The organism is Lysinibacillus sp. OL1, from assembly GCF_004332175.1.
GTDB classification, from domain to species: domain Bacteria; phylum Bacillota; class Bacilli; order Bacillales_A; family Planococcaceae; genus Lysinibacillus; species Lysinibacillus capsici.
Genome location: NZ_SJDS01000004.1, coordinates 57,672 through 115,342 on the forward strand (window position 1 = coordinate 57,672; position 57,671 = coordinate 115,342).

Annotated in this window: 48 protein-coding genes (2 of these 48 cut by a window edge); 34 read left to right on the plus strand and 14 right to left on the minus strand. The window is 38.1% G+C overall.

Annotation, left to right across the window (positions count from 1 at the left end):
* A protein-coding gene (locus tag EW028_RS09460) for a 2-hydroxyacid dehydrogenase (protein ID WP_131520694.1) crosses the window boundary here: on the plus strand, positions 1-341 show its end. The gene continues 622 nt to the left of window position 1, outside the view; 341 of the gene's 963 nt are visible here — the last part of the coding sequence; its start codon lies off the left edge, out of view; it ends in the stop codon at positions 339-341.
* A gap of 38 nt (positions 342-379) precedes the next feature.
* On the opposite strand, the gene EW028_RS09465 is transcribed toward EW028_RS09460, so the two are convergent.
* A complete protein-coding gene (locus tag EW028_RS09465) occupies positions 380-1,180 on the minus strand; it encodes a TIGR00266 family protein (RefSeq protein ID WP_004229711.1) in 801 nt (266 codons plus the stop codon).
* A gap of 579 nt (positions 1,181-1,759) precedes the next feature.
* On the opposite strand from EW028_RS09465, the gene EW028_RS09470 reads away from it, so the two are divergent.
* The 4 genes from EW028_RS09470 to EW028_RS09485 all read left to right on the plus strand — a co-directional run bounded on the left by EW028_RS09470 (position 1,760) and on the right by EW028_RS09485 (position 7,864).
* Positions 1,760-3,238, plus strand: coding sequence for an aldehyde dehydrogenase family protein (locus EW028_RS09470; protein WP_004229708.1), 1,479 nt, complete (start codon positions 1,760-1,762; stop codon positions 3,236-3,238).
* Between the two features lie 26 nt (positions 3,239-3,264).
* Positions 3,265-4,437 carry a saccharopine dehydrogenase family protein gene (locus tag EW028_RS09475; RefSeq protein WP_131520695.1) on the plus strand — a complete coding sequence of 391 codons (1,173 nt, stop codon included), beginning with the start codon at positions 3,265-3,267 and terminating at the stop codon, positions 4,435-4,437.
* Between the two features lie 9 nt (positions 4,438-4,446).
* On the plus strand, positions 4,447-5,640 hold the full coding sequence (locus tag EW028_RS09480) for an acyl-CoA dehydrogenase family protein (protein ID WP_131520696.1): 1,194 nt from the start codon (positions 4,447-4,449) through the stop codon (positions 5,638-5,640).
* Between the two features lie 127 nt (positions 5,641-5,767).
* Complete coding sequence (locus tag EW028_RS09485; protein ID WP_131520842.1) at positions 5,768-7,864, plus strand: beta-propeller domain-containing protein; 2,097 nt, start codon at positions 5,768-5,770, stop codon at positions 7,862-7,864.
* Between the two features lie 52 nt (positions 7,865-7,916).
* Here the strand turns inward: EW028_RS09485 and EW028_RS09490 are convergent, their stop codons facing one another.
* Positions 7,917-9,326, minus strand: coding sequence for a polysaccharide deacetylase family protein (locus EW028_RS09490; protein WP_131520697.1), 1,410 nt, complete (start codon positions 9,324-9,326; stop codon positions 7,917-7,919).
* Between the two features lie 338 nt (positions 9,327-9,664).
* On the opposite strand from EW028_RS09490, the gene EW028_RS09495 reads away from it, so the two are divergent.
* Both EW028_RS09495 and EW028_RS09500 read left to right on the plus strand, forming a co-directional pair.
* Positions 9,665-10,417 carry a threonine/serine exporter family protein gene (locus tag EW028_RS09495; protein WP_131520698.1) on the plus strand — a complete coding sequence of 251 codons (753 nt, stop codon included), beginning with the start codon at positions 9,665-9,667 and terminating at the stop codon, positions 10,415-10,417.
* A gap of 12 nt (positions 10,418-10,429) precedes the next feature.
* Positions 10,430-10,906, plus strand: a complete 477-nt coding sequence (locus EW028_RS09500) for a threonine/serine exporter family protein (RefSeq protein WP_131520699.1) — start codon at positions 10,430-10,432, stop codon at positions 10,904-10,906.
* Positions 10,907-10,950: 44 nt separating this feature from the next.
* Here EW028_RS09500 and EW028_RS09505 read toward each other — a convergent pair whose 3' ends face one another.
* A complete protein-coding gene (locus tag EW028_RS09505; protein WP_131520700.1) occupies positions 10,951-12,975 on the minus strand; it encodes an EAL domain-containing protein in 2,025 nt (674 codons plus the stop codon).
* 186 nt (positions 12,976-13,161) lie between these two features.
* Between EW028_RS09505 and EW028_RS09510 the strand changes: the two genes are divergently transcribed.
* The 4 genes from EW028_RS09510 to EW028_RS09525 all read left to right on the plus strand — a co-directional run bounded on the left by EW028_RS09510 (position 13,162) and on the right by EW028_RS09525 (position 18,908).
* Entirely contained in the window at positions 13,162-14,058 is an 897-nt protein-coding gene (locus tag EW028_RS09510; RefSeq protein ID WP_131520701.1) for a DMT family transporter, read from the plus strand.
* Between the two features lie 66 nt (positions 14,059-14,124).
* Positions 14,125-15,846 (plus strand): ABC transporter ATP-binding protein, encoded by a 1,722-nt coding sequence (locus EW028_RS09515; RefSeq protein WP_131520702.1) that lies wholly within the window; start codon positions 14,125-14,127, stop codon positions 15,844-15,846.
* Positions 15,846-17,678 (plus strand): ABC transporter ATP-binding protein, encoded by a 1,833-nt coding sequence (locus EW028_RS09520; RefSeq protein WP_131520703.1) that lies wholly within the window; start codon positions 15,846-15,848, stop codon positions 17,676-17,678. Before EW028_RS09515 ends, EW028_RS09520 begins: the two co-directional genes overlap by 1 nt.
* Positions 17,679-18,038: 360 nt before the next feature.
* Positions 18,039-18,908, plus strand: coding sequence for a GNAT family N-acetyltransferase (locus EW028_RS09525; protein ID WP_227744919.1), 870 nt, complete (start codon positions 18,039-18,041; stop codon positions 18,906-18,908).
* A 266-nt stretch (positions 18,909-19,174) separates the two neighbouring features.
* On the opposite strand, the gene helD is transcribed toward EW028_RS09525, so the two are convergent.
* Positions 19,175-21,400 (minus strand): RNA polymerase recycling motor HelD, encoded by a 2,226-nt coding sequence (gene helD, locus EW028_RS09530; protein ID WP_131520704.1) that lies wholly within the window; start codon positions 21,398-21,400, stop codon positions 19,175-19,177.
* Positions 21,401-21,557: 157 nt separating this feature from the next.
* On the opposite strand from helD, the gene EW028_RS09535 reads away from it, so the two are divergent.
* Complete coding sequence (locus EW028_RS09535) at positions 21,558-22,274, plus strand: glycerophosphodiester phosphodiesterase (RefSeq protein ID WP_048393311.1); 717 nt, start codon at positions 21,558-21,560, stop codon at positions 22,272-22,274.
* A gap of 91 nt (positions 22,275-22,365) precedes the next feature.
* Here the strand turns inward: EW028_RS09535 and EW028_RS09540 are convergent, their stop codons facing one another.
* On the minus strand, positions 22,366-23,388 hold the full coding sequence (locus EW028_RS09540) for a DUF2804 domain-containing protein (protein ID WP_131520705.1): 1,023 nt from the start codon (positions 23,386-23,388) through the stop codon (positions 22,366-22,368).
* A 182-nt stretch (positions 23,389-23,570) separates the two neighbouring features.
* On the opposite strand from EW028_RS09540, the gene EW028_RS09545 reads away from it, so the two are divergent.
* Together EW028_RS09545 and EW028_RS09550 are read left to right on the plus strand one after the other, a co-directional pair.
* Positions 23,571-24,065 carry an amidase domain-containing protein gene (locus EW028_RS09545; RefSeq protein WP_131520706.1) on the plus strand — a complete coding sequence of 165 codons (495 nt, stop codon included), beginning with the start codon at positions 23,571-23,573 and terminating at the stop codon, positions 24,063-24,065.
* Between the two features lie 97 nt (positions 24,066-24,162).
* Positions 24,163-24,735, plus strand: coding sequence for a nitroreductase family protein (locus EW028_RS09550; protein ID WP_048393315.1), 573 nt, complete (start codon positions 24,163-24,165; stop codon positions 24,733-24,735).
* Between the two features lie 57 nt (positions 24,736-24,792).
* Here the strand turns inward: EW028_RS09550 and EW028_RS09555 are convergent, their stop codons facing one another.
* The 3 genes from EW028_RS09555 to EW028_RS09565 form a co-directional block, all read right to left on the minus strand.
* Entirely contained in the window at positions 24,793-26,175 is a 1,383-nt protein-coding gene (locus EW028_RS09555) for a dipeptidase (protein WP_131520707.1), read from the minus strand.
* Between the two features lie 277 nt (positions 26,176-26,452).
* The gene (locus tag EW028_RS09560; RefSeq protein ID WP_131520708.1) at positions 26,453-27,196 is read right to left on the minus strand and encodes an SDR family NAD(P)-dependent oxidoreductase; all 744 of its coding nucleotides are present in this window, start codon (positions 27,194-27,196) and stop codon (positions 26,453-26,455) included.
* A 20-nt stretch (positions 27,197-27,216) separates the two neighbouring features.
* Entirely contained in the window at positions 27,217-27,972 is a 756-nt protein-coding gene (locus EW028_RS09565) for an SDR family NAD(P)-dependent oxidoreductase (RefSeq protein ID WP_048393320.1), read from the minus strand.
* A 192-nt stretch (positions 27,973-28,164) separates the two neighbouring features.
* On the opposite strand from EW028_RS09565, the gene EW028_RS09570 reads away from it, so the two are divergent.
* Entirely contained in the window at positions 28,165-29,298 is a 1,134-nt protein-coding gene (locus EW028_RS09570) for a LuxR C-terminal-related transcriptional regulator (RefSeq protein ID WP_131520709.1), read from the plus strand.
* A gap of 293 nt (positions 29,299-29,591) precedes the next feature.
* Entirely contained in the window at positions 29,592-30,140 is a 549-nt protein-coding gene (locus EW028_RS09575; RefSeq protein WP_036078118.1) for an RNA polymerase sigma factor, read from the plus strand.
* A 106-nt stretch (positions 30,141-30,246) separates the two neighbouring features.
* Here the strand turns inward: EW028_RS09575 and EW028_RS09580 are convergent, their stop codons facing one another.
* The 5 genes from EW028_RS09580 to EW028_RS09600 form a co-directional block, all read right to left on the minus strand.
* Positions 30,247-30,693: a MarR family winged helix-turn-helix transcriptional regulator gene (locus EW028_RS09580; RefSeq protein WP_131520710.1), complete on the minus strand. Its 447-nt coding sequence runs from the start codon at positions 30,691-30,693 to the stop codon at positions 30,247-30,249.
* A gap of 23 nt (positions 30,694-30,716) precedes the next feature.
* Complete coding sequence (gene spx, locus EW028_RS09585; protein ID WP_004225558.1) at positions 30,717-31,121, minus strand: transcriptional regulator Spx; 405 nt, start codon at positions 31,119-31,121, stop codon at positions 30,717-30,719.
* A gap of 438 nt (positions 31,122-31,559) precedes the next feature.
* Positions 31,560-33,131, minus strand: a complete 1,572-nt coding sequence (locus EW028_RS09590) for an ABC-F family ATP-binding cassette domain-containing protein (RefSeq protein WP_131520711.1) — start codon at positions 33,129-33,131, stop codon at positions 31,560-31,562.
* Positions 33,132-33,165: 34 nt separating this feature from the next.
* Entirely contained in the window at positions 33,166-33,351 is a 186-nt protein-coding gene (locus EW028_RS09595; protein WP_004225556.1) for an SE1832 family protein, read from the minus strand.
* A gap of 192 nt (positions 33,352-33,543) precedes the next feature.
* Positions 33,544-34,590 (minus strand): PseG/SpsG family protein, encoded by a 1,047-nt coding sequence (locus EW028_RS09600; protein WP_054549087.1) that lies wholly within the window; start codon positions 34,588-34,590, stop codon positions 33,544-33,546.
* Between the two features lie 318 nt (positions 34,591-34,908).
* On the opposite strand from EW028_RS09600, the gene EW028_RS09605 reads away from it, so the two are divergent.
* The 5 genes from EW028_RS09605 to EW028_RS09625 all read left to right on the plus strand — a co-directional run bounded on the left by EW028_RS09605 (position 34,909) and on the right by EW028_RS09625 (position 42,296).
* Positions 34,909-35,739, plus strand: coding sequence for an oxidoreductase (locus tag EW028_RS09605; protein ID WP_131520712.1), 831 nt, complete (start codon positions 34,909-34,911; stop codon positions 35,737-35,739).
* 128 nt (positions 35,740-35,867) lie between these two features.
* Positions 35,868-36,422 carry an NADPH-dependent FMN reductase gene (locus EW028_RS09610; protein WP_131520713.1) on the plus strand — a complete coding sequence of 185 codons (555 nt, stop codon included), beginning with the start codon at positions 35,868-35,870 and terminating at the stop codon, positions 36,420-36,422.
* Between the two features lie 112 nt (positions 36,423-36,534).
* A complete protein-coding gene (locus tag EW028_RS09615; protein ID WP_131520714.1) occupies positions 36,535-40,317 on the plus strand; it encodes a DEAD/DEAH box helicase in 3,783 nt (1,260 codons plus the stop codon).
* A gap of 1 nt (position 40,318) precedes the next feature.
* Complete coding sequence (locus tag EW028_RS09620) at positions 40,319-41,071, plus strand: hypothetical protein (protein WP_131520715.1); 753 nt, start codon at positions 40,319-40,321, stop codon at positions 41,069-41,071.
* 154 nt (positions 41,072-41,225) lie between these two features.
* Positions 41,226-42,296, plus strand: coding sequence for a glycosyltransferase family 2 protein (locus tag EW028_RS09625; RefSeq protein WP_131520716.1), 1,071 nt, complete (start codon positions 41,226-41,228; stop codon positions 42,294-42,296).
* A gap of 236 nt (positions 42,297-42,532) precedes the next feature.
* On the opposite strand, the gene EW028_RS09630 is transcribed toward EW028_RS09625, so the two are convergent.
* Positions 42,533-44,722, minus strand: coding sequence for a DNA topoisomerase III (locus tag EW028_RS09630; RefSeq protein ID WP_131520717.1), 2,190 nt, complete (start codon positions 44,720-44,722; stop codon positions 42,533-42,535).
* 375 nt (positions 44,723-45,097) lie between these two features.
* Between EW028_RS09630 and EW028_RS09635 the strand changes: the two genes are divergently transcribed.
* The 13 genes from EW028_RS09635 to EW028_RS09695 form a co-directional block, all read left to right on the plus strand.
* Positions 45,098-45,715 (plus strand): TetR/AcrR family transcriptional regulator, encoded by a 618-nt coding sequence (locus EW028_RS09635; RefSeq protein WP_131520718.1) that lies wholly within the window; start codon positions 45,098-45,100, stop codon positions 45,713-45,715.
* A 118-nt stretch (positions 45,716-45,833) separates the two neighbouring features.
* On the plus strand, positions 45,834-46,976 hold the full coding sequence (locus EW028_RS09640; RefSeq protein WP_036078132.1) for an acyl-CoA dehydrogenase: 1,143 nt from the start codon (positions 45,834-45,836) through the stop codon (positions 46,974-46,976).
* A gap of 43 nt (positions 46,977-47,019) precedes the next feature.
* On the plus strand, positions 47,020-48,654 hold the full coding sequence (locus tag EW028_RS09645) for an AMP-binding protein (RefSeq protein ID WP_131520719.1): 1,635 nt from the start codon (positions 47,020-47,022) through the stop codon (positions 48,652-48,654).
* Positions 48,655-48,669: 15 nt separating this feature from the next.
* A complete protein-coding gene (locus EW028_RS09650) occupies positions 48,670-50,028 on the plus strand; it encodes an acetyl-CoA carboxylase biotin carboxylase subunit (RefSeq protein WP_131520720.1) in 1,359 nt (452 codons plus the stop codon).
* 68 nt (positions 50,029-50,096) lie between these two features.
* Entirely contained in the window at positions 50,097-50,309 is a 213-nt protein-coding gene (locus EW028_RS09655) for an acetyl-CoA carboxylase biotin carboxyl carrier protein subunit (RefSeq protein ID WP_004225532.1), read from the plus strand.
* Between the two features lie 14 nt (positions 50,310-50,323).
* Positions 50,324-51,241, plus strand: coding sequence for a hydroxymethylglutaryl-CoA lyase (locus EW028_RS09660; protein ID WP_131520721.1), 918 nt, complete (start codon positions 50,324-50,326; stop codon positions 51,239-51,241).
* Positions 51,238-52,020, plus strand: a complete 783-nt coding sequence (locus EW028_RS09665) for an enoyl-CoA hydratase (protein WP_131520722.1) — start codon at positions 51,238-51,240, stop codon at positions 52,018-52,020. The genes EW028_RS09660 and EW028_RS09665 overlap by 4 nt, the downstream gene beginning before the upstream one ends.
* A 53-nt stretch (positions 52,021-52,073) precedes the next feature.
* Positions 52,074-53,612, plus strand: a complete 1,539-nt coding sequence (locus EW028_RS09670) for an acyl-CoA carboxylase subunit beta (RefSeq protein ID WP_131520723.1) — start codon at positions 52,074-52,076, stop codon at positions 53,610-53,612.
* 45 nt (positions 53,613-53,657) lie between these two features.
* Entirely contained in the window at positions 53,658-54,311 is a 654-nt protein-coding gene (locus EW028_RS09675; RefSeq protein WP_131520724.1) for a VanZ family protein, read from the plus strand.
* A gap of 343 nt (positions 54,312-54,654) precedes the next feature.
* Complete coding sequence (locus EW028_RS09680; protein ID WP_227744920.1) at positions 54,655-55,362, plus strand: hypothetical protein; 708 nt, start codon at positions 54,655-54,657, stop codon at positions 55,360-55,362.
* Between the two features lie 24 nt (positions 55,363-55,386).
* Positions 55,387-55,881, plus strand: a complete 495-nt coding sequence (gene ybaK / locus EW028_RS09685; RefSeq protein ID WP_131520726.1) for a Cys-tRNA(Pro) deacylase — start codon at positions 55,387-55,389, stop codon at positions 55,879-55,881.
* A 120-nt stretch (positions 55,882-56,001) separates the two neighbouring features.
* Positions 56,002-56,637 carry a YczE/YyaS/YitT family protein gene (locus EW028_RS09690; RefSeq protein ID WP_131520727.1) on the plus strand — a complete coding sequence of 212 codons (636 nt, stop codon included), beginning with the start codon at positions 56,002-56,004 and terminating at the stop codon, positions 56,635-56,637.
* Between the two features lie 101 nt (positions 56,638-56,738).
* Positions 56,739-57,671, plus strand: partial view of a nucleotide kinase gene (locus EW028_RS09695; RefSeq protein WP_131520728.1) — the 5' portion only. Its footprint extends 144 nt past the window's final position; 933 of the gene's 1,077 nt are visible here — the first part of the coding sequence; it begins with the start codon at positions 56,739-56,741; the stop codon falls past the right edge of the window.

Genomic DNA, 57,671 nt, shown 5'->3' on the forward strand with positions numbered 1-57,671 from the left:
TGACACCTTATAATAGTGATACGGAAGGGCTCATTGGTGCAAAGGAACTTGCTTTGATGAAGGAAGATGCGGTATTAATTAATGCCTCACGGGGTGGAATTATTGATGAGGATGCGCTGTACGATGTTCTTAAAAATGGGAAGCTTTGGGCTGCAGGACTAGATGTGTTTGAACAAGAGCCAATTGCGATGGATCATCCTTTATTAACACTTCCAAATGTAGTAGCTCTGCCACATATCGGTAGCGCGTCATTAGAAACGAGAACGGCTATGCTCATGTTAAATGTAAAAGCTTTGACTGCTTATGGACAAGGAAAGGCAATATCCAATCGAATTGATTAAAAAGAGGAGCATATCGGTGAAAGATATGCTCCATTTTTTTATCTATTGAATAAATCGAATAAGCCACCGATACCGCCTTCACCTTTAGATTGACCGCCGCCACCTTGCGAAATAGGTGCAGCTGCAAAGACACGACTGGCTAAACGGCTAAATGGTAATGATTGTACCCACACTGTTCCAGGACCACGTAATGTAGCAAAGAAGATTCCTTCGCCTCCAAACAGGGCTGTTTTTACGCCTCCAACCATTTCAATATCGTAATCTACATTGGATGTCATTGCTACAAGACATCCTGTATCCACACGTAAAACTTCACCTGGTTGTAATGTTTTTTCATGAATGGCTCCTCCTGCATGAACAAACGCCATGCCGTCACCTTCTAGCTTTTGCATAATGAAGCCTTCACCACCGAAGAAGCCTACTCCAATTTTTTTCTGAAATTCAACGCCTACAGAGACCCCTTTAGCAGCAGCTAAGAATGCATCTTTTTGACAGATAATTTTACCATTTAATTGGCTTAAATCCATCGGAATAATCTTCCCAGGGTATGGTGATGCGAAATAAACATGCTTCTTACCTGAGCCAACGTTTGTGAATGTTGTCATGAATAAGCTCTCGCCTGTTATTAGGCGTTTTCCGGCACCTAATAATTTACCCATTAGACCACTTTGTGAGCCACCTCGTGAGCCGTCACCAAAAATAGTTTCCATATGGATCGAATCATCCATCATCATTAACGCTCCTGCTTCTGCAACAACTGTTTCCTGAGGGTCAAGCTCAACTTGCACATATTGCATGTCGTCACCAAATAACTTGTAGTCAATTTCATGATTATTCATAAAGGGATTCCTCCAAAAATAAATTTAATGATATTGTATACGATTATAAGCTACATTGGTTTCAATAGAAAATTAAATATTTTAGAAAAAAAGGGAATTAGTTAGAAAATGTCGAATATAAAAAACTAGAATGTGTATTATTTATTTTCATTTAACTAAGGGTATTGTGAATATACATAACCTTAAGAGGCTTCTAAATTCAGAAGTCATCCTCTATATTGAGGTAAGGAAGTTAAGTGGAAATAAAGCCTCTGGCAGTTGTCACCGATTATTATTGAAATGCTAGTATTACAAGGTGTGGTGTATATTGAAAATTCGGAATTTTGACATATTTTATCTCCGTTCATCCAAGATTCCTAATGAGATATTTATTGTTTTGGTGGGGATCACCTATTGATTGTATGGAGATAAAGCCACTGGTAGCTGTCACGAATAGTGAAACGTGCAAGCACACTCCACTACTCGGACACAATTATCCTAAGGCGAAAAGGATTCTGGTTAAATTCATAGACTTATACCTATGGAATACGACTGGTACAACAGCTGAGGCATCATAGAGTATTTCAGGGGGTGTATGTAGTGGAGATTAAAAACTATATCGGTGGTAAATGGATCACACATTCACATTTACAAAGTATAGCAGTGACGAACCCTGCAAACGGTGAGCAGCTTGCTACCATTCCGCGCTCTACTTCGAACGAGGTAGGTGAGGCTGTAGCTGTTGCTAAACAAGCACAAAAGAGCTGGGCACTTATACCAGCACCAAAACGTGCAGATTATTTATATGCCATCGGTCAAAAAATGAAAGAGAAAAAAGAACATTTGGCGACCGTTTTAACAAAAGAGATGGGCAAGGTCATTGAAGAGGCTAGAGGAGAAGTTCAAGAAGGAATTGATATGGCATACTATATGGCTGGTGAAGGACGTAGATTGTTTGGTGAAACAACACCGTCTGAGCTTGCCAATAAATTTGCTATGAGTGTAAGGGCACCTATAGGCGTTGTAGCACTCATTACACCTTGGAATTTCCCTGTTGCTATCGCCACGTGGAAGTCATTTCCTGCCATTGTTGCAGGGAATACATTCATTTGGAAACCGTCTAATGAGACTCCAATGATGGCCTATGAAATGGGTAAAATCTTTGAGGAAGTAGGCTTACCAGATGGTGTCGCTAATATCGTATTTGGTACAGGACCTACAGTAGGCACAGCATTAATTGAACATCCTGACGTCAAGGTTATTTCGTTTACGGGTTCTACAACAACAGGCAGTAAAGTAGCTGAGCTTGGCGGGAAGCATTTGAAAAAGGTTTCTTTAGAGATGGGTGGAAAAAATGCTGTTATTGTCATGAATGATGCTGATTTACAGCTAGCTACAGAAGGGATTTTATGGAGCGCATTTGGTACTGCTGGGCAAAGGTGTACAGCATGTAGCCGAGTCATTGTGCATAAAGATGTAAAAGAACAATTAGAGAAACGTCTCTTAGATGAAATGCAAAAGCTCACAATTGGGGATGGTCTAGATGAGGGAGTAAAAATCGGGCCAGTGATTAATAAAGCAGCATTGGAAAAAATTAATCACTATGTACAGATAGGTAAACAAGAGGGTGCTACATTATTAGCAGGTGGCAGGATACTAAATGAACCACCTTATGATAAGGGGTTCTATTATGAGCCAACATTGTTTACAAATGTGAAGCCTGACATGATTATTGCTCAAGAAGAAATCTTTGGTCCAGTCGTATCTCTAATTGAAGTGGCAAGTTTGGAAGAAGCAATTGAAGTAAATAATGGTGTGAAATTTGGCTTATCTAGCTCAATATTCTCACAAGATGTCAATACAATTTTTCGCGCACAACGTGATTTAGATACAGGTATTGTTTATGTAAATGCTGGCACAACAGGTGCTGAAATTCATTTGCCATTCGGAGGTACTAAAGGGACAGGAAATGGACACCGTGATTCAGGTGTAGCAGCCCTAGATGTATACACAGAGTGGAAGAGTATTTATGTAGACTACAGCGGTAAATTACAAAGAGCACAAATCGATACAGAGTAACAGATCAACGAAAGGGGATGTTCTTGATGAAAGTTGTTGTATTAGGTGCAGGTTTAATGGGGAAAGAGGTAGCTCGTGATTTAATAAAAAACGATAAAGTGGAGCGCGTGTATTTAGGTGATATCGATGTAAAAGTTGCACAGGACTTTGTAGATACGCTAGATACAGATAAGGTAGAAGTGGTAGAACTACACGCAGAACGTGACGATTCATTAATGAACGTTATTTCGAAGGGGGATGTTGCCGTCAATGCATTGTTTTATTCGTTCAATGAACGAGTAGCAAGAGCAGCTATTGAGGCAGGCGTTCATTCCGTTGATTTAGGTGGTCATATCGGTGGCGTTACAGAGAAGATATTAGATTTACATGAGGAAGCAAAGGCAAAAGGTGTTACAATCATTCCTGACCTAGGTGTTGCTCCCGGCATGATCAATATTCTAGCGGGCTATGGTGCTTCAAAATTAGACGAAGTAGAATCTATTAAACTATTTGTTGGTGGTATTCCAACTGAGCCAAAGCCTCCGCTTCATTATACACGCGTATTTTCTTTAGATGGCGTTTTCGATCATTATACTGAGCCTTCAAAAACGATACAGAAGGGCAAGCTTGAAGAAGTTCCATCCCTATCAGGCGTTGAACCTATTTATTTTGATGATTTCGGTGTGCTTGAGGCATTTTATACATCTGGTGGTATCTCCACATTGTATAAGACATTCCCAAATGTCCGCACATTAGAATATAAAACCATCCGTTATAAAGGCCATGCTGAGAAATTTAAACTTTTAGCAGACTTGGGCTTCCTTGATTCTGCGAATAAGGTAGAAGTGGATAATCAAGAAGTGCCTGTTCGTGCAGTCGTACGAGAGGCTCTCAAAAAGAAGCTTGAATTGGGCTCAAAACCTGATGCTGTATTGTTACGTGTTATTGTAGCAGGTGAAAAGGCCCAACAGCAGGTGACATATGAATATGAAATGGTTGTACGTAAAGATATGACTATTAATGAAACAGCTATGGCACGTGCTACGGCAAATACGATTTCAGTTGTTGCTCAGATGATTGGTGCCGGTGCTATTACAGAGCATGGTGTATTCCCGCCTGAAGCAATCGTGCCAGGTGATACGTATATTGAAGAGATGGCTAAACGAGGTGTGGTCATTAAAGAGACATCACATAAGTCTGCTATGATTGTGAAATGGTAGGTGCTGACCATGAACTTTGAAATGTCCACTGAACAGGAAATGCTAAGAAAAACAGTAAGACAGTTTGTTGATGAGGAAATCATTCCCTATATTGCAAAATGGGATGCTGAAGGTGGCTTTGATGCTAAAATTTGGTCCAGACTTGCTGAGCTTGGCTTAATGGGGGTTTGTGTTCCTGAACAATACGGAGGTAGTGACATGGATTATAATGCACTTGCTATCGTATGTGAGGAGCTTGAACGGGGAGATACGGCATTTCGTACAGCCGTATCTGTCCATACAGGTTTAAATAGCATGACCTTAATGCAGTGGGGGACTGAAGAGCAAAAGCAGCGATACCTTGTTCCGCAAGCTAAAGGTGTACGGATTGGAGCTTTTGGTCTCACAGAACCTGGGGCTGGGTCTGATGTAGCTGCTATGTCAACAACTGCTGTCCGTGATGGAGATCATTATATCCTCAATGGGCAAAAAACGTGGATCTCCTTATGTGATATTGCAGACAACTTTATCGTATTTGCCTATACAGACAAATCGAAGAAACATCATGGAATTAGTGCGTTTATTGTAGAACGTTCCATGGCTGGTTTTACATCTAAAGCGATTAAAGGAAAATATGGTATTCGTGCTGGTAATACAGGTGAGCTCTTTTTTGAAGATTTACGCGTGCCAATTGAAAACCGACTTGGTGAAGAGGGCGAGGGTTTCAAAATTGCCATGTCTGCGCTAGATAATGGTCGATTTACAGTAGCAGCAGGTGCTGTTGGTTTGATCCAAGCTTGCATAGAGGCTAGTGTGAAATACTGCCATGAACGGGAGACATTTGGTAAACCTATTGGTGAGCATCAGCTTGTTGGACAAATGATTGCTAATATGGAAGCAGGCTATCAAATGAGTCGTCTCCTTGTCTATCGAGTTGGAGAATTGAAAAATAAAGGTGTTCGAAATACTCGAGAGACATCATTGGCAAAATGGCAGTCTTGTGATTTTGCGAATAAGGCTGCGGATGATGCGGTACAGATTCATGGAGCCTATGGCTATTCAGACGAGTATCCAGTTGCCCGTTATTTAAGAAACTCCAAAGCACCAGTCATTTATGAAGGGACTCGCGAAATTCATACTATTATGCAAGCAGATTATGTATTGGGAAGACGACAAGATAAGCCATTAAAAAATATGTTGCCTAAATGGCCATTTGAAGAATAAACGAGAGGGAAGTGTTTCCCTCTCGTTTTTTTGGTAGTGCCTTAACTTGAAAATTTCAGAAAAATGTAACTTTCCTCTTTTTTACTAGTCTAATTAATAAACAAGTATATGAAGGAGAGGAAAAATGATGAAAAGTAAATGGTTCGCAATTATGCTGATAATCGTTCTAGCTATCGTGCCTGGAATTTTTACATGGATAGTGAATACAGATGTGACGGCAAAGGCGGCTAGCGCAAGTATGGCAACACAAAACTGGCAAGCATCTTTTTCAGTTGCTTTAAAGAAAAACAAAATAACTGAGGAATATGTCTATATCACTACGGAAAAAGGACGCAAAGTACCTGCAACGATTGAATTGTTGGAAGATCAAAAAACGATAGTGGTCAATAAGTTAGCACCAGGTAATTATCAATTGCATGTAAAAAAGGAGGCCTTTGCACAAGGCGGACTGAATGTAGCTTCGCAGACAATCCCGTTTACAATTATCGAGACATTAACAGCCGTTAAATCGGAGAAAGAGTTACAGCAGTATTTTAAAAAGTTGTTAACAACTCAAAGAGTAGAAGTTAGAGAAGAAGAGAGCTTACAAAGTACAGCAAGTGAAGATAAAGCAACCGCTAATAATGAGTCTACAACTAATAATCAAGTAGAAGGGGTAGAAGAGGGAGACATTGTAGTTGTCAAAGATGGCTTTATTTACACTGCAAAAGATCAGAGCATTACAGTTGTGAATGCTAAAGATCCTAAGAATTTAAAGGTGGCTACAAGTATCAAATTAAAAGATTCCCAATATATTTCTAAGCTTGCCCTATATGACAATCTATTAATTGCTATCGGGGATCAATATATTGAAAAAGCTGGCACAGCTATGGTAACAGCCTCAATTTATGATATTTCAAATCCAAGCAATCCAAAGCATGTACGTGATGTTGGGCAAGAAGGCTTCTTGCAGGATATTCGCATAACGAATGATACATTATATTTAATCGGAAATATGTATCCAAATTACTGGATGCTACAAGAAAACAATAAAACCGATTTAAAGCCTAAAACATTTGATAGTATGGCAGGGCCAGAGTACAAAAGTCTGCCTTTAGAAAAAATCTCAATCTTACCAAATACGATGGATGGTACCTATAGTTTAATTACAGCTGTCGATTTAAAAAATGGAGCTAAGACAACGGCCAATACGAAAGGGTATTTAGGTGGAAGTAGTGGTCTTTATATGTCAGAGAACGCCCTGTATTTAACGACACCAATGTATGAAAGTAATATTGATGTTTCATCTGAAAAGCGCGTCATGGATATGATTTGGTTACCGAGGTCAGCCGACACTCAAATTTTCAAGTGGAATGTAGATGGAACGACTTTGAACTTTGTCGGAAGTACGGAAGTAAAGGGAACTGTGTTAAATCAGTATTCAATGGATGAATATAAGGGGAACTTCCGAATCTTTACAACAGAAGGTAATACGTGGAATGAGAAAAGTACTTCCTATAACCATCTCTTTATTTTGGATGAACATTTAAAACCGCTTGGTTCAGTAAAAGATATGGCGCCTGGAGAAAAGATATATTCAGCTAGATTTATGGGAGAAAAAGCATATGTGGTGACATTTAAACAAGTGGATCCACTATTTGTCATTGATGTAGCGAATCCGAAAAAGCCTGCAGTACTAGGGGAATTGAAGATTCCTGGCTTCAGTAATTACCTACATCCATTAGATGATAAGCATTTAATTGGTATTGGTTATGATACGGAGCAACGCTATGATTCGTATACAAAACGTAATTTTACTGTGACAACCAATATGAAGATGTCCCTATTTGATGTATCAGATTTCCGAAATCCGAAAGAGCAATCAACCGTAAAAATTGGTGGAAAAGGTTCTTCCTCTGAAGTGCAATACAATCCTAAAGCGCTATTCCGCAATAAGGAATTCAACTATTTTGGCTTCCCTGTAGTACTGTATGAGGCAGGTAAGGGAGACGAGGTTGTCTATCAAGGTCATGGTGCTCAAATTTATGAGATTACTGCAGAGAAAGGGATTGTATTGAAAGGAAATATAATCAATCGTAATAATAATGAGGCCTATGAAAATTGGGAGCAGGTTGTACAACGTGTTGTCTATATAGATGATACGCTGTATACAATAGCGCGTAACGAAGTGAAGAGCTATCAGTTAAATGACTTCAAGCCTTTAGATACTTTAACAATAAAATAATTGCAAAAGTCCAATGAATATCGAAATTCATTGGACTTTTTCTTTGTAAATACTATTGGCGATATGGCAGTATCTCGGACACAGTCACAAATTCATAGCCCTGCTCTTGTAAATAGGCAAGAACAGCATCAAGTCCGTCTGCAGTGGATTGATGAATATCATGCATTAAGACAATGGCATTATTGTGTAAATTATTTTTTACGTGTGGCAATAGCTGCTGTGCATTTCGATGTTTCCAATCCAATGTGTCAATTGTCCATAGCACAACAGGGATAGGAATCTCAGCATTAATTGTGTCATTAGTTGCACCGTATGGTGGTCTAAAAACTGTAGCACCTTGATTGATTGCCTTCTCAATTTCAGTGGCAGTAGTGTTATATTCTTTCATCACTTGTTCCTGCGTAAGCTTTGTTAAGACAGGGTGGTTCCACGAATGGTTTCCAATTTCATGACCGCGCGCAAGAACATCTTTTACGATGTCAGGATAGTATTGTACACGACTACCGAGCATGAAGAAAGTAGCCTTTGCGTGATACTTATCGAGAATATTTAAAATTTGCTCCGTCACTTTTGGATGTGGACCATCATCAAATGTTAAAGCAATACGTTTTTTATTCGGATCACCAGTTGGTGGTGGATTAATTGGTTTTACATTTTCCATTGCGATCTGAAATTCAGAGGCTAACAATGGGTTAATAAGCGAAAGGGGTAGTTTCACTATTGGGGTACCTGCTGCTCCACTAGCAATCTCATATTCATCGAAATAGATTTGTAATGAATCGTCAACAATAGCAAAGCGATTGAAGTTAGACCATTTGGGTTCTGTAGCTTTTAATAGTTCATCGTTGAAAAGCTCATCCTTTAATTGGAGGTTTTTTTGCAAATCCTTTCGAACATTTACAGCCAACGTAGATAAGTTATTCTCATCATTTTGTAAGAGCGTTTGAATCGTAATTTGTTCGCCCGTTTCGTTGTTAATGAAGTATGTTTTTGTGGAGACTTCGTGATTGGCTCCACCTACATATAGCATTTTTGTAAGCACAAAGGAATAGTAATGCTCTCGGTATGGAAAAGTTTCAAGACTAATATTTAATTCACCCATAGCTTCTTTATCTTTATTTTTCTTCATCGATGTTAGATAGTTTTCTTTTGAATCCGATATGTATTGTAATACGGCATCATTAAAAACCTCGTTATCTGTTTGCGGGTAATGAATAGCAAATGGTGTTCGTTTGTCATTTGAAACGTCCGTAACAATACGTATGCCTGGAAACGCAGAACTTTCGGTCGATAAATGACTATTCACCGATTCCGTCTCGGATTCTTTTGAAGCACTAATCTTTTGAAACTTAAAGTCATCCTTTGAAAGGATAATAAAAAGTATAATAGTTGTTAAGGTCACAATAAGGCTAAGTAATAAGAAATCAATTATTGGACCGCGTCTTTTTCTGCGTTCCTGCATGGTTTTGGATACGCTCCCCTCTTTTTTTATTTTCTATACAATCAGACGTGCCAGTCATTAAAAAAGTTATACAAATCTAGAATCTTTTTATGTAATTTTATGGAAATTTATTAAGGTCACTTTTTCTTCAAGAATCAGCGAATTAATTGTAGTTGTACTTCTATTTAAGAGGTTGTAAAATACCTACTAAAATAGAAAAAACACATGCGTAATATTAGTGTAACTGTAAAAATAAATTGAAAGATAATCCATTGCTTATGAAAAATTTTCAGTTGAGTTTTTATTGGCAGTTCGTTAATATTGGCAAGGAACCTTTTTGAAGGAGGCAGATAGCTGCAATGGTCTTACAAGATGCGGATAATGAACTTACGATTGACTGTTTGTTGCTTGCAGGACGCATTATGATTGAAAGTGGTGCAGAAACATACCGCGTAGAGGATACGATGCTACGTATGGCACATTCTCAAAATATGCCGAATGCTCAATGTTATGCCACACCAACTGGCATCATTTTTTCGTTAGGCAAGACACAGCCAACAAGAATTACATCAATTCCCAGTAGGGTTACAGATTTGCAAAAAATCGCCTTGGTAAATTCAGTATCTCGTAGACTCACATCTCAAATCATAACATTAGAAGAAGCTTATGACGAGTTAAAGTCGATACAAAAAACAAATTATTTTTTACCAACTTATTTGCAAGTTTTGGCAGCTGCGCTTGCTAGTGGTTGTTTCCTTATTATGTTTAAGGGTGGATGGTCAGATTTTCCGGTAGCTTTTTTAGCAGGTGGGCTAGGTTTCCTAGTACTTATAATCATTAATCATTTAACAAGGGTAAAGTTTTTTTCTGAATTTACAGCATCACTCGTCCTCGGCTTTGTTGCCTTCTTTGCAGTAAAGTATGGTTATGGTACTGAACTTGATAAAATTATTATTAGTTCCGTCATGCCACTCGTACCAGGTATTTTGATTACAAATGCTGTTCGTGATTTAATGGCAGGTCATTTTATGTCAGGGATGGCAAAGGGAGCAGAGGCCTTTTTAACAGCCTTTGCTATTGGTGCAGCAATTGCCGTCACACTAGGATTTTAGGAGGCGGACAATATGCATATGATGGATATTATTATACAATTAATAGTTAGTTTTTTTGCGACAGCGGGGATTGCCATTATTTTTAATGTTCCTAGAAAAACACTACTTCATTGCGGACTCGTTGGGGTAATTGGCTGGATTATATACTACGTTCTAACAGAGCAAGGCATGGATGTTGTCAAAGCTTCTTTCTTTGGCTCATTTGTCATTGCCATTGTGGCTCATTTATATGCCAGACGTTTTAAAATACCCATGATTATTTTCATTGTTGGGGGAATTATACCATTAGTGCCAGGGGGCATGGCCTATAATGCAATGAGAAATGTGGTAGAGGATGATTACTTACAAGGCTTGCAATATGGCTTAAAGGCATTTTTAATTACAGGTGCTATTGTTATTGGACTAGTTTTTGCAGAAGTAATTATTCAACTCATATTCCGCTCAGTTCGTTCAAGTAAAGTAAAATTACAAAAGGTTTATAAAAAATAGAAGGAGGCTGCGTGCAAAATGGACGCAGTCTCCTTCTTCTTTAATTATTGTTTAGTCAATAATAGTTCAATCTCTTCAGGTGTAACAGGCTTGCTAATATAATAGCCCTGAATGGCATCACAGCCATAAGTAATTAATAGATCTGCTTGTTCAGCTGTTTCTACACCTTCAGCGACCACTTTCAATTCCATGGATTTACCTAGTTGAACCATACCATTCATAAGCTTTTGGCTCTTTTCGGATTTCAAGAGTGAATTTGTAAACGTTTGATCGATTTTTAATGTACTTATTGGTAAAATTTGCATATACCTAAATGAGCCGTAGCCAGTACCGAAATCATCTAATACAAAGGAAATGCCTTCGTTTTCAAGCTTACGCATTTGCTGTGCAATAGACGTTGCGGCTTCAGCTTCTAAAGCAAATTTTTCAGTAATCTCAATTTGTAATAGGTTCGCTGGACAACCTGTTTTTGTAATCATTTCAAGTATAGATTTTGCCATATTCTTATCACGGAATTCGCGTACAGAAGAGTTAATAGATACTTTTAAATCATAGCCAGCCTTTTTCCAAAGTAATGCTTGTTCACAAGCCCTTTCCAGCATGAAGGACCCAATATTATTAATTAGACCTGTTTCTTCAGCGATAGGAATTAACTCATCAGGCGTTACGACACCTATTACCTCATCTTCCCAACGTACCAGTGCTTCCACAGCAGTAACTTTTCCAGCATACACATCGATTTGTGGCTGATAGAGTACCTTCAAGTTTTTTTGGTCAAGTGCTTGGAGTAAGCGCTTTTCAATTAATGCTTTACGATTTAAAGCTTTATGTGTTGCTGTTGATAAAGAAACAATTTTATCTCCGCCAGCCTCACGGACTGTTGAAATAGTAGCAATGGATGCCTTCATAAGCTGAGAGAATGTTGTTTGATCCTCAGGATATCTAGTTATGCCGCCACTTATAGAAATTGGTACAGCAATATTGCCGCTGTAAATCGGATGTTGTTGTAAGTAAGATAAAAAGCCTTGAATAAACCATTCACTTAAAGGCGTGATGACAACAAAATCATTTTCATTTATACGAGCCATCGTGCTATCTTGGAAATACATTTTTATACGATTTGTAAATTCAACAATCAGGCTTTGATCGATTTGTTGATCATGTAATTCTTTAAGTGTATAAAATTTATCAATACTTAGATAAACAAATGAAAAGTGTCTCTCATCGTCAATCATATTGGTGATTACTTTTTCAAGTCGATGTGCATTCATCAAACCAGTTTCTGTATCGATGTAAGCAATTTTTTCGAGTTGGTGTTGAATCGTTTTTGATTTTGTTACATCCTTTTCAATTAGGATAAATTGTTGTTCATTTGTTTCAAGATTAAAGAGAGGGATAGCCGTTAGTAGCACCCAATAGGATTGCCCCGTTTTTGTGATTTTTTCAACTTCTCCCTGCCATGTATGACCATTATTTAAATTACGCCAGATCGTATGTGTTATTTTTTCACTCACTTCATTATCAGGGAACAGTTGCCAAAAGGTTTTGCCGATAACACGCTTTGGTGTCCATTGGCTTGTTTTTAGAAATTCATTATTACATTCCAAGATAAATCCATCGTGATCGAGTGTAACAGTCATAAAGGTCGCATCTAAACCTTGCTTAAGATTTACAAAGGTATTGCATTGAGAGATAGCCTGCGTCATTAATTCTGGTAGCATAAAAATCAATAGAATAAAACGCTCTCCCTCATCTGTAAAAGGTTTAGCTAGCAGAGCTGTTGTTATTTCTGCATTTGAAGTTGTGTGTACTTGAATTTTTTCTAGATACGTACTGTCCTCATTTTGTAAAATAGATTGAAATGTTTCAACAGGAAGCTGACGCAGTAGATTTTCGTGTATAGATGGAGTAGTATTTCCTTTAATATCATTAGCTGATAAGCCAATCAGATGTTCAGCACTCTTTCCCCAGACTGTTGCTTGTCCATCTTGATTAATGATAATTGCAGGAAAAGGAAGTGAATTTAAATAATGTTCATCAATCGTAAATGATTTATGCATATGACTCATGATTATTCGATCTCCTTGGGTAATCAATATATACTAATATTATAGATAATAATCGGGAATTAGTCATTATGAATATATTTGTAAATATTTGATAGTAAAAAATAATAGGACTTTTCTAGTGAAGTACAAGAAATGTTTTGAAGAAAAGTAACAATTTTTAGTACGTATATAGGAAGCAGGATTGGTATGAAACGTTTAAAAGGAATAATATTTATCGTCTCAGGTGCTATGTTATGGGGAGCAACTGGCCCTTTAATGGAGTGGTTGCTGAATCATACACCTTTGACTGTATCCTTTATGTTAACAATCCGTTTATCGGTTGCAGGTATATTACTACTTACATATTTATTGTTAACAGGAAAAAATATTTTTGGAATTTGGCAGCACAAGCTATGGGGGAGGCAACTCATAGTTTTTGGTATTGCAGGTATGCTTGGTGTCCAATTTACATTTGTTGCTGCAATTAATGAAAGTAATGCTGTGCTTGCTACCTTACTACAGTTTTTAGCGCCAATATTTGTTGTCGCGTATGTCTCTCTTAGTTTAAAGAAATGGCCACCAAAATATCAAGTGTTAGGTATTATTGGTACCCTTATAGGGTTATTTCTGTTACTAACGAATGCATCATTTGAAAGTTTACTTATTAGTCCAAAAGCCTTGTTGTGGGGAGTAGGAGTAGGCTTAACATTTGCATTTTACACCTTGTATCCTGCACGCTTAATGAAGGAGTGGAGTGTGCTTTTAGTAGTGGGCTGGGGGATGTTGGTGGGTGGCTTCACTTTAGGCTTAGTAAGCCGTGTTTGGCAGCAGTCCAGTCAATGGGTTGTTCTAGTAGATTTTAAAATTTTAATGTTATTAGTTACTTTAATATTTTTTGGAACAGTAGCTTTTATATTGTTTTTAAGTAGTATGAAATACATCACAGCAGTTGAAACGAGCATTCTTTCTAGTATTGAGCCATTAACTGCGATGGTTATTTCTGTTATTGTTTTTGGTACTTCATTAGGTTTTTGGCAATTAATAGGAGTATTCGTTATGCTTGTTTGTGTAACGTGGCTTTCAATAGCGGGAGAGAAAGCATAAATATACTATAGTGTTAGTAGTTTTTGACTGCCTTTAAATTTTATCTACCAACAAGGGGGAAAGAATATGAAAGAGGTTTTTTCCTATGTAAAGCCATATAAATGGACAGCTATTTTTGCTTTATGTTTAATGCTTTTAGAGTTATTTGTTGAGCTTGTGCAGCCACTCATTATGGCAAAAATAATCGACGAGGGAGTAAGGGCACAAGATCAAGGAATGGTTTTGCAATGGGGGGCTGTTTTACTTGGGCTATCTTTCGTTGCCTTTCTGGCGGGCGTTATTAATTCTTATTTTTCTTCACATACAGCTCAAAGCTTTTCGTATGATCTTCGAAATGCCATGTTTGATAGGATTCAATCCTTTACGCTAGCAACCTATCAAAAATTCTCCACTGCATCGCTTATTACTCGATTAACAAATGATGTCACACAAGTACAAACTGTGCTGTTTATGAGCTTGCGTATTATGCTTCGAGCGCCACTTGCTGTGATAGGAAGCATTATTATGGCTTTTGTCGTAAATCCGAAATTAGCTTTATTTTTAGTTATTGGTGCACCGATCATTTTTATTTTTCTTATTTTTATGGTGGCAAAAGGTGTGACTTATTTTGGGCGTGTACAAAAGAGGGTGGATCGTTTAAACAGAGTTTTACAGGAGAATTTACAGGCGATACGGTTAGTAAAGGCTTACTTAAGAGGGGCATATGAGGCTACACGCTTTGATGAAGTTGCAGTACGGTTAAAGGTTGATACTGTGAAGGCATTACGCATAATGGAATATATTATGCCGGTTCTTTTGTTTATTATGAATATGAGTCTGCTCGCAGTTTTATGGTTTGGTACAAAACAAATTGCTACAGGAACAACGCCACTTGGTGATATTGTGGCTATTGTGAATTATGCAATGCGTATGACAGGCTCATTTTCAATGTTCGCTTTTATTATTATCTTCTACGCACGTGCGAAGGCATCTGCAGAACGTATGGCAGAAATCCTTTCCATTGAAAATGAGGTTGAAGATACGTCCCTTTTAGAAGAAGTAGGTCATGCAACACAGTATGGAGAATTAACCTTTGACCATGTTAGTTTTACTTATCCAGGAGGGGATGTTCCTGTTCTGTCAGATGTGAGCTTTCAAGTTAAGTCTGGCGAGAAACTAGCGATTATGGGGGCAACTGGTGCAGGGAAATCAACATTATTACAACTCATTCCCCGGTTCTATGAAGTAACGCAAGGCAGAATACTTGTGGAAGGTCAGGATGTTCAACATTGGGATTTACAAGAGTTGCGGGAAGTGATTGGCTATGTCCCTCAGCAGTCATTGTTATTTACAGGAAGTATTGCAGATAATGTGCGTTGGGGAGATACACAGGCTGAAATGGATGCTGTATTACAGGCTACAATGCAGGCGCAAATTCATGCATCTGTTGAAGATTTTCCAAATGGTTATGATACCAAGGTTGGGCAAAAAGGTGTTAATTTATCGGGGGGGCAAAAGCAGAGGTTATCTATAGCTAGAGCCCTTTTGAGAAAAGGACATATTTTAATGCTTGATGATAGTACAAGTGCTTTAGATGTTAAAACTGAACAGTCTTTGTGGGCGGCACTGAGTGAAGAAAAAGCAACGATGCTTGTTGTTACGCAAAAAATACGTACAGCTAAAGGTGCAGATCGCATTTTACTGATTGATGCTGGAAAAGTAGTTGCTTATGGCACACATGAAGAGCTTTTAGAGACTTCCTCGCTTTATAAAAAAATAGCTATCTCTCAACAGGAGGTGGAGGATTAATGGGATTTTTCCAGAAACCTTTTGGCTATGAACCGCTTTTGACAAAAGATGATCTCAAACAGGTTGTGAAGAAAAAGAAGGGGCCACGTGCAGCTGATTGGCGAAGCACATTGCTGCGGTTATGGAAAATTGTCGACGAACAACGTGCACTGCTCATTGTCGTGCTCTTATTAGTGATGATTAGCTCCATATTAGCTTTGGTTGGTCCTTATGTAATCGGTCAAATGATTGATCACTATGTTATGCATGGCGAGCTTTCAGGCTTAGGTAAGGGGATTGGCTTATTAATTGGTATTTATGTGTTATTAGCCGTTTCACTTTTCCTACAAAACTATTGGATGATTGGCATCGCCCAGCAAACGATCTATAGATTAAGGACAAGTGTATTTACTCATTTTCAACGACTGCCAGTGGCATTCTTTGATCGTCGTCAGCATGGCGAATTGATGAGTAGAATGACGAATGATATTGAAGCTGTCAGCTCAACATTGAACAGTTCCTTTATTCAGGTATTTTCAAGTGTACTTACGCTTGGAGGAACCGTCATTATTATGCTCAGTTTAAGCCCATTGCTGACAGTTCTGACGATGATCATTATTCCACTGATGTTTTGGGCGATGCGATGGATTACACGTCGTACAGCACCACTGTTTAAAGAACAGCAGGTAGCTATTGGCGCCTTAAATGGGATGATAGAAGAAACCATTTCAGGACAGCGGATTGTAAAGGCATTTTCACAAGAGGAGCGAATGAAAGCAGAATTTCGTGAAAAAAGTTTGCGCTTAAAAAGAACTGGTTTTTGGGCACAGACATATTCAGGTTATATTCCTAAGGTTATGAACTTCTTAAATAACATAAGCTTTACCATTGTAGCAGGCGTAGGAGGTGTCCTTGCGTTATATGGACATGTATCGATAGGGGTAATTGTTATATTCACTGAATATGCACGACAATTTACACGTCCTTTAAATGATTTAGCAAACCAGTTTAATACGGTACTGTCAGCCATTGCTGGTGCAGAACGTGTATTTGCCTTACTTGATGAACAACCAGAGGCAGAAAATGTGTCAGCACAAAAGCATCAGCTGTTGGGACATGTATCGTTTAAGCAGGTGTACTTTAAATATGAACTAGAAGAAGAAGGATACACACTAAAAAATGTAGACTTTAAAGTGGAACCTGGTCAAACGGTAGCGCTTGTTGGTGCAACTGGGGCTGGTAAAACGACAATCCTTCAACTTATTGCAAGATTTTATGAGGTCTCAAAGGGAGAGGTATTATTTGATGGTATAAATGTACAGCAAATTGATCGACAATCCCTTCGTTCACAGATGGCTTTTGTTTTACAGGATCCATTTTTGTTTGAGGCTTCTGTTCGCGAGAATATCCGATATGGTAGACTGGATGCGAGTGATGCAGAGATTGAAGAGGCGGCCAAGCAAGCTAATGCACATGATTTCATAATGAAACTAAAGGATGGATATGATACTATTCTTGCTGCGGATGGACGCGAGATTTCCCAAGGCCAAAAGCAATTACTTTCTATAGCAAGGGCTCTTATTGCTGATCCAAAAATTTTACTATTGGATGAAGCAACAAGCAGTATCGATACTGTGACAGAGCTGGCGATACAAGAGGCTCTCGATACGTTAATGCAAGGGCGCACCAGCTTTGTGATCGCACATCGTTTAAATACTGTCCATAATGCCGATATAGTCTTAGTTATGCATAAAGGGGAATTAGTGGAGGCTGGACCTCAGCAAAAGCTAATCGAATCAGGCGGTCTTTATGCACAAATGCTGCATTCATCCTCACACCATCTTGAGGAATAGATGGAAAAAGAGCAATTTCATTTGAAGTTGCTCTTTTTATCGAATTAAAAATGTTCTTAATTTGAATAAATGGTACAATTATTATAAAAAAATACTAAAATAGGAAGCGATATATAGTTTAAAAGTAATAGTTTGTAACAGAATAAATATCTCTATTTTTGGAAAATTAGTATATTATATTATAGCTATTATTTCTAGTAAATTTCAGTCATTTTACTGACTTTTTATAGTATAAATCCTTTTATTTTTCTATTATTTGAAGTAATATTTTGATTAATAGCAGGTAATAATATATTTTGTTGCCAGCTTATTTTCATTCTTGCTACAATAGGGCAATAGTCTGTTACAGGAACGGAGTAAATGATGAATATTTCAGTGATGACTGTGTCTTTTCCATTAGATGGAGAAACATTGAAAGAAGTAAAGTTATTATGTGAAGAAGCAACAGTTCAAGATTATCGAGTATATGAAACCATTATGAACGTACCAATGGCAGGATCTTTCGAGAATAAAGGCTTTATGGTACTAGCGTATGAGGATGATAAGGATTTACTAGTTGGTGCTGCTAGTGCTATCGACTTAATGGGGCTTCATACATATGAGTGGTCATTAGTGGTGACACCTGCATATCGACAAAAGGGTATTGGAACTGCGTTAGTTGATGGTATACAAGTTGGGCTAAAAGAAAGAGGGGCAGAGGGTCAATTAGCTGTAGTAATTGATGGTTCTCCTTATGGGCATACATTTATTGAAAACAAAGGTTTTACCTATAGTTTTTCAGAAACGACTTTAGAAACAAAAGCAGAGCCTGTTACGTTACGAGGTGATATAAATATACAGGCCTATAACGGAGAGCAAGCTGAATTGATTACTATTTATTGTGAGGCTTTTGGAGATCTACCCGAAGAATCAGAAGAGCTTATTGCTTTTAATACATCAACAAATGGAAGAGAGCTTTGGGTTGCTTACAGAGATGGTGCAATTGTTGGCACAGTGACTACAGCGAAGGAAAATGAAATCCAGTGGGTCACAGCACTTGCTGTACATCCAAATTGTGAAGGACAAGGTATTGGGACAGCCCTTCTTTCCTTTTCAAAGGATTATGCGAGTAAGGTTGGTGCAGCATTTGTCATGCTAGATGTAGAAGTAGACAATAAAAAAGCACTTTCTGTCTATGAAAAAGCAGGCTTTATGAAAGCACAGCAAATTGATTATTATGTAAAACAATAGAAAAAAGGGTGATGAGAGGTATTTAATATTAACTCATCGCCCTTTTTTATCATAATCACCTACTATCTTCATATAATATTAATAAGCTTTAAGAAAGGAGTCGTGATCATGCGCATGCCAGCATTGCCAAAGAAGAAGTCTCCTCCGAAGGAAGCCCCTAGTTCATGGTGGAAAGTTGTGAAAGCTTATTTATCCAAAGGGAAGTTTTATAAATTACCCCCAAGAAATTAACGATGCAAAGAAAAAAGTCGCCTTTTAGCGACTTTTTAATTTTCTAATAAAAATGTCTTTTTGGATGGCCCGATTAAGTATAGCTCGTGCATAGCTCGTGTAAGAGCTACATAAAGTAGCTTTCGATCAATTGGTGTATCGTAAAATGGTGTATCGTAGGCAGCTACAATGACGGCATCAAATTCAAGTCCCTTAGCTAAGTGACTTGGGACAACAAGTAACATTTCTTGATTAATAGATTCATTTTCTGTTAGTAGTTGTGAAGCAATGTCATTATCTTTTAATGCCTGTTGCATAGTAATGGCTTCTGCAGTAGTTTTGCAAATTAAAGCGATGGATCGGTGACCATTTTGACGAATGGCTTCAAAGATCTCTTTAATTTTGAAGGCATCGAATTGCTCCTCTTGAATAAAACTTGGTACGTTACCGTGACGCACAACGGGTTCTACTAAAGGTAGCTGTTCATTCATTTGCGCTAGAATTTGATTCGCGACTTCCATAATTTCAATTGTTGTTCGATAGCTTTTTTGCAAAGTGCGGAAGCTTGCACGAGGAAATAAGCTTTGGACAGGCTCCCAGGCTGTTAATGAGCGATAGCTATGGATACCTTGTGCTAAATCACCGACCATAGTAAACATATCTGTATCAAGACCTGCTTTTAAAGCAGCAAGCTGAAATAAACTGTAATCTTGGACCTCATCGATAAAGACAACACGCATCTTCCATTCATCTGCAATGCCTTTTAAACGTGCTTGTAAATAGTATAGTGCAGCTAAATCTTCGAGTGCCCATTGTTCTTTACGATGTGCCTGCAAAAATTGTTGCTGTTCAAGGTAATGCCATTCAGGGGCGAGTTCTGCTAATAGTTCTGCATCGGTGAGAAGGGTACGATAGAGTGTTTTAATATTATGTTTGGGAAAGCGCCGCATATAAGCTGATGCCGTTGTCTTCGTTTCTTTTTCAATGGCAGGAATTCGTTCATCACGCTCATCAATGAATTTTGTGACAACACGTCGCCGTTTTTCATCATCTCGAATTCCATTTAAGGCTTTACCCAATGCTTCATCATACTTTTTATGGAGTGTAGCTAAAACAGCCTGTTTTTTTTGACGTACATGGCTTGCTAAGACCTTTTTAATATGTTCAAGTCGCTTTTCGATAGGCATATATGAGAATTCATATAAAAACAGCTTCTTCAGGTGGGAAGCACGCATGATACAGTATTTTTCAATATAGACATCTTCGAATTGCTCTGCGATCCTTTGTTCCAGCTTTTGTACGTAGCGTTCGATGACATCACGATAGTAAAGTGAGCCTTTCATTTCAGCAATCCAGTCAGTAGGCTGACTTCCTCCAGCAACGAGCAATTCTAATTGCTCATTTGGATTTTGAAGCTTAAGCTTTAATTTAGTGGCAGAAAGAACGTAGTCTGTAAAAGTAGTTTGGCATATTTTATCGACGCCAAGCTCTGGTAAAACATCGCCTATATAATCAATAAATAATTTATTTGGTGCTAAAATCATGAGCTGCTCAGGATTAAAATGTTCACCCATTGTATAAAGGAAATAGGATATTCTGTGTAGAGCAATGGTTGTTTTTCCACTACCAGCAGCACCTTGTACAATAATTGGTTGACGAAGATGTGCTCGAATAATTTCATTTTGTTCCTTTTGAATTGTTGAAACAATTTCAGTTAGACGGACATCAGCTTTTCCAGCTAATGCTTCTTGTAGTAGTTCATCATTTGTTGTTAGATCAATATCTCGTATATCGAGTAATTCGCCATTTTCGATCTTGTATTGCCTTTTAGCAAAGAGATGTCCTTTATGAACTTCACCACGGACATCGTATTCCATGTCACCAAGACGTCCATCATAATAAACATTAGCTACGGGTGAGCGCCAGTCAACAATAATGGGCTCATGGGTTTCACGATGAAATAGTGATGTTTTCCCAATATAAAGGAATTCTTCTGGGTCACCGGTTTTTTGGAAATGGATTCTAGCGAAATAGGGCTTCTTGCGAACGGCCTCTAGACCTTCTTTTTGATTACGTGCCATTTCAAAAAATCTGGCATTTGTTAAGATATTTAAATAACTTAAACTCGAATCTAAGTAATCAAGATCTGCCATAGATTTGCGGATATTTTCTTGAGCAGATTTTAAATCTCGTTGTGATTCGTCTAATATTTGTTGCATATAGCCTTGGGTATACGCTAACCGCTCTACTTCAGCCTGAAAATCTGGATGTTGTACAGTCATTTTTTAGCACCTCCTAGGTACTTACAATTTCAAAGTAGATTATCATACTACTATATATAATATTTACCAGCAAGTGAAAGCTAAAAAGTCAATTATGCTATTATTACAAGGGGCTGGAAGGTTTTTCTTTGAATAATAATAGAGGAGGTTATTGAATTTGGACATATTTGCACATAGAGGCGTTTCGATAAACTACCCAGAAAATACGATGGCTGCCTTTCAAGCAGCATCAAAGCTTCCTATAGCAGGGGTAGAGCTAGACGTTCATTTAACCGCAGATAAAGAGGTAGTGGTGATTCATGATGAGACCATTGATCGTACCTCCAATGGCTCAGGCTATGTAAAAGATTTTACATTACAGCAATTACGTACTTTTGATTTTGGCTCCTGGTTTTCACGGGAGTTCGGAGATGAAGTAATTCCTACGCTAGGGGAAGTGTTGGAGTTATTTGCAGGTACCAATCACCGTATCAACATTGAACTGAAAACAGACATTATTGCATATGAAGGAATCGAAGCGCTCGTGCTCAAAGAAGTAGCAGCACAGCAAATGACAGAGCGGGTGATCATTTCATCTTTCAATCATGAATCATTGCAAACAATATCAAAAATAGCGCCTTATATAGAAAGTGCAGCATTGTTTGCAGAGGTGCTGGTGGATTTCCCAACTTACATTGCTCTTATACCAGCTAAGGCGTTGCATGTAAGTTTACCAACTTCCTTCCGTAAATCAGTTAAACTAGCTCTCGCTGAAGGTGCAACTGTACGTGTGTATACCGTCAATGAACAACGAGATGCTCGAAGTTTACAACAGCTCGGTGTACAGGCGATATTTACAGATGATCCAGAAAAAATATTAAGAGCCCTTAGTTAGAGCAAAAGTGGACAGTTAGGAGACAAAAGCTTCCGTGGAATCATTTGCATTTTCAAAATACCCACGGAAAGCAACGTCTTCTAGAGGATTTTTACCATTTTGCACGATGTTCCTCAATACATCCGAGCATTTGTTGAATAACCAGTGTTTCACCATTGTCGAGTAAAATAGAACCGTCGTAATAGCCAAATAGTTGATGTACCTCTGATTTAACTAGTTTGGCATTCGTTTGGGCTATACGTTCAAAAAAGGGTGAAAAGGTTAAGGAGACCTGATTAGAAAATTTTGTTTTTACTTTCCAACGCTGCATATAATCTTCGGAATCATATTGAAATAATAAATCCTCATGTATTTTTGTCATTTTACCATCAACAAAAACAGCATTTTCGGTCATGCCTGTGCCATCTGTCCATTTACCTCCTAAATTAAGTCCGATGCGTCGTCCACGTACTCGTTGAGAGGCCATTCCCCAATTCCATAATGCTTCACGTGGCCATACACCTCGTCCATAATCCAACACAGCAAAATTCTCCTCAGCTGAGAAATTAAAACGTCGAGTACCAATTGTGACAACACCTGATGTTGGCAATATGTGATGCTTGCCTGTGAACTGAAATGTTTTGCGATTCCAAGGAATGACTACATTTAGGGTTTCGTCCGCTGGTGGGTGCTGAATGATAAGCTTCGCTCGTAAAACATCTCCGTCAAAGTTTGGTATGGAAACAGATAGATGTGTTTCATTTTGTATATATAATAAATCAATCATCATTTCACTATTTTTAAATGAAACAGATTCTAAAACCTGTGAAGGCATTTTTAGTTTACCACCGAAAGGGATTGTGATCGTTTTTTCAAAATAGCGCTGTGTTTCATATTCAAGGAAATAAACGAAGCAGACTGCTGCGTAATCTAGATGACTAATCGTAGCTGAAAACAAGATTTCATCACCGTAGACACACCAATAGTTCCATTTCTTTTTGCGCATGAGATGGCCGCTTAAATTGCTATTAATAAGTGGTTTGCGTGCAAATCCGATGGCTGCTGGATTTAAATTACCTTTTTTATCGCATAAAAGAGTTGGCTGTAAAATCTCTTTTTCAGCATGCTGCCTCACATTCAACATCCCTTCTGGTCATAAAATAAAATTGACATATCTTTAATCCTTATTGTAGCAAAAATGTTCTTGAAATTGGAAAGGAACATGCTGAATATAATGGATTTCAATAAGAATTATGAGGAAGGACCTAACTAATAGAAATGCTTAAATAGACATATGATGGCATGAGGAGGTTATGTATGGCAAAAATGTATAATAGGCAGGCTGCAGTTCAATATGCTAATTTGTGGTGGAACAGACGCAATCCTGCTTTTCCAAATTTTGATGTAGATTGTACGAACTATATATCTCAGTGTTTACTTGCAGGAGGGGCACCGATGCGAGGTGCACCAAGTAGAGAGAAAGGCTGGTGGATTCAGCAAGGGAATTGGAGCTTTAGCTGGTCTGTTGCCCATTCATTACGATGGTATTTAGAAGGATCTACAACAGGATTGAAGGGTAGACGTGTTCAATATGCAGAGGAACTAGAGCTTGGAGATGTCATTTTTTATGATTTTCAAGGGAATGGTAGAATTGACCACTCCGTTATTGTTACAAGTATTCAAAATGGTATTCCTTATGTGAATGCCCACACCTCAGATAGTCTTAATCGACCTTATTTTTACGAGGATTCCACCGCCTATACGCCAAGCATGACCTACTTTTTCTATCATATAGATGACAGCTTTGCTTAGGAACAGGTAGTTTTAAAGCATGCAAATATATGATAATGTGAAAGATAGAAGAGATAAACTCTAATATGTTGTCTTATGGTAGAAGGAGAATTGATATATGAGCGAACAAATTTTATCTGTTAGAGATGCAATTATTCAACGTCGTTCCATTAAAAAGTTTAATGGCCAGCCTGTAGAGCGTGAGGATTTAATGGCTATTATTGACGATGCAGTATGGGCTCCCAATCATGGTAATCGTGAGCCGTGGCGATTAGTTGTTGCCTGTGGAAAGGAATTAACAAATCTTCACCAGCTATTACGTGACTTAACAATTCCTAAATGGCAGGAGCTTTCAAGCGAAGATTTAGCGAAGCAGATGTTGAAATTTACATTACCAGGCGGCTATGCCTTTGTTATCGTTCCAGAGGATGCGCGTCAAAAAGAACGTTTAGAAGATTATGCAGCAGCAAGTACATTTATTCAAAACATGCAGTTACTGGCATGGGATAGAGGCATAGGCTCTTGCTGGAAAACACCAGGCTTCCTAGATAATCCAAAATTCCGTGAAGCTTTAAAGGTACAGCCAGGTGAGCGTGTCATTGCTATGCTACAAGTTGGTTATTTTGATGAAGTGCCAAAAGGTAAAGAGCGCAAACAAGCAGCTGATATCGTTACGATTTTTGGTGAGTAATCAAATAAAAAAATCCCTTCACTTTGACAGTGAGGGGATTTTTTAATTAATCGATATTTATTTTTGTAATCCTGAAACCTCATATAAATAATCACTAAGAACACGTAAGCCTTTATCAAAGTTTTCTAAATGGAAGTGTTCATTTGGTGCATGGAAGTTTTCACTTGATAGACCGAAGCCCATTAGCACTACAGGTAATTCTAAAATTTCATCAAACGCAGCGACGATAGGGATGGATCCACCGCCACGTGTGTATGCTGTTGGTACATTATACACTTTTTCATAGGAGCGTCCAGCAGCCTGAATAAATGGATGATCGAAAGGCGTTAGGAATGGACGGCCTTTATCGAATTCAGAAATGTTGATTTCCACACCAGCAGGTTTGTGCTTTTCAACATGTGCTTTTAAAAGTGCTACAATTTCATCGGGCTCTTGATTTGGTACAAGACGGCATGTGATTTTAGCGCCAGCTTCAGCGGGCAGCACTGTTTTGATGCCCTCACCTGAGAAACCACCAAATACACCGTTAACCTCTAGGGTTGGGCGGGCCCAAGTACGTTCTAAATAAGAATACCCTTGTTCACCGAATAATTCTTTTACGCCAACTTCCTGTTTAACAGACTCTTCATCGAAGCCAAGCGCAAGATAAGCCTCACGTTCCTCTTCTGTTAATGGCAACACTTTGTCGTAGAAACCTTCAACTTGAATCGTACCATGCTCATCACGGAAGGATGCTAAAATTTCAGCTAATGCGTGAATAGCATTTTGTACGCCACCACCATAAAGACCGGAGTGTAAATCTCCCTTAGCTCCACGCACATCAATTTGAATGCCCGTTAAGCCCCGTAAACCATAGCATACCGCAGGCTTCCCAGGACCATAAAGACCTGTATCGGAAATTAAAATTAAATCTGCCGCTAGTTTTTCTTTATATTGTTCAACATAGGCAGGTAGATGTGGACTACCAATTTCTTCTTCACCTTCATAAATGAACTTAACATTGACAGGTAATGTCCCTGTTGTAGCAAACAATGCCTCAATCATTTTTAAGTGCATAAAGACTTGTCCTTTATCATCACTCGCACCACGAGCAAATAATTTATTGTCTCGAATTGTAGGATTAAAAGGCTCACTGTCCCATAAATTTAATGGATCAACAGGTTGAACATCATAATGACCATAAAATAAAATAGTTGGTTTACCCTCTGCATGTAGCCAGTCTGCATAAACAACAGGGTGCCCAGCTGTTTGTGTAATGGAGATATTTTCAAGATTTAGTTTTTCAAACGCACTGGCTAGCCACTCAGCTGCATGTTGAATATCCTCTTTATGCTCGGATAAAGAACTGATACTTGGAATTCGTAAAAATTCATTCAATTCATTTAAATGTGCCTCACGGTGTTCTGCAAAATAAGCATCAATTTGCTGTAAATTAGTCATTAAGCATCCCTCTTTCTACTATTTCGATAATAGAAATAGTATAGCACAATTTGCTTTTAGGAATCTTAAATTGTCTTGAAAGATTACACATAGTACCTACAAAATAAACCACAAGAGCTAAATAGCAATTGTGGTTGAGTCTTACTTGAGTGGATTATAAATTCGTCATTTTTCAGTGAAGGGTTCAGATACAACAGCCAGATCGCTTCACACTTTTAACGGCTAGAATGGCATCATTAAATGCACTAGCTTTCAGGCAAGTCTATTCAAAGCCCCATTAGTGAGCAGTATAACCACCATCAACAAGAAGCGTTGTACCATTAACAAAGCTTGCGTCATCGCTTGCTAAGAAGAGAACAGCTTTAGCGATTTCTTCTGGTTTACCAAGTCGACCTTGTGGGTGAAGGGATGCTAAATATTCTTTCTTCTGAGCATCGACCTCAGCTAATAGAGGAGTGTCGATATAGCCAGGACACACCGCATTTACACGAATACCCTGTTTAGCGTAAGCAGTACATAGGTTTTGTGTTAATAATTTAACGCCACCTTTTGCAGATGAGTAGGCTGTAGGGTTTGGTAAGGCAACGAAGCTATGAATTGAACCAGCGTTAACAATGACACCACCTGTCCCTTGAGCAAGGAATTGTTCAATGGCATATTTATCCGAAAGAAATACACCTGATAAATTAATATCAATTGTTCTTTTCCATTTTTCAAAAGAAAGCTCGTGTGCTGGTGCATCGTCAGCTACACCTGCATTTGCATACATAATATCAAGTTTACCGTATTTAGCAACGGTCTCCTTTATCATGTTTTGAATGTCCGTTTCATTAGTTACGTCTGTTTTTACGAAGAGTGTATCAAAACCATTGTTATTTAATTCTTCAGAAACGCTTTGTCCACGATCAGAAAAATCGGCAATAACGACTTTAGCGCCTTCTTCTACAAAGAGACGAACTGTGGCTTCACCGATACCACTAGCCCCACCTGTAACAATTGCTACTTTATCTTTTAGTTTCATATAAATGACCACCTTTAATGTTATTTTGCGGTTGCTCCGCCATCAATAACGAATTCTGCACCTGTTGAAAAGGAAGATTCATCAGAAGCTAAAAACAATACAGTTTGCGCTACTTCCTTTACAGAGCCTAAACGTCCTAATGGGAATAAGTTTTTGCCTAATTCATCTTTTGAGCTTCCTGTTGTTGCTGATGCATAGTCTGCCATACCTGTATCAATGTAGCCAGGATGAATGGAGTTGACACGTACGCCGTATGGAGCATACTCCATAGCAGCATCTTTTGTCATAATGCGAACAGCCCCTTTACTAGCGCCGTATAATACGTGACCAGCAGCACCTGTTAAGCCTGCAATAGAGGAAGCATTAATAACAGAACCATTATGTTGTTTAGCCATAAGCGGCATAATATGTTTCATGCCTAAGAACACACCTGTCACATTGATGGACATTAAGCGGTTCCAGTCAGAAAGCTCGATTTCTGCAAGGGGTTTTATGATATAGATACCTGCATTATTGAAAAGAATATCCACTTTCTTAAATGTTTTTATTGATTCATCTGCAACCTTTTTCCAGTCTTCTTCATTACTAACATCGTGGCGGATAAATACTGCCTCACCGCCGATAGTTTGAATATCACGGACTGTATCGTTCCCAGATTGTTCATTTATATCAGTAATAACTATTTTTGCTCCCTCTTTAGCAAATAATAGTGCAGTTTCTTTCCCGATTCCTGTACCTCCACCTGTAATAATGGCCACTTTGTTTTCTAATCTCATTTCAAGCACGCACCTTTCATTATTTCTGGTTATATGGTTGCCTTAGGATTCAAAAGTATTCGCATTGTTTAGCGATACCTTCATCTTACTCCTTTCAATTTGAAATACTATCCTATAAGATGCTGTATAATATAGTGAGTGAATATCCTCCATTTATAGGGGTATTTTTAGTGTGAAGGAGAAGAATTTCCTATGACGCATCCATTTCAATCAATTGAAGAAGTAACACTTCAAGAGTTTGTGTTGTTTATTAAAATCCATCATCAGCAAATTGAAGAGAATACAATTATTTACCTTAATCTAGAACCTTCTATAACTGGGGCAGATCGAAATAGAACAGCAATGCTATTAGATTCATTTTTGCGTTTAATGACACATGCAAATATCGAGGAATTAAATAATGATGATAAGTATTTTTTTAACACATGGCTTCAATCACAGTTGTCCATTATTGATAGGAAGAGCTTTAATTTATTCCAATTAATTTTCGAGAAATCATTGATTACTTTTATGATTCAACAGAAAAGTAGTCGAACGAATGCCATCTTCATGTATGTATTATCGACATTTACGTTACTTGTAGAGCTTTATTATTATGACTGTGAGGGAGATAACCAAACTAGTAACATCGCTAGCGAAAATCAGAAAATTAGGCATCTACAGCTATTAGATAGGCTTGATAAATTGCTTATTAGTTCCTCAGGTTATCAGGATTTAGCGCTGATTTTAAAAAAATGTGAAGAGTATTTTAGTTATAAAAGATGTGTATTTTACGCATATGTCCCATGGTCCAATCAATTTTATGGAGTTATTGGCGCAGAGCTTCCTAAGGTGCAAAGCATGAAAGGGGAGTTGACTGGGGAAAACACAATACTTAGTTCAAGAAAACCCATTTATTTAAAAAATCCTAAAAATTACTTGAAAGACGAGCATATCCAATTATTTAATTTATCCTCGATTATTTTTATTCCCATTTTGCGTCAAGATCAATTATTTGGATGGTTAACATTTGATCAGCTAGGGGAGGAGTTTGATTGTACAAAGGAAGAATTAACACTCCTTGAGGAAGTAGGGAAGCGTTTAGGTTTATTTTTATCACGTAAGGGCGAGAAGGTAGAAAAGAATACAGTGCTTCATTTAACTGAAAGGGAATCGATGATACTTGGCCTGCTTGCCGAAGGATATGATAATAAAAAAATTGCTGGTTTATTATTTTTAAGTGAGCATACTGTCAGGGATTATGTAAGCAGTCTTATGACAAAGCTCAAAGCAAAGAATCGAACACAGGTCGTTGCCTCAGCCTTTCGTCTAGGACTGTTAAGCTAAAACACCCAATGCACTTCTATTAGGAGTGCATTTTTTGTTTCTTCAAATGCTAATTAATATTCTGACAATAAATACTATTGAAAATATAGTTTAATTAATAGGTAACTATTGTCATCAAAAGTTTTTTTGGAGGGAAAGCAGTATAGTAGTAAAACAATTTTTACGAATATTACAAGTGAAAGCGATTAAGCTTACACGATTGTAATGAAATTGAAAGCCAATGCGATAGAGTGTAATACATTATTTTGCGAGAATGTGTATAGAAGCAAGAACAAGAAGCGGAGGCATACACAATGAATGAAAAATTAGAAGGCGTATACGAGGAATACAATCGTTATATATATCATTTATGTTTAAAACTAACTCGCAATAATATAGAAGCTGAAGATTTAATGCAAGAAGTTTGGGTTAAGGTTGTACGCTATGAAGATAGCGTGGCCGAAGTAGAGCATATTAAAGCTTGGCTGACAACTATTACAATGAATACATTTAGAGATCGCTATCGTAAAAAAGTACGACGTAGCAAATATATGATGAACCAACCTGAAACATTAGACGTACCGATTTTAGATTTGGTTCCCAATAACGATATTTCTACAGAAGAAAAAATTGAAAAGGACATTGTAACAAAACTAGTCCAGGATAAAATGGAGCAATTAGATGCGATTTATAGAAAGACTTTATGGTATTTCTACATAGACCAATACTCACTTGCAGAAATCTCTACAATTATGAAAGTTTCCATTGGTACTGTGAAATCTCGTTTATTCCGTGCAAAGGCTCGATTAAAAGAGATGCTCATGTCAGATACAGCTATTGTGGAATCTGTGCTACCAGCGTAATAAAGCAGATTGGTCGCACATCACAGTACTTAGACGGAAGTATTTGGTCGACTAATCAAAAAAGATGCATTCGCAAATAGTTGCAAATGCATCTTTTTATTGTGCTTTAATCTGGTCGATTTGTCTCCACATCCAATAAACATTTAGAAAAAATAGATCGTAAGGTTTGCAGTTCCTCCGCTGTTAGCATACCAAACATATTATTAATGATTTCACTCACTTGTTGACGAGATTCTTTTAATATGTTTTCACCGTCAGCCGTAATGACTAGTTGAGAAGCACGGCGGTCTGTGGCATGCTGTGTTTTTTCAATAAAGCCACCATTTATCAGCTTGGTTGTTAAAACGGTGACACCACCAGTAGTTACTTTTAACCGCTCAGCAATAGCAGAAGGGCGTTTTGGGCCCTCCTGCGATAAGTAGTCTAAAATTAAAATATGGGATTTTGAAAAGCCGAGTACATTATGATTATTCCACTCGTTTGCCCACTTACGCTCAATAGATGAAACGACTTCAAACAACGAGGTAATGGCTTTTTGTTTTTCTTGGTCCATAGAAGGTCATCTCCAAAACTGTTTTAACTTTCTTGTGCCAATCTTGTCATCGCATTTAATTCGTAAGCACGTACTTTACGTGGGATAAAACGACGGATGTCCATCTCATTGTAACCAACTTGAATACGTTTTTCATCTATTATAATAGGACTACGCAACATTCTTGGATGTGCCTGAATAATAGCAAATAGCTCTTGAATAGAAAGTTGGTCGATGTCGATATTTAAATTTTTAAAGTCATTTGAGTTTGTTGCAATGATTTCATCCGTGCCATCTTCAGTCATACTTAAAATTTCTTTGAATTCTGCAAGTGTAAGTGGGTGAGATGTAATACGTTTTTCTTTATATTCTATGTTGTGATCTTTTAACCATTTAAGTGCTTTTCTGGATGAAGAACAGCTCGCTTGTGAGTAAATTGTAACTGTCATTCTTCATTCCTCGCTTTCTTTTTTAGATTATATTTTACAAATAGCTTATTAGTAAGTTAATAGTTTATATATATATCTTACTAGTAAGCTATATATAAATCAATAGTTAATTGAAAAAATTTCTCAATCGAATTATTATTTTTTCAGTTATATTAAAATATACGAAGATAAGCGTAAAAAGTTTCGTTTATTCAGCTTACAATGATGTAAGTTTATGTTAGCTCTATAGAAAATGTCTTTTTAAGCTATAAAATCGATGTTGAATGAATAGAGACTACTAGAATTCTATGTTGTCTCGTAGGGGAGAGTTAGTTGGAAGTAGGAGTAAAATTGTTAGTCCACTGATTATAGTATGTTTAAATGAGGCTATTTATACATAGAAGTTAAAAAAATTTAAAAGAGCAGCCCCATAACATGTTGGAGCTGCCCTTGAAATAATTAGTCTTGGCCTTGTTGTCCAGAAGTAAACCAATCTTGAACATTCCAGACTTTTGTTACGAGTCCTTCATAGAAATCAGGTTCGTGACTTACTAGCACAATGGTACCTTTAAATTCTTTCATGGCACGTTTTAATTCATTTTTTGCATCTACATCTAAATGGTTTGTCGGTTCGTCGAAGAGAAGCCAGTTAGCTTCCTCCATCATTAATTTACATAAACGCACTTTAGCTTGCTCGCCACCAGATAATGAATTAAGCGGACGTGTAATATGGTCAGTTTTTAGGCCTGCTCTTGCTAAAGCTGCACGTACTTGGGCTTGTTCCATAGAAGGGAATGCATTCCAAACATCATCAATAGGCGTGATTTTCTCAGCTTTTACTTCCTGTTCAAAATAGGAAGGATATAGGTAGTCACCACGGACTACTTTCCCACCAAGCGCATTAATTTTACCTAACATTGTTTTTAATAATGTAGATTTACCAACACCATTCATACCGACTAAAGCAATTTTTTCACCTCGTTCAATCGCAAAAGAAAGTGGAGGAAGTAATGGCTTTTCTTTATCGTAACCAATCACTAAGTTCTCAGCCTCTACAACATAGCGGCTAGATGAACGGGCTTCTTTAAAACCGAATTCTGGTTTTACAGCTGTTTCTGGGCGATCAATTCGCTCTAAACGATCAAGTTGCTTAGCGCGTGATTTTGCACGACCAGTAGTGGAGTAACGAGCCTTGTTTTTGGCTATAAAATCTTCTTGCTTCTTGATGAACTCCTGTTGCTTTTCATAGGCTTCAATATGCTGACGTTTATTGATTTCAGCAAGTTCAAGGAATTTTTCGTATGTTGCAGTATAACGAGTTAATTTAGAAAATTCCAATTGGAAGATGACATCCACTGTTTCGTTCATAAATTCTGTATCATGTGAGATTAGAAGGAAAGCATATGGATAATTCTTTAAATAAATTTTCAACCAAGTAATATGTTCCTCATCAAGATAGTTCGTCGGCTCATCTAATAAAAGTACTTTTGGTTTTTCTAATAAAAGCTTAGCGAGGAGTACCTTTGTACGTTGTCCACCAGAAAGGGCAGCTACATCACGCTCTAAGCCAATGGCATCAAGTCCAAGTCCACGTGCCACCTCTTCAATTTTCATATCTAATGAATAAAAATCTCCTGCATCTAATGCATCTTGTACTTCTGCCATTTGTTCTAAAAGTACTTCTAATTCTTCAGGCGTTGCGTCTGCCATCTTGCCTGTAATTTCATTCAGATCTTCTTCTTTTTTATATAATGGTAAAAAGGCATCGCGTAACACTTCACGCATTGTTCTACCAGCCGTTAGTACGGTATGTTGGTCTAGATAACCATAGTGTGTACCAGGCAGCCACTCAACTTTTCCTGTATCGTGGATCGTTTGACCTGTAATAATACCCATTAATGTAGACTTACCGACACCATTAGCCCCTACAAGTCCGATATGATCACCTTCCACTAAGCGAAACGATACATCTTTAAAGAGTGTACGATCACCGAAAGAATGACCTAAATTTTCTACTGTTAATATTGCCATATCTGTTCCTCCAACTATCTTTCTTGTTTACATTTTATAGCTCTGCAAGCTGCTTGTTAAGTTCTGCTAATTGAGCTTCCATATTCGCAAGACGTTGCTCTGCTTTAGCTACCTGATCGTTGTGTCCAGTAGACTCCAACTTTTCTATATCACCTTGTAAATTCATATAGTCCATTTTTAACTCTCTAATTTGGTATTCAATATCACTTTTTGTTGGCATGAAGACTACTCCTTTTGAGAATATTTTTATAGTGAATGCGTGTAAAAGCGATGGAGGTTTTAAGAATCCCCCACCGCTTATTCTTTAAAATCAATCGGGTACTTGTTGAATTTACTTATGTCCCAACTACTGTAAGAGCTGTTGGAGTGAAAAATTCTTATATATTGTATCATAATCATCTTCGAAGTAGCACTAAGTAGAAGCGATATTATGACGATCGTAAGCAAAATCTAAGAGTAAAGCTTGAAGTGTTTCATTATTACCAGCAAGATTGAGTTGTCGCTGTTTTCTCACTGCTCGTTCACTGCGAGCTTCGTGTAAAAGAAATTCCATGACAGCATTTTGGATTTGTGATTGCTTCATTTTACGACCAAGTCCTAGATGGATAAAGCCATTATGCTCACGAGGAAAAGCATGTAAAAGCTCAGCTTCAGTTTGCGCAAGTGTAATGCATGGCACGCCATAAGAGGCAATTTTATAAGGTGTATAGTTAGCATTACAAATAATGACATCTGCTTTAGGTAGTAGTTTGAGGAGTGCATCTTTATCTCGAAGAATAGCAGTATTGCGACGACTAAGTACCATCATTTGCAAGTCATCCGTTGCATGGCGATAGCTGTCGTCAATCATAACTGTAATTTGTAGTGGTATTTGTAACTGAGTTAGGTGTCGAAGTGTTCGATACGTTAAATTATGCTCGTCCCCATCCTCGAAAGCAACAACGATATGAGGCGGATTTTCAGGTGTTTTACTATCAGGTATATTATCGAAATGCTGATATGCATCTGGCAGGGCAAAAACAAAGCTTCCACCAATATAATGCGCTGGTAAATAATCTTTCACTTCTTGATAGAGTGCTAGTAGTACACAATCACAGGCTTGGCCACCTTCACCAAAATCATCAAAATGAATAATTGTTTTGCAGAATGGTCGTAATTCCTCTACTTGCCAGCCTTCAGAATTTCGCCCATCTCTAACAATTAAATCAGGTTGAAGTCCTTTGATTTGCTTAGGTAATTCGTTAAAGTGATCAAATAGAATAGGCGTAACTCCTTCATTCATTAAAATTTGAATTCCGTCATTTGAAGGAGTCTTTACAAAGATAAAAACCTTCTCATTCGAAAGTAGTTTAGCTAATGTTGAAACCCGTTCAAAAGGATACAGCCCTTTATCAATACAGCTTTCAATAATGAAAACAATCGTTTTTTTTGGTTCAATTGCGTGTGTTTCGTTTTGCAAATGTATCCCATCCTTTCCTCTGTCTCTTTAAATTATGGCGAAGAAAGGGCAAGTATGTGTAAAATTTAGGATTTGATCATGATTGTCTCTAGCGGAATCTTCTAAAATAGCTATCTTTAATCAGTTTTAATCATCAAAAAAATGGTCGATATATATAGTAAGGCGAATTGTAGGAATATACATAACAATTGGAAGTTCTTTATCTTGGTTCGAAAAATCCCTCTACAAATGGAGATGATGGGATGCTTTGTTTAACTCCGATGTGTCAAGATAAGCGTAATTGATATACTATCAATAAGTAGAAGGACGGGAGAAAAAATGAGTATGCGTGCAGCGATTGTTGTAGGGGCGACTGGTTTAACCGGCTCCGCTCTAGTTGAACAATTATGTGAAAATGATGAGTATATTTCAGTAACAGTTATTGCACGAAGAAAGCTAACTTATACGCATCCAAAGTTAGAAGTGAAAATTCGTGATTTTGATAGAATAGAAGAAAACGATATAGGATTTGCTCATGAATTGTATTGTTGCTTAGGTACAACCATTAAAAAGGCAGGCTCTCGTGAAATGTTTGAAAAGGTAGATTTTGAATACCCGTTAGCAATTGCCTCTTTAGCAAAAAAACGGGGAATCCCTCATTTTCTTGTGATTACGGCAATGGGAGCTAATGAAAATTCTCCATTTTACTATAATCGAGTTAAAGGTAAACTTGAGCGTGATTTAGAGGAACTAGGTTTACAAAGGCTTTCCATTATTCGCCCATCACTCTTAGTAGGGAACCGTGATGAATTTCGATTAGGAGAAAAGGCAGGAGAAAAATTATTAAAGCTTGCACAGCCTTTATTGATTGGACCTTTAAAACGTTCTAGAGCAATTGAAGCTACACAAGTGGCAAAGGCTATGATTATCATTGCCTTATATGGTAAACAACAGCCAGTCACTATTTATCCTTCAGATGAGTTAGCTACATTAGAGTATCCGGAAATACCACAAGAGGACATTTCAAGAGAGACATTATTTAATTGGGATAAGCTGAATGAAGGCGAGAAAGTTAATCGTGAGGTTGTCATTAATCGAGATAAATATAAGCTTGAGGAAACGGTCATTGATAAGGAAGTCCATTTCCGACAACGTGATCAGGATAATTAATTTTAGGATTAAATTCGTCGTTCCGTCTAAAGACTGAATTTATATCAATTGTCATGACAATCCTTTCCGAGCCACTTTTCATTTGTTACAATATTATTGTAGAAGATGAATGTGGAGGCAAAGTAAAGATGAAAATTTTACTCGTAGATGGCACGATGTTTGGTCGTAAAACTGGTGCTATTTTAGAGCAAGTGGAGCAATATATTAAAGAATTAGATGCTAGTTTCGAGTTAGAAATGATGCATTTTAGTCAATATAAGCATCAAATTGTGGATGGTTCTCCATTAAATGATGATATGAAAAAAATGATTCAACAATTTGAAGAGGCAGACGCTTACATTATTGCAACGCCTATTTTCCAAGCGTCCATTCCAGGTGTTTTGAAAAATGCCTTTGATTTCTTACACCCTAAAACAATGCGCTATAAGCCCGTATCTATTGTTGCAAATGGAGGCACATACCAGCATCACCTTGTAGTCGAAAATCAGCTAAAACCTATTTTAGACTACTTCCGAGCGCTTGTTACGCCAAACTATGTGTATACACATACATCACATTTCGATGCAAATAATACTATTGTAGATGAAGACGTTCATAGTCGTTTACGTGAATTAGCTCGAGTATTTGTTCAATACTGTGAAATGAGCAAGAACTTGCCGAAGGAAACAATTGACCAACATTAAGATAGCCCTTGTACGGTGGTAAGAAATCACTGTGCAGGGGATTTTTCTTTGTAAGTATTGTTTTAGGATGTGATAAAATAAAACTTTAGTGACACAGGAAGGAGGGCTGCTCATGCAGGACATCGCTTTACTAGAAAAACAACGCTGTAATCTTATTTTGACCAATAAGGCGAAGGAAGCGGTAGAGGAATGCTCAGCAAACGAGCATGCCTTTTTTGCGTTACAAAGATCTTTTACTGTCTATATTGAAAAACGAAAAGCAAAAACAGTTGGTGAAACCTTTTTATCCATCTATTTTAATGCGGAGGACAATGAAAAATTAAGCGATATTCTTACTGAGAAAACGGTTATTATGGATTGTGTGCTAAAGGTGGAAGGATTGCTGGCAACCAATATTCGATTTGTCCATATGCGTGGACCTATTAACACAAATCGTCGCTTAGCAGCCGCATTACAATTTGTGACGAAGCCTAATAATGGAGCAGGTATTCCACTTGAGCTTCACACCAAAATAAGACAGCTACCGATTGCAGAGGAACGTACAGAGTATGTAAAAAAACGTATAGCCAGCTGGGAAGGCTATTTAAAAATACAAGAACGAGATGCAACCATTGATGATATTCATACAGAATTTAAACAAAGCTATTTCAATGAAGACTTTACACGCTTAACCATTGTATGTCCCTACATAAAGAGTAAAGAATGGAAAAAGCTAGAGGGGTTAAGTGTTAGCATTCAAGGAATTCGAGGTGAGATAGGACAGGTTATTAAGGCTAATGCAGGAAAGCAAACGGTAGAAATTGATGTAAAGCCTTTTATACAGGATTTGGCTCGCAAGGACCAGCTGAATCTTCGTTCCAAAAAAGCGAGCTTTAGTAATTTTGCAACATTAAGCCAAATTCGACGACTACGTAATGGTTTTACAAAGCTAGAAAAGGGTGAGGCAGTAAACCCTAATTTAGAAACCATACTGTTTGAGCGGCGTCCTGTAGTTCGGGCATCTAAGCTACGCGAAGATATTGAGTTTCATAATAATTTAAATGAATATCAACGACGAGCCGTTTTAGGTGCACTATCTGTTGAGGATTTGTATGTCATTCAGGGTCCACCTGGTACGGGGAAAACAACTGTCATTTCAGAGATTTGTCAGCAAAATGTTAAAGCAGGCTTAAAAACACTTGTTGCCTCACAGTCTAATTTAGCTGTAGATAATGCATTAGGACGCTTACTGTCCAATCAAGAAATTCGAATTTTACGCTATGGTAGAACGGAAAGTATTGAGGAAGAGGGTAAAAAATTCATTGAGGAAAATGTTGCGCTTCAATGGCGTGAGCAGACACTTGCTGCGATTGAAGAAGCAATTACAATATTTCCAGAACGTCAGCAAGAGCTAGAAGCAAACCTTGTAAAAGCAAAAGATGAGCTAGAGAAATTAGAGCAATGGCTAGAGCAATTAACACAGGAAATTGCTGCAAAAGAGCAGGCAGCTATGGAAGAACCCATTTTACAGCAAGAGATTCAAGCATTAAAAAAAGAATTGAAGGCTGCTAAAACAGAGCAACAAACATGTGAGACTCAAAAAGAGCATTATGAAAAACAGCTCGCACAAATTGAGCCAATTGTACAGCAGCTTGAACAGACCCTTGCTGATTACCCTTCAGTCGAGCAACTACAGGGAACGATTCAGGAAACTACTGAAAAAGTGAATCATCTAGAGGCTGCTGCTCAATATAAAGAACTACAAGAACAAAAGCACCAGTTAACACAGCAATTTGAAGAGATACAGCAGAAATATGAAATCGAAAGTAATCGTCTAGTAATCATGAAGGAAGCGCAAAAATATATATACACCTTAACCTCATTTGAGCTTATCCAGCGTTTTTTACAGCATTATCAAATTCGCCCTTCTCATGTACTTTCGCAACAAATTGATCGCTTGCAGCATTTAGAGGATGCGAAAGATTTAGAGGCATGGTCAACGATTAATGCGCGTTTACAAAAAGCAATTGTGAAGCTTGAGGCTTTGGTTACGCATGAAGGCAAGGAGCGTGCCCTTGCTAAAAGTAGACTACAACCGGTACAATCGTTTTCTTTGCAAAACCTTACTGGTGTATTCGCACAATTAAACACGGCTTTTCAAGATGGTCAAGCACCAGCAAGTGATGTTATTGAAAGTTATTTGCTCGGGCTATATATGCGTCGTGATTTTGTTTGGCAAAAGGGTATAGCACTAAAGCAACAGCAAGAGCATAAAGATCAGGAATACGAAACTTTTCGTAAAAATCTTGGAACTTTAATTCATCAGGAATGTGCAATAACTAGCTTTGATGTGCAAAGTTACCAGCGGCAGCTCCAACCATTTATCCAGCATACTGAGCGGTTACAACAATTAGCAAACGCCTTTCAAATTACTGAAGAACCAGAAGAATCTGTAGACTATTTAAAAATTCTTGCCTCACAAGCTAGAGAGTCTCTTCTACAAGCAAAGCAGCAACTGGAGGCAGTGGAACAGGCTAAAGTACAACTCGTTCCTAAACAAGCCTCTTTACAGACTGTCCAAACAAACTTGCAGGAAGTAGAACAGCAGCTAACGCTTATAGAAGAACAAATAAAAGATATTAATATAGCAGGATTGAAGAAAGAAAAGCAACTAGCTACCTATACAAAGCTTTTACAATCTATGCCAGAACGAACGGCTGAAGAGGTGAAGGAAGCTATTCAAACTGCAAAGCAAGCAATCGAAGCATTCCAACATCAGGAAAAACAGCTACCTCTTCACAAAAAACTACAAGAACAATGGCGTGAAAAATTACAAAACGCAACAGAGTATGATTTAGATGAAATTCGAAAATTGTATGTGCGTCATGCGAACGTTATTGGTACAACATGCGTAGCTTCTGCCAGTAAGGAGTTTATGGAAAATTATCCGACCTTTGATGTGGTTATTATTGATGAAGTTTCAAAGGCAACACCACCAGAATTGCTCTTACCAATGCTAAAGGGGAAGAAAGTAATTTTAGTAGGTGATCATCATCAGCTACCACCATTACTTGGGGATGATACGCTGGAGGAAACATTAAAGGCAATGCTAGAAGAAAATCCAAACTTTGAAGGCGCACAGGAATTAAAAAATCTGTTGCGTGAATCATTATTTGAGCGTTTATTTAATAATTTGCCACCAACACATAAGCAAATGCTAGCATTGCAATACCGCATGCATGAGAAAATCATGCAAAGTATCACACCGTTTTATGCGGAAGAAGAAAATGGCTTGCAATGTGGCTTACCAGATTCAGATGCAGCAAGAGATCATGGCTTAGAAGGGCAGTTTATAAAACGTGATGACCATTTACTGTGGATTGATATTCCAACAGAAAAACCTTATTTAGAGGAGCAAGTAAAAGGGGGAACGAGTCGTTTTAATGAAGGAGAATTGCTCACAATTAGACGTATTTTACTAGATCTCAATGAAGCTGTGAAGGCAGCAAAAGAAGCAGGGCGTATGCCGCAGGATGCTCAAAAAAGCGTTGGTGTCATCAGTTTCTACGGTGAGCAGGTAAAGAAAATTAATCGTCTTCTTCAGCAAGAATTACAGCTACCACATCTGCAATTTAGAACAGGGACTGTTGATAAATTCCAAGGGATGGAAATGGATGTCATTTTAGTGAGCATGGTTCGTAATACACCTAAAGGCGGGGATATTGGCTTTGCCAGAGATTATCGTCGATTAAATGTCGCGCTATCTCGTGCCCGTGAGTTACTACTGCTTGTTGGAAGTGCAGAAATGTTTGCAAAACGTGCAAAACATCAAGAGACAAGAGAGATGTATGCGAATTTGTTAAAAACAGTAAAATCCTACGATGGCTTGCGTAATCATGAAGGATTGGTGATGTAGATTGTCAAAATTACAACAACGACTAATGCGTGAGCTTCAGCAGAATCGTAATATTAAAATTGTCAAAACGGCTGAATGGTGTATTCCCATTCGAACAGTTGATGTGACCTATGAGCCTGTTCGTCGTTCAACAATGGATGTCTTAATGACAATGCTTCTGCTTAGTATCCAAGAGGCGGATTTTAGCAACGCACAGGAATTGAGCGAGTTATTGCTTGTAGACCCGTTATTTATTGAAGACTTGGTTTCTTTAATGATTCGAGTAAACCTTGTGAGGAATGAAGATGATTTCTATAGGCTAACTGAAAAAGGTCAGAGGCAGCTAGAACGAGGTATTTTTGAAGAAGAACTAGAGGAAGAAACCTCCACGCTTTACTTTAGTCCTTGCCATCAATCGTTTCTCACTATTGATACAAGTAATGATGAATATGATGAATTGCCAGAGCTTTATCGTTATATTGACAAAGAGGCAGAACAACAGGAACAATTTGAGGAGTCCATGGTGATTGCAGCTTTACAGGAAGCGGATGAAGAAGAGGAAGGTAGCTCTCAGAAAGTCATCGCAAAAATTGTTCAAACAGAGGCGCAACAAATTAATGATAGCCCATGTTTAGAGTTTGTTCTTTATGATAAGGAACAGGATATCGTATTTGTACGAGTATGGAATACATTACTCAATCAATGGGATCATCATTTAGAGCAACAGCTTACAGAAGAAGAACAATTAACATGGCGTGAGCAATATTTATCTTGATTCAATAGGATTTCAATTGCTAAAAAAACGAACGTAAATCGCGTTCGTTTTTTTGTTTTACATTATAAATTTACAAAGTTAGGTGATAATCGAAAAATTTTTTCGATAAAATACTGCATTAGCATAAATTAAACCATTGCTAAGGAGGGGACAGATGTTAACGATTAGTTTATGTATGATTGTTAGAAATGCACAATGTACGATTGAAAGATGCTTAGATTCTGTTCAGCACCTCGTGGATGAGATTAATATTATTGATACTGGCTCAACTGATCGTACAAAAGAGATTGTACAAAATTTTACCTCTCGAATTTATGACTTTTCCTGGTGTAATCATTTTGCCAAAGCACGAAATTTTTCCTTTCAGCAGGCAACAAAAGACTATATTTTATGGCTTGATGCAGATGATGTTATGACAAAGGAAAATCAGCACAAATTCAGCCAGCTAAAGCAAACGTTATTTCCTTCTATTGATGCTGTAACAATGGATTATTATTTGACGCTTGATTGTGATGGGGAAGTGGAGTGTAGTGAACGAAAGTTTCGTTTAGTAAAAAGGGCGAATCATTTTCAATGGGAGGGTGCTGTTCATGAGAATTTAAGGGTGTCAGGGCAGCTCTATCATAGTGATATCGCTGTCACACATTTACCGTTAACGAAAGATATTCATCGCAATATAAATATTTATGAGGCATTAGTAAAGAATGGACATTCTCTTTCAGCAATTGAGACATTTCATTATGCGAATGAACTAAAATTACATCACCGTTATCTAGAAGCTATTAATCAATACAATCTATTTTTGGATAGCAACTTAGGCACTACAGATAATCGCATTGAGGCTTGTTTACAAGTAGGGGAATGCTATCGATGTTTACATGATGATCAACAAGCACAGCAAGCTGTTTTGCAATCTTTCCTATATGATCGACCAAAGCCAGAAGCATGTTGCCGAATGGGCCAATTTTTTATGGAGCAATTAAAACATAAAGAGGCTATTTACTGGTACTCTCAAGCCTTGCAACAAGCTCCTGCCGATACAATGACTATCCAAAAGCATGCTTATTCAACATGGATTCCTCATTTACAATTAAGCCTTTTATACAGGGGGTTACGGTTATTTGAAAATGCCTATCAGCATAATCTAGAGGCACAAAAATGGAAACCGAATCATCAGGAAATAATCAATAATGGGAAATATTTACTTAGTCAATTAAAGATATAAATCTTTCTTATGGAAAAGGTACATCAATAAACAAGACATAAATAGCTTGGCCAATTAACACAGAGACACCTACAACAACCGTCATAAAAATTACATTACGTGGCCTAAAATCTTTTGCTTCCATTAAAAACCTCCCTCGATATAGAATATTCAGTCAATTCAAGATATGTTTAGAAGGGATGAGTATGCATAATAAAAGAGCAAATTCACATATAGAGTGAATTTGCTCTTTTTAATTAATCGAACTTTAACCCCTTCAATGCTTCAGCAAGTGCATTGTTCACAGGCTCCTCGTTGTTTTGCTGCTTTAAGTACTTTTGTACGGAGCGCTTGTCGACCTTGCCTCCGCCTTCTTTTTTGCGTCTTGCTTCAAAGGCTGATAATTTTTCGCGATAGCCACATTTACAAACGAAAATTTGACCATCGCCTTCTCCACGAAGCTCTAATTTTTTATGACATTGTGGACAACGTGCATTTGTGGTACGTGAGACATTTTTACGATGACCACATTCGCGATCTTGACAGACAAGCATTTTTCCTTTCTTGCCATTCACTTCAAGCATCGGTTTACCGCAATCAGGACAGGATTTGGTAGAGATATTATCATGCTTATACTTTTTGTCACTACCCTTAATCTCTGTAACAATTTCCTTTGTGTAATTTTTCATCTCGCTAATAAATACATCTTTTTTTAGCTTACCCTTTGCAATAAGCTCAAGCTTTTGCTCCCATTCTGCTGTCAGGGCAGGGGATTTCAATTCCTCTGGCACTAGGTCGAGTAGTTGACGACCTTTAGAGGTAATGTAAATATCTTTGCCACCACGCTTTTCTATTAAGAAGGAATTGAAAAGCTTTTCAATAATATCTGCACGTGTTGCGACTGTGCCAAGACCACCCGTAGATTTTAATGTGTCGGCTAATTTTTTATTATTCGTTGCCATGTATTTTGTTGGGTTTTCCATGGCTGATAAAAGTGTAGCTTCGTTAAATCGAGCAGGTGGCTTTGTTTGACCAGAAGTTTGGGCAAGAAGCTTTACTTTTAACATATCGCCCTTCTCAATGCGTGGTAGTATTTGTTCCTTTACGTCATCTGCTGTGTCCTCATCATCAAAGCGATGCTCATAAACTTCCTTCCAGCCAGATGATAAAATCGTTTTTCCACGAGCAATAAAGCTTTCATCGCCAATTTTTGCACGAAGTGTTAGTTGCTCATATTCAAAAGCAGGGAGTAGAACAGCTAGGAAACGCTTTACAACAAGATCATAAATTTTACGTTCCTTATCTGTGAAAGCTGAATAATTTACATAGCCCTCTGTTGGAATAATTGCATGATGATCTGATACTTTACTATCGTCGACAAAGGCCTTTGTTGGCTTGAATGGTTTAGTAAGCAGTTTATTGGCGATGGAGCGATATTCACCAATACCACAGGCCTTTAAGCGTTCTGGTAGTGTGGCAACGATATCCTGTGAAATAAAGCGAGAATCCGTACGTGGATAAGTTAACACTTTATGTTGCTCATAGAGTTTTTGCATGAGATTCAATGTTTCTTTCGCTGAGTAGCCGAAGATTTTATTGGCATCCCGCTGCAATTCAGTTAAATCATAAAGTCCAGGTGCAAATGATTTTTTAGGTTTCTTTTCAATGTCCGCAACAATAGCATTGCTATTTCCTATTTTTTTCACCAGTGTATCGATTTTATCTTTATCAAAGCTACGACTATTACCATTTTGGTCTTGCCATGTGAGCTTTAAGTTGTCAGTTGTTTGCGCTTCAATACCATAATAAGTTTGTGCCTTAAAGTTTTTAATTTCATCTTCACGTGCAGCAATTATTGCTACTGTTGGTGTTTGTACACGTCCGCAATTCAACTGTGCGTTAAAGCGGGTAGTTAGAGCACGAGTAGCATTAAGCCCGATATACCAATCTGCCTCTGAGCGAGCTACAGCAGAGGCATATAGATTATCATATGCATTACCTGGCTTTAGATTGGCAAACCCATCTTTAATTGCCTTATCTGTAACAGAGGAAATCCATAAGCGTTTCAAAGGCTTTTTAATTTTCACTTTATCCAGTATCCAGCGTGCTACTAATTCACCTTCACGTCCAGCATCTGTAGCAATGATAATTTCATTAACATCATTACGTGAAAGCTGACTTTTGACTGCATTAAATTGCTTTCCAGTTTGCTTTATAACCGTTAATTTTAAACGTTCTGGTAGCATGGGTAGATCTTCTAGATTCCATGTTTTATATTTCACATCATAGCTTTCAGGGTCAGCCAGAGTTACAAGATGTCCAAGCGCCCAAGTAACAATATATTTATCTCCCTCAAGGAAACCATTTCCTTTTTTATTACACTTCAGTACACGTGCGATATCACGTGCTACAGAAGGTTTTTCAGCAATTACTACGCTCTTTGCCATTGTTAACACCCTTTCATAGTTCCATGGTTTTAAATATAGCATAGGTTGAGTGGGTTCGCAGTTTTACTGCAATGTAAAATGCATTTAGTAAACAAAGAAAAGAAAGGGAAGAAAATTTGTCATGAAAAGCAAAGAAGCTTCATATGGTGTATATGTGATTTTAGCTTTTTAATTTCTGTTCTATGTAAAATTTTTGCTCGTAATTTTGCGAAAAATCTATTTTGTTGCTAGACACCAAATTTTGAGAATGCTATATTTATGTTGTCATAGTATTTTTATAATTAGGAAAAAATAGAATACTTTATGGGTTTGAATGATTTTTCCTGATTATAAGGAGTGATGAAGTATAGAGCTAGATGAAGGATGATAGGGCCTATGGTAAAGAAAACGTTAAAACAAAGAATTGTAGACGCTTCAGTTGAATTGTTTCAACAAGATGGTTATCACAATGTAACAGTGGATCGTATTGTGGAATACATTGGGGCATCAAAGGGTGGATTTTATCATAATTTTAAATCAAAAGATGAACTGTTGTATGAAATTCATGATGTCTTTATTTCATATGTCATTCAACAATCGCAAGCTGCATATGACAAATTCGATACACCCATCACACGTTTGTGTGCCATGCTGCAAACACTGACACAAGTATTTGATATGTATCAAGCACATATTACGATTTTTTATGAAGAAAGTCGTTCACTCTCAGATGAATATAGTGACATCATCCATAAAAAGCGAGATCACTATCGTGATATTTTACAAAGAGTGATAGCAGAGGGTCAGGAAGCAAAGGTTTTTCGTACCGAATTACCTTGTACAATTGTGACCATGGCAATTGTCGGGATGATTAACTGGACATACAAATGGTTTAAGCAATCAGGACCATTAACGATGGAGCAAATCACAGATGTTTTTACCGATATGGTATTACGGGCAATTGTGACAGAACAAGCCATGGAAGAAGCGAAGCAATTTATAATAAAGGGGTAGCCAGTAGGAAACACTGGTTTTATTATTTGTTTTTACAAACCGACTAGTCGGTATTAACTGTAAGCAATTGTTCTTAAGCTACATTACTATGGCAAATTCGACATTAGGGGGATTAGGGATGAATTTTGAATTAACAAAAGAGCAAGAGATGATTCGAGACATGGTGCGTGATTTTGCTGAGAAGGAGATTAAACCGTATGCTCGTGAGGTTGATGAGACATCAACAATGAGAATAGAGAGCTTTAAGAAGATGGCAGAACTAGGCTTATTGGGTATCCCGTTTCCTGAGGAATATGGTGGATCAGGTGGTGATACGGTGTCCTACGCTTTAGCTGTAGAGGAGATTGGTCGAGCATGTGGGGGCACAGGGTTAAGCTATGCAGCTGCTGTTAGCTTAGGAGCCTCTCCAATTTACAACTTCGGCACAGAGGAACAAAAGCAAGAGTGGCTAGTTCCATTAGCTAAGGGTGAGACATTAGGATCATTCGGTTTAACAGAGCCAAATGCAGGTTCAGATGCAGGGGGCACACGTACTACAGCTGTTATCGATGGTGATGACTACATTATTAACGGAGAGAAATGCTGGATCACCAATGCAGGATATGCTCGACAAATTATTGTAACGGCGGTAACAGGTAAACGTGAAGATGGTAAAAAGATTATTTCTTCTATTATTGTGCCAACAAACACACCAGGCGTAACAATCAACTGTAATTATGACAAAATGGGTGTACGTGGCTCCAATACATGTGAAATTGTGTTAGAAAATGTCCGTGTCCCAAGAACGAATCTATTAGGGGATGAAAAACGTGGCTTTAGCCAGTTTTTAAATACATTGGATGGTGGTCGTATTTCCATCGCTGCTCTTTCTGTTGGAATTGCCCAGGCTGCTTATGAAAAGGCACTAAAATTCGCGAAGGAACGTGAGCAATTTGGTGCACCTATTTCGAAGCTACAGGCGATCCAATTTAAGTTAGCTGATATGGCAATGGAAATAGAGCTTGCTCGTACGTTAGTACATAAAGCAGCATGGTTAAAAGATCAAAAGAAACCATTTGGCAAAGAAGCTGCGATGGCTAAACTATTTGCTTCTGAAATGGGCTTCCGTACATGTAATCAGGCAATCCAAATTCATGGTGGTTCTGGATATATGAAAGAATACGATGTAGAACGTCATTTACGTGATATTAAATTAATGGAAATCGGTGAAGGAACATCTGAAATTCAACGTCTTGTTATTTCTCGTCTAATTGGCTGTTAATCATCATCAGTTAAATTAAATAGCATAAATGAGGGGGATCTTCATGGCAGAACTTGTGTATCAAACAATTGGTCAATTGCTAGATGAACAATCAAAAAAGTACCCGCAGAATGAAGCATTGGTCTATGCTGACAGAAATTTACGCATGACTTATGAGCAGCTAAATCGTCAAGCTCGATACGTAGCAAGAGGTTTAATGGCTCTTGGAATTGAAAAGGGAGACCATATCGCAGTATGGACGACAAATGTTCCAGAGTGGGTACAGCTTCAATTTGGTACAGGGAAGATGGGTGCTCCAATTGTAACGGTAAATACGAATTACCGTGCAAGTGAGTTGGAGTACTTATTGAAGCAATCTGATGCTAAAACGATTTTTTTAATTGAAAATTATCGAGACCATTCTTTTATTAATACACTGCAAGAGTTATGTCCAGAGCTTGAACATTGTGAACCAGGTAATTTGCAATCAAAGCGACTACCTTTATTAAAAAATGTTATTTTAATCGGTGAAACCAAATACCCCGGCGTACTTAATTGGTCAGACGTTTTAACTGCTGCCGAGCAAGTAACAGAAGAACAGCTAGATCGAAGAGAGCAATCTCTCCATTATGATGATGTCATTAATATTCAATATACTTCTGGTACAACAGGCTTTCCTAAGGGAGTAATGCTAACGCACTTTAACTTGGTCAATAATGCTGTCAATATTGCTGAATGTATGCGTTTAACGGCAGAGGATCGTCTATGTATCCCAGTCCCATTCTTCCATTGCTTTGGTTGTGTCATAGGAACATTAGCCATTACAACGAGTGGTGGAACCATGGTACCAGTACAGGAGTTCTCACCTGAAGAGGTACTAAGAACCGTTCAACAAGAGAAATGCACTGCATTACATGGCGTGCCAACGATGTTCATTAGTGAACTGAATTTATCGAATTTTGCATCTTTCGATCTTTCAACTTTACGTACAGGAGTCATGGCAGGATCAAACTGTCCAATTGAAGTTATGAAAGCGGTCATTGAGAAGATGGGCATGAAAGATATAACAATATGCTACGGTCAAACAGAATCATCACCTGTTATTACACAGACAAGAACGGATGACCCGCTAGTGTTAAAGGTGGAGACAGTTGGCCGCGCTTTACCTAACCTAGAAGTAAAGATTGTTGTTCCTGGAACTACCGAGGAAGCTCCGACAAATGAACAGGGAGAGCTATGTACGAGGGGCTATCATGTGATGAAGGGCTATTATAAAAACCAGGAGGAAACAGATCTTGCGATTGACGAGGATGGTTGGTTGCACACAGGTGATTTAGCAACAATGGATGAAGCAGGTTATGTCCGTGTAACAGGTCGTTTAAAGGATATGATTATCCGTGGTGGCGAAAACCTATATCCTCGTGAAATTGAGGAGTTCCTTTATACACATCCGAAAATTTCAGATGTTCAGGTTGCAGGTGTCCCTGACCCTGTTTATGGCGAGGAGGCGGCAGCTTGGATTGTTTTAAAAGAAGGGGAGCAGGCTACAGCGGTTGAAATCCGAGATTATTGTCGGGATAAAATTTCTAGACATAAAATTCCGCGACATATTTTCTTTATTGATAACTATCCAATGACTGCATCTGGAAAAGTTCAAAAATATAAATTACGAGAAGATTTCGTTATGACCGTAAAGTAAGGAGGGGCAGTGACTATGTTCAATAAGGTATTAATTGCAAATCGTGGGGAGATTGCTAGACGAGTGATCAGAACATGCAAGCGCCTAAATATTCATACGGTTGCAATCTATTCAGAGGCAGATGCTAAAAGCTTACATGTGAAAGATGCAGATGAGGCTTTCTGTGTTGGGAAGCCACCGGTTGCACAGAGCTATTTAAATATCGACCGCATTCTTGAAATTGCACTAGAAAGTGGTGCAGAGGCTGTTCATCCTGGCTATGGTTTACTATCAGAGAATGCAAATTTTGCAAAACGTTGTACAGACGCAGGTTTAGTGTTTATCGGGCCAAGTGCTGATGTGATTGCTTCAATGGGCAGTAAATTAGAGGCACGTAAAACAATGAAAGCTGCTGGTGTACCGATTGTAGAGGGTGTAGAAGCGCCTGTGAAGGATGTAGAAGAAGCCACTGACATAGCGGAACGTTTAGGCTATCCGATTATGTTAAAGGCATCAGCAGGTGGTGGCGGTATCGGTATGCAACTAGTTGAAAATGCCGAGGAACTAGCTAAAGCTTTTGAGGGAAATCAAAAGCGTGCACAATCATTCTTTGGTGATGGCACGATGTATATGGAGCGATTCATTGCTAACCCTCACCATGTCGAGGTGCAAATTATTGCTGATCATCAAGGTAATGTCGTTCCATTATTTGAACGAGAATGCTCTATTCAACGAAGAAATCAAAAAGTAGTAGAAGAAGCACCATCACCGTTTATCTCACAAGAGACAAGAGAAAAAATGCTAGAAGCGTCAGTTAAGGCGGCGAAGCATATTGGTTATGTCAATGCTGGAACAATCGAATACTTGGTTGATGAAGATCAAAACTTTTATTTTTTAGAAATGAATACAAGACTACAGGTAGAGCATCCCGTTACGGAGGAAATTACGAAGCTTGATTTAGTAGAGGAGCAATTAAAAATTGCTGCAAAACAACCTCTTACGTTCACTAGAGAAAGTATGACTAAAGAAGGGCACGCGATTGAAGTGCGCATATACGCTGAAAATCCTTCGACGTTTTTCCCGTCTCCAGGTACCATTACGACTCTTGAATTACCGACAGGTGAAGGAATTCGACATGAGTGTGGTGTAGAGTCTGGTTCAGTGGTAACACCATTCTATGATCCAATGATTAGTAAATTGGTGGTGTGGGGGGAAACAAGAGAAATTGCCTGTGAAAGATTAGCACAAGCGCTAAAGACGTATAAAGTGGAGGGGATTCAAACGAATATCCCGATGCTGTTAAAAACCGTCACACATGAACAATTTTTAAAAGGCTATACGACAACAAAATTTGTAGAGCAATATTATTTACCGCAATTAGCAGAAACAAAATAACAATTATCATGTATTCGTGCTTCCATAGAGGGACGAATACATGATTAAAAAATTAGGAGTGAATGATTATGGCAACAGTAAAAGCAAGCATGGCAGGAACAGTATGGAAAATCGTCGTAACAGAGGGCGAGAAAGTGACAGCAGGTCAAGATGTAGCCATTTTAGAATCGATGAAAATGGAAATTCCAATTGCAGCAGAAGAGGATGGCGTAGTGACGAAAATCATTGCCAATGAGGGAGACTTTATTAACGTTGATGATGATATTTTAGAAATTGAATAAGAGGAGGCTTGTTTATGCAGCTACCTAAGCAAGTCGCAATCAAAGAAGTTGGTCCCCGTGATGGCTTACAAAATGAAAAAACGCATATTTCAACAGCTGATAAAGTGCAATTAGTAAATTTATTAGGTCAAACAGGATTAAATTATATTGAAGTGACATCTTTTGTGCATCCCAAATGGATTCCTCAATTGGCAGATGCAGTTGAGGTTCTGCAAGCCATTAAAAGACATAAGGATATTACCTATGCGGCACTTGTACCCAATATGCGGGGCTTAGAACGTGCATTGCAGGCTGAAGTAGATGAAGTAAGTATTTTTATGTCTGCTAGTGAAAGCCATAACCAAAGTAATATTAATAAAACCATAGAAGATACATTTCCCATATTAGAGGAAGTTGTAGTAGGAGCTCAGGCTGTAAAGAAACAGGTTCGAGGTTATATCTCAACGGTTATTGGTTGTCCTTATGAGGGATATATACACCCTGACAAGGTATTACGAGTAACGGAAAAATTATTGGAGATGGGTGTGACGGAAATATCGCTTGGTGACACAATTGGTGTTGGTGTACCGACACAGGTTGAGTTTCTTTTAGAGGAATTGCTAAAAAGGTATCCTGCTGAAAAATTTGCCATGCATTTTCATGATACACGTGGGACAGCATTAGCCAATATTATGAAATCCTTAGAGATGGGTATTACCAAGTTTGATAGTGCGCTTGGTGGGCTAGGGGGCTGCCCATATGCAAAGGGTGCCTCAGGTAATGTAGCCACAGAAGATTTATTGTATTTATTCGATGAGATGGGCATTGAAACAGGCGTAGATCGACAAAAGGTGCTAGAGGCAGCACTCTTTATTGAAGAGAAGTTAGGCAAAGCGGTTGCATCAAAGCAAATGGCTATTGTCCGCAATGAAAGGAGTGCAAATCAAGGATGACACAACTCGTTCGATTTGAATTACTAGAGGGTAGTATTGGACTTATTACTCTTTCAAGACCAGAAGCTGCTAACGCTATGTCGGTTCAATTACTGCATGAGCTGTCTGACACACTTGATCAAATCAATGGAGAACCAGCAGTGCGTGTAGTCCTTCTAACAGGTGCAGGAGAAAAGGCATTTTGTGCAGGTGCTGATTTAAAGGAACGTAAAGGAATGTCTGATCGACAAGTGAAGCAGATCGTGCAGCTGATTGGTGCCACTGTGGCAAAAGTTGAAACGCTTGCACAGCCTGTCATTGCTGTCCTAAATGGTGTAGCCTTTGGTGGGGGCTTAGAGCTGGCACTAGCTTGTGATTTACGAATTGCGGCTACACATGTAAAGCTTGGCTTAACAGAAACATCGCTCGGAATTATTCCAGGAGCTGGGGGAACACAGCGGCTTCCACGTCTAATTGGTCTTGGTAAAGCAAAGGAATTAATTTATACAGCACGTAGGCTGAATGCCGAAGAAGCTGAAAATTATGGCATTATTGAGTATGTTTATGAAGGACATGAGGTATTAGATAAGGCACAACAGCTTGCACTGGAAATGGCAAAAAATGCGCCACTCTCTTTAGTGCAAGCCAAAGTTGCGATCAATCAGGGTGTTGAGGTAGATTTAGCTACCGGGTTAAAAATTGAATCACTTGCATATAGTGCACTGATCCCAACAGAAGACCGGTTAGAGGGCTTACTTGCCTTCCAAGAGAAGCGGGCGCCACAATATTCAGGGAAATAAAACGCAAAGAAATAACTTTGGTGTAATCGATTGGGCAAAGGGAGGAAATAAACATGAGCAATATCTCGACAGAAAATACACCACCTACAATGAAAGATAAAATTTTAGCAGGTGGATTACCAAAATATCATGACAAAAATGCACAGCAAGGCAAGCTATTTGTACGTGAGCGTCTTGAACTATTACTCGATGATGGTCTTCAATCAGAGGATGGGCTCTATGCGAACTGTTTAGCAGGGGATTTACCAGCAGATGGCGTCATCACTGGTATTGGCAAAATCCATGGTCGTACGGTTTGTGTGCTAGCTAACGATTCAACGATTAAAGCTGGTTCTTGGGGAAAACGTACAGTTGAAAAAATGATTCGCATTCAAGAAACCGCTGAAAAGTTGAATTGTCCATTACTTTATTTAGTGGATTCAGCGGGTGCGCGTATTACAGATCAGCTTGAAATGTTCCCAGGACGCCGAGGCGCAGGACGCATTTTCTACAATCAAGTCAAACTGTCAGGAAAAGTTCCGCAAATTTGTTTATTATTTGGTCCTTCCGCAGCGGGTGGTGCCTATATTCCTGCATTTTGCGATATCGTGGTGATGGTAGAAGGGAATGCTTCTATGTATTTAGGTTCTCCTCGTATGGCTGAAATGGTTATCGGTGAGAAAGTAGATTTAGAAACAATGGGTGGCGCAAAAATGCACTGTTCCGTTTCGGGTTGTGGAGATGTGCTTGTTAAATCCGAACAGGAGGCTATTACTTATGCGCGCAAATATTTAGGATACTTCCCGAATAATTATGCAGAGCGTAGCAAGATAGAGGCTCCTAAACCACCAGCTTCATTTGATAAATCTATTGAAGAATTAATTCCTCAAAATCAAAATGTACCATTTGATATGTATAAGCTAATTGATCGTATTATTGATGAAGATTCGTTTTGTGAGTTGAAGAAATTATTTGCACCAGAATTAATTACAGGCCTTGCACGAATTAATGGACAATCCGTTGGGATCATCGCTAACCAACCACGTGTTAAGGGAGGCGTGCTATTCCACGATTCTGCTGATAAAGCGGCGAAATTTATTTCACTTTGTGATGCATTCAATATCCCACTGTTATTCCTAGCAGACGTTCCAGGCTTTATGATTGGTACTCAGGTAGAAAAAGCAGGAATCATTCGTCATGGTGCTAAAATGATTTTTGCCATGAGTGAGGCCACTGTTCCTAAGCTAACGGTCATTGTGCGTAAAGCGTATGGTGCAGGATTATATGCAATGGCTGGCCCTGCGTTTGAACCAGACTGCTGTATTGCCTTATCAAATGCACAAATTGCCGTAATGGGACCAGAGGCTGCTGTCAATGCCGTCTATGCCAATAAAATTGCAGAACTTCCAAAGGAAGAGCAAGCAAGCTTCATTGCTGAGAAACGTAAAGAATATCAAGAGGAAATTGATGTGTATCGCTTAGCTTCAGAGCTTATCATTGATGATGTGATTGAGCCTAATGAGCTGCGTAAGGTACTAGAAAATCGCTTAGAACTTTATATGTCAAAATACTTATTATTCTCACAACGTAAGCATGGGGTAAATCCAGTTTAAACATACTTATTAGAAGGCTGTCTCTGCTGGTAGGAGACAGCCTTTTTGGATGATAATTTTTTCAGCTACTTGCAAGCTATAGTTGAGCATATTAAAATATGGGAAGGAATAAAAGGGAAGTGGGTGTTAAGCTTGTCTAAAAACAACATAGCGGATGTTCAAAATAATGCCAAGCTCCCATTACCATATCGGGATGTCATTGATACATATTATTTACCGCTAAAGGTTGCAGGTTGGATTTTATTTAGTATCTATTCATTTATGGCTTTTTATAAATTGGTTATTGATCGCTTAGTAGATGTAGTCGTCATTTTATTTAAGGGAGATTACTCTATAGGTGACTTAGGATTGTTTGATTATAGTAGCTGGCGATTAACTACTAATTTTATTCCCTTCGAAACGATTCTCCGTTATATAAACTACTCTCAATATTTTAATTGGGAAATTATAATCGTTAACTTACTTGGCAACTTATTAATTTTTACTCCAATGGGCTTTTTACTGCCATTACTATCGAAGAAATTCCGAAAAGCGTGGGTTATTATTTGTTTAGGCTTTATTTCTAGTCTTGCTGTCGAAACCGTACAATTTATTTTTACCGTTGGTTCTGCGGATATTGATGATTTAATTTTAAATACGATTGGTGCATGGCTTGGTTACTTAGCCTATAAAGGTATATTGATTAGACCCAAAAAATGAGAAAAGCAGTCCAGTATGAAGGGGCTGTTTTTTTATGTGATTAACACCATTTATTTAGTGTATATAGTAATAAATTTATTGAAAAGGGCATGTAGCTAATAAATGAATATAAAAATATTAGATAGATAAGGTTCTTTATACCTATTTTCGGAAATGATTAGTATCTCTTTAGGAGGTTAGTAGTAATTAGTGCTTGAATTTAATAGTGAAAATTCCGATAATGAGTGTACAGAAACTATTTAAATGGTATAGATAGAGTGTGAGAAAGAATGTTCATATCTATTAACTTATTCGCATATGAAGATAGAAGGGTGAGGTGAAAACTATGAAAATATCAAATATAATGGAACAAGAAAGAATTTCATCCCAGCATAATCGTAAAAAAATACTTCAGCGTAAAGAGGCAGGAGATGCCTATAGAAAAAATGCGATGTATTTTCAGCCAAAGAAAAATCCATTATTGATTGAACTTGAAAATTTATTATTAGGGCGTACTGACCAAGATTTGTATGACCAGCAGCAAGAAGAGTCAAAAGAAGTAACTCCTCAGCAGAAAGCCATAATGGAAGGTTTACAGCAAACAGAAAAGAATGTAAGGGCCCATGAGCAAAGCTATAAAGTAGGAATGAATGATAACGCTGATCTCTCGCATATATCCGATTCAGAACTAGGTAACACAATGCACATTTTAGAGCAGGTACGTAATGCAGCATTGTCATCAGCAGAGCCTTCTACTCAAGATTTACGTGTGGCGCAAAGCATTGATGCTCAAATACAGCATATGTTAAATAATTCAAATTTTGATGAGGTTGCCACAAATGAAAGTGAACCATCTTTTGTGCGTGACATCATTGAAGTGAAGGTTCCTGAACGTTACTCGAAGGAATTGAAATTGGACCCATTTGCAGATACAATTTTCGGTAAGAACTATGAGACTGCATTCAAGTTAAGAGCATTTAAACAGGTATCAGAAAGATATGCGGCTCACGTTCAAATGGCGAAAAATGGCTATCGTCCAGACAAAGATTCTATGTTCTCTTTGATAGCCTGATGCTGTAGATAGGAGATTGTTGACATGGCAAAGGCAAAGCATGCGAAAACGAATGCGATTCGTTTATTAGAACAACAAAAAATTCATTTTGATGTGATGGAATATGAAACAGGGGACGGTCAAGTAGATGGTGTTTCTGTAGCTGAGAAGATAGGACAGCCTGTTGCTCGGGTATTTAAAACATTAGTAGCAAAAGCAAGTGCCCAAAAGTTATTTGTATTTGTTATTCCAGTAGCTGATGAGCTTGACTTAAAAGCAGCCGCGAAGGTAGTTGGGGAAAAGAAAATTGAAATGTTAGCGGTAAAAGATCTACTTAGCCATACTGGTTATGTTCGTGGTGGATGTTCACCAGTAGGGATGAAGAAGTTATATCCAACGGTCATCGATGCATCTGCTCAAGAACAAGGTAGTATAATCGTTAGTGCAGGGAAAATTGGTATGCAAATTCATGTACAATTAGAAGATCTGAAGAATATAACAAAGGCACAACTTGCCTCAATTACAACTACCCATGAGTGAGAGAATGGGTAGTTTTTTTACGCGGTAAGATAAACGGTTTAGTTCAAGCACTATAGCTTAATTTTGGTTGAAAGTATGATACAGTAATAGCAATATTATTCATAGAGAGAAGGATAAGGAATGCGTAGAATAATGGGGTGGCGTTGGACCTTTTTTATTGGTGGCTTAGTGGTGATGTCACTTGGCATCACGATGTCGATAAAGGGGAAAATTGTTGGCACAAGCCCATGGGATGTTTTACATGTAGGTCTATTTCAAAATTTTGGGTTAAGTATTGGCACATGGTCTATTGTAACAGGACTCTTTATAGTTGCTTCAACATCCATTGTTTTGCGTCAATGGCCAAAGATAGGTACTTGGCTCAATATGCTGTTAATTGGCTCGTTCATTGATGTATTTAACTGGATGTTGCCCTCAACGGATGTATTTGGCTTACAAATTACATATTTTATTATTGGCTTATTTGTTTTGAGCTTTGGCTGTGGAATGTATATCGCACCGAATATGGGCGCAGGACCGAGGGATACCTTAATGATGATACTTGTCGAAAAGTTTGGTGGATCTATTAAAACAGCAAGAATGGGAATTGAAGTACTTGTAACCATTATTGGCTGGCTTCTAGGAGGACCAGTTGGAGTAGGGACGGTATTGATTGCCTTAACTTCAGGCTATATTGTGCAATATTCATTACCGTATTGTCGTAAAATATTGATGAAATGTATTGGAAATATGGAGGGCATGAAGCCATTCTATTAAACCATGAAGCTACTTAGATCTGTAAAGGATAGAAGTAGCTTCTCATTTTTTTTAGGGTTCTTTCATATAATGCATGGCATAAGCTAAAGGAGGAACGACATTTGAACGGAAATGTAACGTATTATTTTGGACACGCATTGACTGGCCAAGGTGTGAAGCATTTATATAAAGAAATGATGGAAGAGGCGTCTCTCGTTTATTTTTTGCAAGGGCCTGCCACATTTAAAGGTTCAGAACTGTTAAAAGAACTAGGATACTTCTATGTGAAACAGGGCTTTGCTGTCGAGTGGTTTAAGCATGCTTTATTAGAGGAGGTTGTTGAGGCCGTTTATATAAAAGGCTGTAACAGACTTTTTGTATGGGCATCTGAGTGGAATATCGAGCCAACTTTACTCGGTACAAAGCATCGTGTCATGTCTTTCTATGAATGCTTAGAAGACATACAGCTTAAAAAGGTTGGAGAACAGCTTGCAGAGGCGATGCAAGAGCGTGCAACATGGCGTGAAAAATGCATAGCGAAACTGGATCGAGCAATCAAGCTACATGATGACTGGGAGGTTGTCACACAAAGCTGTATGAACTGGCAGGCATTAAATGAACAGGTGGAAAATTTAAAGTCGGAAGTGTTCCAATCTATTATTCTGAATAAAACAGGTATGCGGACACATCGTTTACTGGGAACGCTAACTCCTAGAGGTGCGGAAAATACAGTGGATAGTATCACCAAAAGTATCACGACTCGCTTCATGATTAAAGGTAAGCCAGGTACAGGCAAATCTTCACTAATGAAAAGCTTAGCCGATGAAGCAAATGCAAGAGGGCTTGATGCACAAATTGTTTGGTGTGGCTTAGATGCGGGATCTGTAGATATGGTCATTATCCCAGAGCTTAATTTCTGTATTTTTGATAGCACAGAGCCTCATATCTTTGATCCAGAGGATGGTAGGTTAGGGGATAAGATATTTGATATTGGTCAACATTGTGCGCTGTCAGAGGAAGCAGAAACGGCGATCGAGGCAGTGCGAGCACAATAC

Coding starts and splice junctions, on each gene's coding strand:
- EW028_RS09465 (WP_004229711.1), bottom strand. CDS start 1,180: ATGAATAATCATGAAATTGACTACAAGTTATTTGGTGACGACATGCAA.
- EW028_RS09475 (WP_131520695.1), top strand. CDS start 3,265: ATGAAAGTTGTTGTATTAGGTGCAGGTTTAATGGGGAAAGAGGTAGCT.
- EW028_RS09480 (WP_131520696.1), top strand. CDS start 4,447: ATGAACTTTGAAATGTCCACTGAACAGGAAATGCTAAGAAAAACAGTA.
- EW028_RS09485 (WP_131520842.1), top strand. CDS start 5,768: ATGAAAAGTAAATGGTTCGCAATTATGCTGATAATCGTTCTAGCTATC.
- EW028_RS09490 (WP_131520697.1), bottom strand. CDS start 9,326: ATGCAGGAACGCAGAAAAAGACGCGGTCCAATAATTGATTTCTTATTA.
- EW028_RS09495 (WP_131520698.1), top strand. CDS start 9,665: ATGGTCTTACAAGATGCGGATAATGAACTTACGATTGACTGTTTGTTG.
- EW028_RS09500 (WP_131520699.1), top strand. CDS start 10,430: ATGCATATGATGGATATTATTATACAATTAATAGTTAGTTTTTTTGCG.
- EW028_RS09505 (WP_131520700.1), bottom strand. CDS start 12,975: ATGAGTCATATGCATAAATCATTTACGATTGATGAACATTATTTAAAT.
- EW028_RS09510 (WP_131520701.1), top strand. CDS start 13,162: ATGAAACGTTTAAAAGGAATAATATTTATCGTCTCAGGTGCTATGTTA.
- EW028_RS09515 (WP_131520702.1), top strand. CDS start 14,125: ATGAAAGAGGTTTTTTCCTATGTAAAGCCATATAAATGGACAGCTATT.
- EW028_RS09520 (WP_131520703.1), top strand. CDS start 15,846: ATGGGATTTTTCCAGAAACCTTTTGGCTATGAACCGCTTTTGACAAAA.
- EW028_RS09525 (WP_227744919.1), top strand. CDS start 18,039: ATGATGAATATTTCAGTGATGACTGTGTCTTTTCCATTAGATGGAGAA.
- helD (WP_131520704.1), bottom strand. CDS start 21,400: ATGACTGTACAACATCCAGATTTTCAGGCTGAAGTAGAGCGGTTAGCG.
- EW028_RS09545 (WP_131520706.1), top strand. CDS start 23,571: ATGGCAAAAATGTATAATAGGCAGGCTGCAGTTCAATATGCTAATTTG.
- EW028_RS09550 (WP_048393315.1), top strand. CDS start 24,163: ATGAGCGAACAAATTTTATCTGTTAGAGATGCAATTATTCAACGTCGT.
- EW028_RS09555 (WP_131520707.1), bottom strand. CDS start 26,175: ATGACTAATTTACAGCAAATTGATGCTTATTTTGCAGAACACCGTGAG.
- EW028_RS09560 (WP_131520708.1), bottom strand. CDS start 27,196: ATGAAACTAAAAGATAAAGTAGCAATTGTTACAGGTGGGGCTAGTGGT.
- EW028_RS09565 (WP_048393320.1), bottom strand. CDS start 27,972: ATGAGATTAGAAAACAAAGTGGCCATTATTACAGGTGGAGGTACAGGA.
- EW028_RS09570 (WP_131520709.1), top strand. CDS start 28,165: ATGACGCATCCATTTCAATCAATTGAAGAAGTAACACTTCAAGAGTTT.
- EW028_RS09575 (WP_036078118.1), top strand. CDS start 29,592: ATGAATGAAAAATTAGAAGGCGTATACGAGGAATACAATCGTTATATA.
- EW028_RS09580 (WP_131520710.1), bottom strand. CDS start 30,693: ATGGACCAAGAAAAACAAAAAGCCATTACCTCGTTGTTTGAAGTCGTT.
- spx (WP_004225558.1), bottom strand. CDS start 31,121: ATGACAGTTACAATTTACTCACAAGCGAGCTGTTCTTCATCCAGAAAA.
- EW028_RS09590 (WP_131520711.1), bottom strand. CDS start 33,131: ATGGCAATATTAACAGTAGAAAATTTAGGTCATTCTTTCGGTGATCGT.
- EW028_RS09595 (WP_004225556.1), bottom strand. CDS start 33,351: ATGCCAACAAAAAGTGATATTGAATACCAAATTAGAGAGTTAAAAATG.
- EW028_RS09605 (WP_131520712.1), top strand. CDS start 34,909: ATGAGTATGCGTGCAGCGATTGTTGTAGGGGCGACTGGTTTAACCGGC.
- EW028_RS09610 (WP_131520713.1), top strand. CDS start 35,868: ATGAAAATTTTACTCGTAGATGGCACGATGTTTGGTCGTAAAACTGGT.
- EW028_RS09615 (WP_131520714.1), top strand. CDS start 36,535: ATGCAGGACATCGCTTTACTAGAAAAACAACGCTGTAATCTTATTTTG.
- EW028_RS09625 (WP_131520716.1), top strand. CDS start 41,226: ATGTTAACGATTAGTTTATGTATGATTGTTAGAAATGCACAATGTACG.
- EW028_RS09630 (WP_131520717.1), bottom strand. CDS start 44,722: ATGGCAAAGAGCGTAGTAATTGCTGAAAAACCTTCTGTAGCACGTGAT.
- EW028_RS09635 (WP_131520718.1), top strand. CDS start 45,098: ATGGTAAAGAAAACGTTAAAACAAAGAATTGTAGACGCTTCAGTTGAA.
- EW028_RS09640 (WP_036078132.1), top strand. CDS start 45,834: ATGAATTTTGAATTAACAAAAGAGCAAGAGATGATTCGAGACATGGTG.
- EW028_RS09645 (WP_131520719.1), top strand. CDS start 47,020: ATGGCAGAACTTGTGTATCAAACAATTGGTCAATTGCTAGATGAACAA.
- EW028_RS09650 (WP_131520720.1), top strand. CDS start 48,670: ATGTTCAATAAGGTATTAATTGCAAATCGTGGGGAGATTGCTAGACGA.
- EW028_RS09655 (WP_004225532.1), top strand. CDS start 50,097: ATGGCAACAGTAAAAGCAAGCATGGCAGGAACAGTATGGAAAATCGTC.
- EW028_RS09660 (WP_131520721.1), top strand. CDS start 50,324: ATGCAGCTACCTAAGCAAGTCGCAATCAAAGAAGTTGGTCCCCGTGAT.
- EW028_RS09665 (WP_131520722.1), top strand. CDS start 51,238: ATGACACAACTCGTTCGATTTGAATTACTAGAGGGTAGTATTGGACTT.
- EW028_RS09670 (WP_131520723.1), top strand. CDS start 52,074: ATGAGCAATATCTCGACAGAAAATACACCACCTACAATGAAAGATAAA.
- EW028_RS09680 (WP_227744920.1), top strand. CDS start 54,655: ATGGAACAAGAAAGAATTTCATCCCAGCATAATCGTAAAAAAATACTT.
- ybaK (WP_131520726.1), top strand. CDS start 55,387: ATGGCAAAGGCAAAGCATGCGAAAACGAATGCGATTCGTTTATTAGAA.
- EW028_RS09690 (WP_131520727.1), top strand. CDS start 56,002: ATGCGTAGAATAATGGGGTGGCGTTGGACCTTTTTTATTGGTGGCTTA.